We start from the raw sequence: 57671 nt of genomic DNA, 5'->3' as shown, positions 1-57671 counted from the left end.
GTTCGCGGCGTCGCCGCGGGCCTGGGTGGGGACAACGAATTCGACCAAATCACCCGCCCCGAGCTCATGGAAGCCCGCCGCACTGGCGACGTCGGCTTGGTGCACTCGTGGGAACTGGTGACCTCGGTCGACGGGCCGGGTACCCGCATGACGATGTTCATGTCCGGTTGCCCGCTCCGCTGCCAGTACTGCCACAATCCTGACACCTTCGAGATGAAGACCGGCTCCCTGGAGAAGGTCGAAGACGTGGTCAAGCGCGTCAAGCGCTACAAGCCCATCTTCGACGCCTCCGGCGGCGGGTTGACCATCTCCGGTGGGGAGGCGCTGTTCCAGACGGCGTTCACCCGCCGGGTGCTCAAGGAAGTGCACGATGCCGGCATCCACACCACCATCGATACCTCCGGTTTCCTCGGGGCGCGCGTGCGCGACGAGGACCTGGACAACATCGACCTGGTTCTGCTGGATGTCAAGGCAGGCGATGAGAAGACTTACAAAGAAGTCACGCGGCGTGAACTGCAGCCGACCATCGATTTCGGTGACCGGCTCTCCGCAGCAAACAAGCCGGTGTGGATCCGCTTTGTGGTCGTCCCCGACCTGACGGATAGCCCGGAGAACGTCCAAAACGTCGCCAACATCGTGGCACGGTGGCCCAACAACGTGGAACGCGTTGAGGTCCTTCCGTTCCATAACATGGGCGCCGACAAGTGGCGTGAGCTGGGCTATCCCTACACATTGGAAGACACCAAGCCCCCGGCTGCAGAGGATGTCGAAGCTATCCGCGACGTCTTCCGAGCCAAAGGCTTCACGGTCTACTAATTCCCTTATAACCCGTAAACACCCGTTCGCTAGCTCTCCTAGTCTCTAGGAGGCAGCGGGCGGGTGTTCGGCGTTTGCGGGCGGCTAGGTGACTATTCGCTGACGTAGCCGACGTTTTCGACCTCGACGCTGCCCAGGGACTTGGCGCCGAAGTTGGCCAGCGCCTCCTTCTCCAACTGGTTGGCCTTCTGGGGCTGCTCATCCGCGTCCGCGATCTGGCCCAGCTCTTCGATCTTGGTGACGATCTTGGAAAAGTCCGCCGACGGGCGCTCCTCGATGTCCAGCTTGATGCCGACGAGCGCCAGCATCTTCTGGGTGGCGGAAGCCTCCGTCTTGATCCCCGGGCCGTCGCAGGTAAGCACGTAGCGCAAGGCTAGCGGCTGGCCGTCCTTCTCGCGGGTGCCGTCGGCGCGCGGGGCCCAGCCGGCATCGTCGAGCAGCTTCTTGGCCTTTTCCGGCTCGAAGGAGATGAGCTCGCCGAAGGAGTCCCGGCAGGTCCTCCTCGTAATCCAGGTCGTTGAAGTGTATGGAGGCCAGCTGGTCGCGGTCGATGGCGGTCATGAAGGCCTCGCGCACCTTGATGTCGTCCAGGCCTGGCGCGTCGGAGTTCAGTCCGAAGAGCACGTTGGCCGGGCGCATGACGGCGCGGATCTCGATGTTGTCCATGTCCTAGATGGTGGCCAGGCGCCCCTTGGCGGCCACGTTGGTCGCGTCGAACTCGCCGGCCGAGTCGACCTGCGGCGGCAGCAGGAAGGAGAACGTGTCCTGCCACCACGGGTAGGTTTGCTTGAATTTGATGACGACCTGCTTGTCGTTCTCGCCCGGGGTGATGGACTCGATCAAGTCAAAGCCCTCCGTCGAGTGGATGTTGAGGTCATCCATCTCGCCGTTGTTGAACTTCCAGGTGTGCTCGAAGACCTTCCACTCAATCACTGTGGCGTTGACAATAATGGACGCGGGAAACCGGCGGGGCGGAAATGAGGAACATTTTCCTGAGAGGTGCGGAGCCACACCCCCATCCGGGTAGGGCAGCCCCGGCTGTGCGCGGCGTACGCGCTGGGCGGGGCTCCCTCGCGCATCGGCGGCGAATGTGCCAGACTGAGAGTTGATCGGTGCAATAATATTCTCCGAAAGCAGCTCCGAAAAACCGAACCAAAAGCAGAAAGGCCGCGCGTGAGCACGCTTCTAGTCATTGGCATCATCGTCCTCATCGTCATTTTGACGTTGTTCGACGGATACTTCATCGTCCGCACCAAGGAGGCCGCCATCCTGGAGCGGCTGGGCAAGTACCAGGGGGTGGCGCATGCGGGTCTGCATTTTAAGGTCCCCTTCGTCGACCGGGTACGCGAAAAGATTAACCTGCAGGTCCGCCAGCTCGACGTGATGGTGGAGACCAAGACCAAGGACAACGTCTTCGTCCAGATCCCCGTGGCGGTCCAGTACCAGGTCGTCCAGGGCCGCGAGCGCGAGGCCTACTACACCCTGTCCAGCCCGGACCAGCAGATCGTGGCCTACGTCCAGGACAACGTGCGTTCCTCCGTGGCGAACATGAACTTGGATGACTCCTTTTCCTCCAAGGACACCATCGCCCAGAACGTGGCCGAGTCCCTGCGTGACAACATGGCGGCCTACGGCTGGCACTTCGTCAATACCCTGGTCACCGATATCCGCCCGGACGAGCGTGTGCGCGAATCCATGAACTCCATTAACGCCGCCCAGCGCGAGCGGGAGGCCGCCGTGGCCCAGGCCGAGGCCGAAAAGATCCGCGTGGTCAAGGAAGCCGAGGGCGCGGCCGAGGCCCGCAAGCTGCAGGGCCGCGGCGTGGCCGACCAGCGCAAGGAGATCGTCGAGGGCATCGCGGCCCAGTACGAGATGCTGCGCAACGCCGGCGTCGAGGAATCCCCCGAGGCCCTCATGCTGGTCTCCCAGTACCTGGACGCCATGGTGGACGTTTCCTCCAACGGCAACGCCTCCGTGCTCTACATGCCGTCCAACCCGGCCGGCATGGGGGATCTTTTCGAGGGAATGCGCGACGTGCTGATGAGCAACCACGCCCTGGACAGCCTGGACAAGCCGAACAAGTCTTCTTCCAGCCAACGCCCGCGCACCCGCAGCAACCCGGAGCGGGAGACCAGCTCCGCCAGCCCGGCCCAAAAGCCCAGCCTGTCGAGTGCCAGCGACGTGCGCGGTCAGGCCGCCGACTGGGCCAACGAGAACGGTATCCACTCCGCCCGCGACGCCTTCCAGGCGCTGCGCGACAAGCACGGGGAGTGGCGCAACGACGACTAGTGAGTTTGTTTTTCCGGCGCGCCGGAATCTCCACTAGCCTTAGGTGAGCACCAACCTGTAAAAGGAGCAGCTCACCGTGAATCCTCGTGAACCTTTCGCCCTGTCCTTTTCGGGACAGGGTTTTTCTTGGGCCGACTCGTTACGCGGCGCCGGCGCCGACCTGCGCGCCACGGTGGACCAGGCCGCGCAGATCCTGGAGCCGCTGGCCGCCGAGCTGGCCGGTCGGCGCCCCCGCGGCTTCCACCCCTTCGACTGGGCGCAGCAGCCGCCGGCCTGGGATCTCAGCGCCCCCGAGGTTTCCGTACCCGGCATCTTCCTGGCGCAGCTGAACCTGCTCGACGCCCTGGCCGCCCAGGGCCTGGAGCTTAACGATGCCGTCGCCGTCGCCGGCCACTCCCAAGGCCGGCTGGCCGAATTCCTGCTGGACGGCCTGGACGGCACCGCCGGCCGCGCGGAGATGCTGGCTATATCCCAGCTCATCGGCGCGGCGATGACGCACACGGCGCGGCGCTACGGCCTAGTCCGCGACTGCACCGCGGCCCCCATGGTCGCTATCAACGCGAACCCGCACGACATCGCCGCCGCCCTCCGCGACACCGGCGCGGACACGGTCATCGGCCTGCACAACAGCGCCCGCGATGCCGTCCTGTCCGGCCCGCCCGCCGACAACCTCGCCGTCGCCCGCGCCCTGGGGGTAGAGGCGCGGCCGCTCAAGGTGGCCGCGGCCTTCCACCACCCGCGCATGAGTGAGGCCGTGGAGCAGGTCGTGGACTGGGCCCAGCAGGTGGGCCTGGACACGGGCTTGGCCGAGCGGGCCGCCCGCGCGGTGCTCACCGACGTCATCGACTGGCCGGCGCAGGTCGGCCGCCTCGTCGACGCCGGCGCGCGGTGGATCCTGGAGATCGGCCCGGAAGAAGGTGTGCGCCCCCTGACCGAGAAGATCGTGGAGGGGCGTGGCATCGGGGTGCTCGCGGTCGGCACCGCGGAAGGGCAGGCCCGCCTTATCGACCCCGGCCACCAGCTGGCCCCGCCCCGCCCGTACCGCGATTTCGCCCCGCGCACCACTACGGGCGGCGAGCTGGTGACGCGCTTTACCCGCCTGACCGGCTACCAGGCCGTGCTGCTGGCCGGCATGACGCCTACCACGGTGGACCCGGCCATCGTGGCGGCCGCGGCCAACGCCGGGTACTGGGCCGAGCTCGCCGGCGGCGGGCAGGTCACGGACCAACTGCTCGGGGACAACCTCGCCTACCTGCGCGAGCACCTCGCCCCGGGCGTGAACGTGCAGTTCAACGCGCTCTATCTCAACCCCCGACAGTGGCGCCGCCAGGTGGCGGGCAAGCGGCAGGTGCCCACCGCGCGGGCGAACGGGGCGCCGGTCAACGGCATCGTGTGCTCGGCGGGCATCCCGCCGCTGGACGAAGCGGTGGAGCTCTACCGGAGCCTGCGGGAGGGCAACATCCCCTGGGTGGCCTTCAAGCCCGGCGCGGAGCACCACGTCGATAAGGTGCTGGAGATCGCGCGCGCGGTGGCCCCCGCCCCCATCATCATGCAGCTGGAGGGCGGGCTGGCCGGCGGGCACCACTCCTGGGAGGACCTGGACGAGCTGCTGCTGGCCACCTACGCGCGCATCCGCGCCGCGGAGAACGTCTACTTGGCCGTCGGCGGCGGCATCGGCACGCCGGAGCGCGGCGCGGACTACCTGACCGGCGAGTGGGCGCGCGCCTATGGCCGCCCGGACATGCCGGTCGACGCCATCCTGGTCGGCACCGCCGCCATGGCCACGCTGGAGGCGACCACGTCCCCGGCTGTCAAGCGCGCCCTCGTCGCAGCCGCCGGCACAGAGGGCTTCATCGCGGCCGGCACCGCCCGCGCCGGCATGTCTTCGGGCCGCTCGCAGCTGGGCGCCGACATCCACGAGGTGGACAATTCCTTCGCCCAGGCCGGCCGGCTGCTGGACGCCGTGGCCGGCGACGCCGATGCCGTGAACGCCCGCCGCGCCGAAATCATTAGCGCCTTGGACGCGACCTGCAAGCCGTATTTCGGGGACCTGACCAGCCTGACCTACCGGCGCTGGCTGGAGCGCTACCTCGAGCTGTCCCACCGCGGCGAGTGGGCGGACGACTCCTGGCGCGTCCGCTTCGCACAGATGCTCCTGCGCGCCGAGGCTCGCCTGCACCCCGCCGACCACGGCGAGTTCGCCTCCCAGCTGCCCGCCGGCGAGCTGGACGTCGGAAACCTGGCCGACCTGCTGGCGACCTACCCGCAGGCCGACACCCAGCACGTGAGCGCTACCGATGCCGCCTGGTTTATCGATCTCCTCAAAGGCCCCGGCAAGCCCGCCAACTTCGTGCCGGTCATCGACGAGGACGTGCGCTGGTGGTGGCGCACGGATTCGCTGTGGCAGGCCCACGATGCCCGCTACCCGGCAGATGCCGTCTCCATCATCCCGTCGCCGCGCTCCGTGGCCGGGATTGATCGCGTGGACGAGCCGGTCGCCGAGCTGCTGGGGCGGTTCGTGGCCGCCGCGGCCGCCCGCGCGGAGTTCACCTGCCCCGCGGCGAGCGAGCGCGAGCGCATCCTGTCCGCGCCGGCCTGGGACTGGGGTGGCCACCCGGTGGCCAACCCGGCGCGCCGGCTGGGCCTGGAAGCAGGTCTCGACGGGGAATTCCGCGTGCCCGGCCTGGGAGTTACGGTGGCGCTGCCGGAGGCGGCGACCGTGCCCGTCGTGGGCGCGGATTCGGCTGGTGAGGCCATGCGGGAGCTGGCGCGCCGGGCCGCCGGTGGGCAGCTGCCCGAGGTTGTCGGCGGGGCGGCGGCGTGGTCGACGACGCTGAACACCGTGGACTACCAGACCGTGACCGCGGGCTACCTGTCGGACGAGAGCGGCCCGGCTGGCGCCTCCGGTCCGTCCGCCGACGCGCTGGTGGGGCCGGCCTGGCCGGCCATCTTCGCGGTGATCGCCGACACCGACGCCGTCGAGGGACTGCTGCGGCTGGTGCACCTGGAGCACGCGGTGCGCTTGCACTCCGAGCTTCCGCAGCACGGCGCGCAGGTCAGCGCCAAGGCCCACCTGACCCGCGACCTAGCCACCGCGCGGGGACGGGTGCTGGAGGTTCACGTCGGCATCGTGAGCGGGCACCAGCACCTGGCAACGCTGACCGAGCGCTTCCTCATCCCCGGTACGGCTGGAGCCGACGAGCTGCCGGCATTGGACGTTACGGACCCGGCCGCCCGCCCGACCCCGCTATTAAGCCGCGGCCAGGTGGCGGTTATCGCGCCGGAGAGCATGCGGCCTTTCGCCCAGGTCACCGGCGACTTCAACCCCATCCACACCGACGAGAACCTGGCGCGGGCGGCAGGCCTGCCCCAAGGCCCGATTGTCCACGGCATGTGGACCTCGGCGCTGGCGCAGCTGGCCGCCGGGGAGAACATCGTGGGCTGGCACGCGCGCCTGCTGGCCCCGGTCCTGCCGGGGCAGACCGTGGAGTTTTCCACCGCGCGGATCGGGCAGGCCGCCGGCGGGGAAGTGCGCACCGTCACCGCCACCGTGGGCGGCGTTCCCGTGTTGGAGGCGACCGCCCAGCTGGCCGCACCGGTGACGTGGTACGCTTTCCCCGGGCAGGGCATCCAGTCGCCCGGCATGGGGATGGCAGCTTATGCCGCGTCCCCGGCCGCGCGCGCGGTCTGGGACCGCGCCGACGCACATACCCGGCAGGCGCTGGGCTTTTCCATCCTGGACATCGTGCGCCGGAACCCGCACGAGGTGCAGGTGGCCGGCGAAGGCTTCTCCCACCCCGACGGGGTGCTGTACCTGACCCAGTTCACCCAGGTGGCCATGGCCACGCTGGGCTGCGCGCAGGTCGCCCAGCTGCGTGAGGCCGGGGTGCTGGCCGAGCACGCCTTCTTCGCGGGGCACTCGGTGGGCGAGTACAACGCTTTGGCTGCCTTTGCGGACGTGCTCTCGGTGGAGGCGGTCATCGAGATCGTCTACCAGCGCGGGCTGACCATGCACCGTCTTGTCCCGCGGGACGGCGACGGCAACTCCAACTACGGGCTGGCGGCGCTGCGCCCGCACAAGATGGGCATGGCGGACACGGACGTCTTCGACTACGTCGGCCAGCTGTCGGCGATTACGGGCGAGTTCCTGGAGATCGTCAACTACAACGTCAAGGGCAAGCAGTACGCCGTGGCGGGCACGCGCGCCGGGCTGCGCGCCCTGGAAGCCGATGCCGACTCCCGTGGCGAGCGCGCCTTCGTCCTCATTCCCGGCGTGGACGTGCCCTTCCACTCCTCCCGCCTGCGCGACGGGGTGGACGATTTCCGCCGGCACCTGGACCAGCTCATCCCGGCGGATATAGACCTGGACCGGCTGATCGGCCGCTACATCCCCAACCTGGTGGCCCGCCCCTTCGACCTGGGCGAGGAGTTCATCCAGGCCATGGAGGAGGTCGTGGACTCGCCGTGGCTGTCCGTGGCCCGCACGCAGCCGGCCCAGCAGCGCGGCCGCACCCTTCTGGTGGAGCTTTTGGCCTGGCAGTTCGCCTCCCCGGTGCGCTGGATCGAGACCCAGGATTTGGCGCTGGGGCCGCTGGGAGTTGAGCGCTTTGTCGAAATCGGCGTGGCCAGCGCGCCCACCCTGGCCAATATGCTGCGCCAGCACCCGGGCGCGGCGCGCGTGGAGGTTCTCAACGCCGAGCGCGACCAGGCTGTCGTCTTCGCCACCGATGCCGACCCTGAGCCCGCACCGGAACCGGAGCCGGAACTAGAACCGGAGCCCGAGACGGAGCCGGAGCCGGTAGCCGCGCCCGCGCCCGCACCAGAGCAGCCGGCTGCCACAGACACACCGGCGGACCGGCCGCTGCTGGCCAGCGACGCCCTCCGCCTGCTGGTGGCCGCCTGGACCAAGGTGCGCCTCGACCAGCTGCGGCCGGAAGACACCATCGAGTCCCTGGTGGAGGGCCAGTCGTCCAGGCGCAACCAGCTGCTGCTGGATATCTCGACCGAGCTGGGGATTGCCGCCATCGATGGCGCCGCCGACCTCGACCTGGCCAGCCTGGGCGAGCTAGTCGACCGGCAGGCCCGCGGCTACCAGGCCTTCGGGCCGGTGCTCCACCCGCAGGTGGAGGCCTGCCTGCGCGATCTCACCGGCCCGGCCGCGCAGCCGACCTCGTATGTTTCCGAACGCGTGCGCGGCCGGTGGGGCTTGGGCCCCGGCTGGTTGGACCGCGTGCTCGCCCACCTGGTCGACGGCACCCGCCCCGGGGCTTCCCTGCGTGGCGGCGAGCTAGCCAGCCTGCCCGCCGGCCTCGACGCGGCTATCGATGCCGCCGTTCACGCCGCCGGAATCACCACCCCGCTGCCGGAACCTGCCGCGGCCGCGGCAGCTACCGCTGACCCGGTCGCCCTGCGCGAGCTCACCAATGCCTTAACCGCCAACGCCCGCGACCTCGTCGAGCGGCTGGATCCGGAGGCAGCCAGCACGGAGGGCCAGGATGATGGTGCCGGCGCGGGAGGCGAAAACGCGCGCGAACTCGCCCAAGCCGTCGACCGCGAGCTGGGCGCGGGCTGGGCCGACTTCGTGCACCCGGCCTTCAACCCGGCGCGGGCGCTCCTGCTCGACGACCGCTGGGCCTCGGCGCGCGAGGACGCCGCCCAGGGCCGCGGCGATGTGACGGCGACCGGCGAGGAGGTCGCCCGCATCGCCGAGTACGCCGGCCACCCGGAGCTTGCCGCCGCGGCCCGGACGGACCCGGCCGGCCTCGACTACGCCGCCGACTGCGCGCTGATAACCGGCGCCGCGCCGGGCTCCATTGCCGCGGCCATCACCGCCGAGCTGCTGCGAGGCGGGGCGACCGTCGTGGCGACTAGCTCCCGGCTGGACCAGGCGCGCCTGGACTTTTTTACCCGCCTCTACCGCGACCACGCCCGCGGCCAGGCGGCGCTGTGGGTCGTGCCGTGTAATGTGGCATCGTTTGCCGATGTCGACGCCCTGGCCGACTGGGTGGGCAGCGAGCGCACCCGCACCGTCGGCGCCGAGGTGCGCCTGGTGAAGCCGGCGCTGACGCCGACTCTGCTCTTCCCGTTCGCCGCGCCGCGCGTGGCCGGCACCCTGGCCGAGGCGGGCGCGGGCAGCGAGCGCCAGATGCGCCTGCTGCTGTGGTCGGTGGAGCGGCTCATCGCCGCCACCGCCGAGATCTCGGAGCACGTCCACGTCGTCCTACCGGGTAGCCCCAACCGCGGGCGCTTCGGCGGCGACGGCGCCTACGGCGAGGCCAAAGCGGCCCTCGATGCCGTCGAAAACCGTTGGCGTCGCGAACCGGCCTGGGCCAACCGCGTGGGCCTGGTGCACGCTCAGATCGGCTGGGTGCGCGGCACCGGCCTGATGGGCGGCAACGATCCGCTGGTCGCCGCCGCCGAGGCCCGCGGCGTGCGCACCTGGGATACCCGCGAAATCGCCGCCGAGCTGCTGGCCGAAGGCGCCAACCCGGCCGCCCGCCGGGCCGCGCGCGAGGAGCCGGTCGCGGTGGACCTGACTGGGGGACTAGCCGCCGCGGACGTGGATTTGGCGGCGCTTCGGCGGGAGGCATCGACAGCCGTGGCAGAGGCCGCGGCGGAGCCGGACGCGCGGGTCGTGCCGGCCCTGCCCAACCTGACCGAGGCCCCGGGCCCAGCCCTGGAGCCGGACTTCGGGGAGGTCGCGGCCGGCCTAGAGGAGATGGTGGTCGTCGTCGGCGCGGGCGAGCTCGGCCCCTGGGGCAGCGCGCGCACCCGCTTCGAGGCGGAGCTCGGCGGCGACCTCAGCGCCGCCGGCGTGGTGGAGCTGGCCTGGTCGATGGGGCTGATCCGCTGGGAGGACGGCTGGGTAGACGCCGCCGGGGAGCCGGTGGCCGAGGCCGATATCTACGCCCGCTTCCACGACGAGGTCATGGCCAGCGTCGGCGTGCGCCGCCTGCGCGACGATGCCGGCATTAGCGACAACCTCGCCGGCGAGCTGACCACGGTCTACCTGGACCGCGACCTGACCTTCAACACCGCCGACGCCGACAGTGCCCGCGACTTCGCCGCCGCCGGCGCACGGGTGCGCCCCGCCGGGGATGCCTGGGAGGTCACCCGCCCGAAGGGGAGCGAAATCCGCGTGCCGCGGCGCACCGTGATGACCCGGTTCGTGGGCGGCCAGCTGCCCGACGGCTTCGACCCAGCCGCCTACGGCATCCCCGCCGACATGCTGGAGAACCTGGACCGCCTGGCTGTGTGGAACCTCATCTGCACGGTCGAGGCGTTTACCTCCGCCGGGTTTAGCCCCGCCGAGCTGCTCGCCCACGTCCACCCGGCGCGGGTCAGCAACACCCAGGGTACCGGGATGGGCGGGGTGGCCTCCCTGCGCGGCCTCTACGTCGACCGCCTGCTGGGCCAGCCGCGCAACAACGACGTGTTGCAGGAGGCGCTGCCCAATGTCATCGCCGCGCACGTCATGCAGGACTACGTGGGCGGCTACGGGCAGATGGTCCACCCGGTGGCCGCGTGCGCGACCGCGGCGGTCTCCGTCGAGGAAGCCGCCGACAAGCTGCGGCTGGGCAAGGCCGACTTCGTGGTGGCCGGCGGCGTCGACGACATGAGCGTGGAATCCGTGACCGGGTTTGGCGCGATGGCCGCCACGGCGGATTCTGCCGCGCTGGCGGCGGCGGGCATCGCCGAGCGCTATTTCAGCCGCCCCAACGACCGGCGGCGCGCCGGCTTCGTGGAATCCGCCGGCGGCGGCGCGCTGCTGCTGACCCGCGGCGACCTGGCGGCGGAGCTGGGCCTGCCGGTGTTAGGCGTGGTGGCGTTTGCGGAGTCCTTTGCCGACGGGGCGCACACCTCCATCCCCGCGCCCGGGCTGGGCGCACTTTCGGCCGCCCGGGACAACCGGCTGGCGGACGCGCTCGCCCCGTACGGGCTGGACGCCGACGACGTGCGCGTTATCAGCAAGCACGACACCTCCACGGAGGCCAATGATCCGAACGAATCCGACCTGCACCAGCGCCTGGCGCGGGCCAGCGGGCGTACCCCCGGCAACCCGCTGTACGTGATTTCGCAAAAGCACCTGACCGGGCACGCCAAGGGCGGGGCAGCGGCCTTCCAACTCATCGGGCTCATGCAGGTCATGCGGCGCGGTATCATCCCGCCGAACCGGGCCCTGGACTGCGTCGACCCGCAGCTGCGCCGCTTTTCCGACCTGGTCTGGCCACGCACCCCGCTGCCGGCGGAAATCAAGGCCGGGCTGGTGACCTCCCTGGGATTTGGGCATGTCTCGGCGCTTATCGCCGTGGTGCACCCGGGCGCGTTCGCCCAGGCGCTGCGCCAGGCCAAGGGCGAGTTCGCACTCAACGAGTGGCGCACCCAGGCCGCCCGCCGCGAGCGCGCCGGGAGGGAGCGCCGCGATGCCGCCATGCACGGCCAGGGCGCGCTCTATGCCCGGCCTACGGGGCGCAACCTGGGCGGGCGCGGCGCCGACCACGAGGCGCAGGTCTTGCTAGATCCGCAGGCGCGCCTGCGGGGAGGGGAGCTTAGCTAGATGTTCGCGGTCGGCACCGACATCGTCCACATCCCCGGCTTTGCCGAGCAGCTGGGGCGGGAAGGCACCACCTTCGAGCGGGTCTTTTCCGCCCTCGAGCAGCGCGTGGCCGAGACCAGGCCGCGCCGGGAGGAGCACCTGGCGGGGCGCTGGGCGGCCAAGGAGGCCTTCATCAAGGCCTGGTCGCAGGCGCTCTACGGGCGCCCGCCGCGCCTGGCGGAACACGAGGTTGACTGGGCCGAGGTCAGCGTCCAGCCGGACGCGTGGGGGAGGGTCGGCCTGCACGTGACCGGCCAGGTCCGCACGGCTATCGATGCCTCCCTCCCCGGCTGGCAGGCCAACCTCAGCATCTCGCACGACGGCGACTACGTGGTCGCGACAGTGATACTTTCCTGCTAGCGCGTGCGGGGAGGGGCGAGTCGCGGCGCCTAGGTTGCGGCCTCTAGGTCGTGGCCACGGAGAAGAGGTAGGCCACGAGCATGCGCTTGACCTCGCCGACGACGGAGGCGAAGCTGTCGGCGTCCTCGGTGCGGATGGCGTAGTTGAGTAGGGAGACCACCGTGTGGACCAGGAAGCCGGCCAGCTCTATGCGCTCCTCGTAGTTCATGCCGGTTGCTAGCGGGGCGAGGATATCCGCGAGCGGTTCCAGGATTTCGCGCTCGGTGGCCGCGGCGGTCGCGCGGGTGGCCGGCGTGGACTGGACGGCGTGCCAGACGGCCCGCCGGGATGGGTCCTTGCGCCACATCGAGGCCAAGTGGTCGATGAACTCGTCGAGGAAGTCCGGCCACTGCAGCGCCGGGACGTGCTCGGAAAAGCGCTGGATCTGCGCCAGGTTCTCGGCGCTGTCCTGGCGATCCAGCTCGCAGACGAGGACGTATTTGTTGGCGAAGAACTGGTACAAGGTGCCAATCGGCACCTCGGCGCGGCGCGCGACCTCGTCGAAGGTGAAAGACTCAAAGCCTAAGTCCACGAGCACGCTGCGCGCGGCCTGCAGAATCCGGTTGAACCGCTCGCGGCTACGGGCCTGCGCCGGCCGCCGGCGCGGGACCAGGATCTCGGCCGTGCCCGACTGCTCGTTCGCTTCGGTCTTGGGATTATCGGTGGAGGGGGTGCTCATGGAGGGATAATTTAGGCGTCTAGTTCTTTGCTGATGCGGGCCACGTGGCCGGTGGCCTTGACGTTGTACTTAGCCAGGGCGATCGTGCCCTCGGCGTCCACCAAGAATGTGGATCGGATAACGCCCTGGACGACCTTGCCGTAGTTCTTCTTCTCGCCGAATGCGCCGTAGGCCGTCATGACCTCCTTGTCTGGGTCGGACAGCAGCGGGAAATTCAGGTCGTGATCGGCGCGGAACGTCGCCAGCTTCTCCGGGGTATCCGGGGAAATGCCCACGACGGCGATGCGCCGGTCGTTCAGTACCTCCAAAGAGTCGCGGAAATCGCAAGCCTCCTTGGTGCAGCCCGGGGTGTTGGCCCGCGGGTAGAAATAAACTAGGACCCGCTGGCCGGCGAAATCACTCAGGCTGACGGTATTGCCTTGGTCGTCGCTCAAGGAGAACGCGGGGGCGGTGTCGCCTACTTCTAAACGCTGTTGGTCAGTCATGCTATCCACCATACCCGGCCCGGCAGGTGGCTGAGTTTGGGTCAATACGTCACGCTGGCAGCAAACGCGATAGAATGTCCGCGTACCCGATAAACTTTAAGCGAAATACCAGGAGTAGAACGTGGCACGCAGTATTGAGGACATCCAGCGCGACATCGAGCGCACCCGTCGCCAACTGGCCGGCACCTTGGACGAGCTGGCCGACCGCAGCCGCCCGCAGAACCTGGCTAACGATGCCAAGTTTGCCGCCCAGGACAAGCTCCAGGACAAGAACGTTCAGATCGCTCTGGCCGGCGTGGCCGCCGTCGTCGTCGGCGGCATCGCCTTCGCGGTCTTCCGTTCCCGTCGCCGTTCCAGCGATATCAAGGAACTGCAGCGCCTGCTCGCGCAGCGCAAGTAATTTCCTCCTTATTCCGAATCATTCCGAATCCGACCTTCGCCTCATAAAACGGCGGGGGTCTTTTTCGTACCCGGTGTTTTATCCGCGGTGGTTCATCCCCGGCGGGGCGGGGTCCAGACCACGCGCCCGTGGCGCCGGACCAGCCGGCCGCGGCAGGAGCGGGCGGGGGAGAAGTCGTTGACGTAGTTGTGGTAACGGTACAACGTGGCGAGGTTGTCGGCGTCGGTGTGCCCACTCGCGGACCAGGCGCGCAGGTGCTGGACCTGGCAGTCCTCGGCCGGCGTTCGGCAGTCGGGCCAGGCGCAGGTGGGGTTTTCCAGCATCGCCAGGTGGCGCTGCTTCCACGTGGCCAGCCTCGTGCTGCGGTACAGGTTCAGCGGATCGTGCACCGAGTGGAAGATCCCGACGTAGCCGTAGTCGCTCAAGATGCGCCCGACCAGCTCCGCCCCGGTCACCCGCCCGCCGTTGGTCAGCTGCAGCTCGACATCCTGGCCTTCGCCGTTGAGCAGATGCACGAACTCGTCCAGCTGGATGACGACGTTGGTGGTGATCTGCGGGCGCTCGGCCCCGCCCATGAAGACGGCGCGGGCATCCTCGACGGTCTTGATGTGCGCGTGCAGGTCCGCGATGTCCAGCGAGGAGGCCGTGATCGACAGCGTCGCCGTCCCGTCGCTGCAGCGGGTGACTTTTACGCCGGGGCGCGCCGGCGGCCGCGGCTGGATGTCGGTCACGCGCTTGCGCCCCAGTGAGCGCAGCTTCTTCGCGTCGCCCGGGGTGCGGGAGAGCTCCATGAGGGGGCTGACGGCATCGGACTGCTGCTTGAGGCGCTTGACCTGGCTGTAGATGGCCAGCAGCGCGGCGTAGCTGTGGCCGGTGTCGGTGGCGGCATCGCGGGCCGCGGCGCGCTGGGCGGAAAAGGACGCGGTGCTAAAGAACAGATCGCGCAGGCCCAGCAGTGTGCGGGCGGACTGGGGGTCTTCGCCCCAGCTTACAAGGGTGTCGTAGTCGGGGTCGCGGGCAAGAGAAAGATACGTGATGCCGTCGGCGCGGCTTCTGATGGAGGCTTCGAGTGCGTGCATGACCCTCACGCTAGGAAGGCGGGCGCCCCGGCTCAACGTTAAGCCGGCCGAAGCTGTGGATAACTCGCCGAATGTGTATTACACGTAATACAACGCGCGTTATCCACAGGTTTTAGGCCAGCTCGGCCCCGGCGGCGCGCAGCTCGGCGAAGGTCGCCTGCGCGGCGTCCTCGCTCACCGGCGAGCACAGGTCCCGGCGCACGGTGACAGCAAAGCCTTCGCGGAGGGCATCGAGGGCCGTGGCGCGCACGCAGTGATCGGTGGCGATGCCCACGATGTCCACGCGCTTAATCCCCCGGCCCCGCAGGTAGTCCGCCAGCGACGTGCCCGCTTGGCTGGCGCCCTCGAAGCCGGAATAGGCGGCGGTGTAGGCGCCCTTGTAGAAAAACTCGTCGATATCCTCCTGCGGCAGCGCCGGGTGCAGCCGGGCGCCCTCGGTGTCGGCCAGGCAGTGCACCGGCCACGTGTCGACGAAGTCGGGGTTGTCAGAAAAGTGCCCGGCCGGGTCGATGTGCCAGTCCAGGGTGGCCACCACCGCGGGATAATCGGCAATAACGCCAGCGATGCCCTCTGCTACCAGGTGGCCGCGCTCAGTGCCGAGCGCGCCGCCGGGGCAGAAGTCGTGCTGGACGTCGACGACGAGGAGGGCATCGGCGTGCGTAGTCATGAGGACTAGTTTAACTGCCGGTAGGCTGGTCAGGGTGAAAACTCCGATCCCTTTTTACCTCGAAGAAATCCTCGACAAAGTGCGCTACTCCGACGGCGGCGCCGTCGCGGACTATATCCCCGAGCTGGCCGACGCCAACCCGTCCTACCTGGCCGCGGCCATGTGCACGACCACGGGCAACGTCTACAGCGCCGGGGACAAAGAGGAACGCTTTACCATCCAGTCCATCTCCAAGCCTTTCGTCTACGCGCTCGCGCTGCAGGAGCTGGGCCTGGACGCGGTGCGCGAAATCGTCGGCATGGAGCCCTCCGGCGAGGCCTTCAACGAGCTGTCCCTGAACGCCGAGGATCACCGGCCGGTCAACCCGATGATCAACGCGGGCGCCATCGCCGTCACGCAGCTGATTAACGGCGTGGATTCGACCGTCGACGAGCGCGTCGAGCGCATCCGCTCCTATATGTCGCGCCTGGCCGGCCGGGAGCTGGGCATGGACGAGCGCGTGTGCGGCTCCGAGCTGGAGCACTCCGACCGCAACCTGTCCCTGGCGCACATGCTGCGCAACTACGGCATCATCAAGGACGAGGCGCCCGATGCCGTGACCACCTACATCCGCCAGTGTTCCCTCCTGGTCGACGTGCGGGACCTGGCCGTGATGTCGGCTACGCTGGCCAACGGCGGCCGCCAGCCGGTCACCGGCGAGAAGATCCTGGACGCGGACGTGTGCCGCCTGACGCTGTCGGTGATGAGTTCGGCCGGCATGTACGACGGTGCCGGCCGCTGGATGGCCGAGGTCGGCATCCCCGCCAAGTCGGGCGTGGCCGGCGGGCTTATCGGTACGCTGCCGGGCCAGTTGGGTATCGCGACGTTCTCGCCGCGGCTGAACAAGGAAGGCAACAGCGTGCGCGGCGTGGAGGCCTTCAAGCTGGTCTCCCGCGACATGGGCCTGCACCTGATGTCGACGGAGGAGCGCTACGGTATCGCGCCCATCCGTGATATTCACGAGGAAGAGGACACCTACGTCTTCCGCCTGCAGGGGCAGATCAACTTCAACGCCGCGGAGACCATCCTCTACGAGCTAGCCGACCAGGACTTCGACAACGAGGCCGTGGTGCTGGACATGTCCGGCGTGACCGGGTCGAACCGCATGGGCCGGCGCATGCTGAAGGAGGGCCTGCGCCGCCTGCGTGAGTCCGGCCACGACATCGGCGTGGTGGATCCGGACAACCGGATGACCGACCTGAAGATGTCCGACGGCACCGAGGTCCCTGTCCATGACGCCGAGGATTACGAGATCGCCGGCGAGGAGATCTAGGCACCGGGGTATAAACTGAAAAACCCGCTGGCCAGTGAAATCACGGCCCGCGGGGGAGATGGTGCGCCATCAGGGAATCGAACCCCGAACCCACTGATTAAGAGTCAGTTGCTCTGCCAATTGAGCTAATGGCGCATTGTTTCAAAAACTTGAGCCAATCTCTCGGCCGCTGTCCTTGCAACGGAAAATAACTTTAACCCCTTCAAAGAGAATAGTAAAATCGGCTGGTCATTCCAGGTTTTTGTGGGGTATTAACGCAACGTTATTGCATGCTTCATGCAGATTGCAACGATTAGGTATCAAAGTGTCTAAGCGGTCAATTTTGTGTACAATTTCGAGCCGCTTTGTCGATATGGTTAATGAGCTTGGGTGACGGGCCGGCGGCGAAGACGGCTCGGTGGCTGACTCGCAGGTTGATAGAACCAGGCTAGATAAGGGTTTTTGAATTTTGACTAGGACGATTTCGCTGCTGCGCCGCGGTGCAGTGACGGTAGTTGCATCCGTTACGGCGGTGTCACTGGCGGCGTGCACGATTGGCGATCCGGAGGGCAAGGACGCGGCGGCGCCGGAGGTGAGTGAGGCATCGGAGGCCGGTGCCACCAGTGTGGCTAAGAAGGAGAAGGAGGCTCCGGAATTTTCCGTCAAGGACGGTGCCGAAGACGTTGATCCTTTCACGCCCGTAACTGTGAAGTCCCTGGGCAAGGGGCTAGAGACGGTTACCATGACCAACGAGCAGGGCTACGTCGTGGCCGAAAAGCTCTCGGACGACGGAAAGACCTGGTCGAGCGACGAGACGCTGGGTTACAACCGGACCTACAGCATCTACGCCAAGGACGAGAATGGGAAGGAAAAGACCGTCCAGTTCACCACCCCGGAAGCTAACGGCACCGCGGAGGTGGCCATGGCCTCGCTGGACGGCGCCGAGGTTGGCGTCGGGCAGACCGTGAACTTCCGCTTCGGCGTGCCCGTGCCGGACCGCAAGAAGGCCGAGGAGGCCCTGACGGTGGAGGCCTCCCCGGCGGTCGAGGGCGCGTTCCACTGGGTCAACGACTACGAGGTCCGCTGGCGTCCGAAGGAGTACTGGGAGCCGGGCACGAAGGTGACCGCGAAGGCGGAGATCGAAGGCGTCGACTTGGGTAACAAGGTTTACGGCGGCTCTAACAATGAGGCTAGTTTCACCATCGGCGACCGGGTCATCTCCATCGTGGACGACGCGACCAAGACCATGCGGGTCTACAAGAACCAGGATCTGCTGCGCGAGATCCCGGTCTCGCTGGGCCGCGACGGCCAGTACGCGACCCCGAACGGGCGCTACATCATTGGCGACGAGCACGAGCAGCTCATGATGGACTCCACGACCTTCGGGCTGGCTCTCGATGCCGGCGGCTACCAGACCGTCGTCGACTATGCGACGCAGATGTCCTATTCGGGCATCTACGTCCACTCCGCCCCGTGGTCGGTCTGGGCTCAGGGCAACACGAACACCTCGCACGGGTGCATCAACGTCACCCCGGAGGCTGCCCAGTGGTTCCAGCAGGTGGTCGGCCGCGGCGACATCGTCCTGGTCAAGAACACCTCCGGCGGGGTGCTCTCGCCCTACGACGGGCTCGGCGACTGGAACATGTCCTGGGAGGACTGGAAGGCCGGCAACGCCTAGCCCGCCTAAGCCAACTCAACCAATGTGGAGCGCGTGCTCCTCGCGGTCAGTGACTACCGTGGGGAGCATGCGTTTTTCTGTCTTAGATAGGGCCGCGGCGACCCCGGCCGAAACGGAGGCCGAGACCCTGCGCGGGGTGGCCGAGCACGCCCGGCACGTTGAGTCCTTGGGTTTCGAGCGCTTCACCGTCGCCGAGCACCACGGCGTCGACGGCATCCCCAGCGGGCAGCCGGCTCTTTTGGCGGCGTACGCGGCGGCGGCCACGCAGCGCCTGCGCGTCGGCACGGCGGGCATCATGGTGCCCGGGCACCCGCCCTTTCTCATCGCGGAGCAGGTGGCGACGCTGGCGGCACTGTACCCGGGCAGGGTGGACATCGGCCTGGGAAATTCCGTCGGCTTTACCGCCCCGGTGCGCACCGCGCTGCGCCAGGACAGCCAGGCCCGGGAGCGCTACGGCGAGGACCTGGGCGCGCTGCTGGACTACCTGCGCGGCGATGCCGCAGTCACCGCCCGCCCGCGCCTCGAGGGAGAGGTGGGCCTGTTCCTGCTGGCCGGCTACGCCTCCGCGCGCACCGCCGGGCGCTTAGGCCTTGGCGTCATACTGGGCGGGCCGGTGGGCACCCAGTTAAAGGCGGCCCAGACCTACCGCGCGAACTTCCAGCCCAGCGAGTTTTGCCCTGCCCCGCACGTGATTTCTTCGCTGAATATCGCCGTGGCGGAAACGGAGCGCAAGGCCGCGGACCTGCTGGCCCCGGAGGCCTACGCGCAGGCGATGGCCCAGTCCACCGGCCGCTTCAGCCCGCTGGTGCCGGCCGCGGACCTGGAACTCGCCGCGATGACCAGTCAGCAGCGCGCCCGCATGCGCGACATCCAGGCCCACCACGTGGTGGGTACGCCGCGAACAGTGGGGCGGGAGCTAGCGGCAATTGCTAGCCAGCTGGGCGTGGAGGAGTTCTTGGTGACGGGCGATATGCCGGACCGCGCTGGCCGAGCCGAGAGTGAAAGGCTCCTGGTACACCAACTAGCTCACTAGGGATAGCAAAAGCAGGCCAAGGAATCCTTGACCTGCTTTAACTTTGGGGTGGCTGACGGGGCTCGAACCCGCGACACCCAGGATCACAACCTGGTGCTCTACCAGCTGAACTACAGCCACCATCGCTGCCTTAGCAGCGCTATTTAGGTTAACCCATGAACGGCGAATTACAAAAACGCCTGGTAAGCGTGGGTGCTTTCGCCCTTCGCCGCGAGGGCCTGGCTGCTGTCCGGGCCGCCGTCGGTGCGGAAGACGCTGCGGCGGTAGTAGTCCAGCTCGCGGATGGACTCCACGATGTCCTGCAGCGCGCGGTGGGCCAGCCCCTTGTCCGGTTGGTGGAAATACGCTTTCGGGTGCCAGCGTCGCGCCAACTCCTTGATGGTGGAGACATCGATCATGCGGTAATGCAGCGCCTGGTCCAGCCGGGGCATGTAGCGCCGGATGAAGGTGCGGTCCGTGGCGATGGAATTGCCGGCCAGCGGGGCGGGGTGCTCCGGGTCGCAGTGGTTCGCGACCAGCTCGAGGACGGCCTGCTCGGCTTGCTCGACGGTGGTGTGGGAGGCGCGGATTTCCGTATCCAGCCCGGAGTTGGCGTGCATCTCGGTGACCACGTCGTCCATCTGTGCCAGCTCCTCCTCGGTGGCGTGGACGACGAGGTCGATGCCCTCGCCCAGGATGTTCAGGTTGCCGTCGGTGATAACGGCCGCGACCTCCACGATGACGTGGCGGTCCGGATCCAGACCGGTCATTTCCAGATCGATCCACACCAGGCGGTCGTGTTTGGGGGCTATCTCTTGGCTATGCATAACCACAAGTCTAGCTACCCCATCTGCGAATAGAACTTGCCCACCAGCGGCGCGATAAGCGGTGTCGGCAGCACCTGGCTAATCGTGTTCATGGCCTTGGACAGCGGTCCCGGCACCACGCGGCGCTGGTTGCGGGCCATGGCCGCCAGGGTTTCCTGCGAGCAGGACTCGTAGGTTGTCCACAGGAAATCAGGCACGACCTTGTCCACGATGGACTGCTCCTCCGCGGGGACGACGGCGTCTCGGACTGGGCCGGGCGCGAGCAGCGTGCAGCTAACGCCACTGCCGGCCAGCTCGTAGTGCAGCGCCTCCGTGAAGGCGTTGACACCGGCCTTGGTGAAGACGTAGGTGGCGTTGTTCGGGATGGGGATGTTGCCGGCCGCCGAGCCCACGTTGCAGATGGCGCCGCGCCGCCGCGGCAGCATCTGCTCCAGCGCCGCGCGGGTAATCCGGTGCACGGCCGTGGCGTTGAGCTGGAACTGATCGGTCTCGTAACCGAAGTCCTGCTCCATGAACGGGCCAAAGCTAGCGATGCCGGCCGAATTGACCAGGATGCTCACCTCCCGGCCGCCGATGAACTCGATGAGCCGGTCGACGTCCTCGGCGCGGGAGAGGTCGGCATCGAAAGCCACGGCCTCGACGTCGTGCGCGGTGCTAAGCTCGCCCGCGATCTTTTCCAGCACCTCCTTGCGCCGGGCGACCAGGACCACGTTGTGGCCCAGCGCGGCCAGGTCGCGGGCCATGGCCTCGCCGATGCCTTGGCTGGCGCCGGTGATCAGGGCAAAAGAATGGCGGGTGGGAGCAGGCAGTCCGGATTTTTTCGACATAGCGGATTCAAGTCCTTTCGCGGATGGTGCATTCGACCTTAGGCAGTGCCACTCAGCCTAGCGAAAAGATCCGGGTTAGTTCAGGGAAAAACCCTGATGCGCTGCGGGACAATCCACGGTTGAATAAAAGGTGAAAGGAAAACCCCGACCCTAAGAAGGAGAAACACCCCCATGAACGACAAACTCCACCGCTCCACCACCGACCGTTACGTCGCCGGCGTGTGCGGCGGCATCGCCGATACCTACAACGTAGATGCCACCCTGGTGCGCGCCCTGTTCGCCATCGCCACGCTGGCCGGCGCCTGGGGCCTGGCCATCTACATCGTGCTGTGGATCTGCATGCCGGAAGGTCCGCAGGCCTAGGCCCGGCCCCGCGCTACTGCAGCGGGCCGAAGTCCATGAATTCCCGCCAGATGTCCCACTCTTCCTGCAGGGCCGCCCGGCGGGATTCTTTGCTCGCGTGGCCGTCGATGAGGCTGGCGTCCTGCATCCGGATGCCGTTGTCGAAAAAGAGCGCGGCGTGCCCGGAGGCCCCGTAGCGGATGACCGGGATGAGGTTGAGCCCGTCGAAGGACAGGCGCGCGTTCGGGCGCACGTCCAGGCCCGCGATGGCCGCCAGGGTGGGCGCGAGATCCATGGGGGAGACCAGCTCCTGGGAGGTGCCACCTTCGGCCACACCGGGCCAGAAAATGCTCATGGGCCCCGGGGAATCGCTGAGCGTGGCCACGGCCACGACGCCGGTATCCGGCAGCGAGCCCGGCTCCTCCCACAGGCGGAAGACGTTCTCGCCCGGCTGGGCGGGCTCTGCCCCCTCGGTGACGCGCCAGCCGGCGTCGGCGAAGACGTCGGAGATGCGGTAGCGCGCGCGGCGCTGCGGGTACTGGCCGGTCAGCACCGCGTTGCGGGCCGAGGGGTAGTCCGCGGCGGGCGGGTAGCAGTTATCGAAGCGCAGGCCCGGCGGGGCCAGCTCGGTGGGCCAGTGGGAGAAAGTAGCCAGGGTGATGTCCATGGCTACTATTTTAGTCCCGCTCAGGCGGGAGAAAGCGGTGCCCCCACCAGGATTCGAACCCGGGACACGCGGGGTAGAAACCCGCTGCTCTATCCACTGAGCTATAGGGGCTAACAAGGGTCAGGCGCCGCGCTGCCGCGCAGTGCAGGACAGATTTTACTCGACCGGCTCGGCGCCAAAGACATACGGCCCGCTAGTTGGTCGCGGCACCGTTGTCCGCGCGCTGCTTGCCGACCTTCTTGATCAGCTTGATAAGCCGCTGGGTGGCCGGCGAAAGGTCGGCGTCGCGCCGGGTGAGCAGGATGCCGCTCATCATCGGCAGCTTCTCCTTGAGCTGGCGGTAGTGGATGCCCTCGGACTTGAACGTGCGGGCGGTCTCCGGGAAAAGTGCGACGCCCAGCCCGCCGGCGACCAGCGGGATGGCGGTCTGGAGCGTAGATATTTCCTGCCGGCGGGCGGGCACGGCATCGGGGTGGTCGGCCCAGAGCTCGTCCAGCAGCTCCGTGAGCCCGATAAACTCCGGGTTGCGGGGCACGACCACCCAGGTCTCGTCCCGGATGTCGTAGAGCGAGACCGGATCCGGCAGGTCGGCCAAGCGCTCGGGCAGGCCGACCACCCAGGGGAAGCGGGCGAACTCGACGACGTCGAGCTGGTGCACGAAGCGCTGCGCGACCGCGGCCGGGTCGGTGACCGGCAGCAGGCCGACGTCGACGGTGCCGTCCAGGACCCGCTCCAGCGTGATGCTGGGGGAGGGGTCTTCGACGTAGACCTCCACGTCGGGGGCCTCCTGCAGCATCTGGTGCAGGACGGCGGGCATGACGGTCCAGTTGAATTCGGGCGCCGAGCACACCGAGACCGAGCCGGCCAGCCCGCCGGCCATCTCCCTAATGCGCTGGGTGGTCTGGTTGAGAAGGGCGTCGAGCTTAACCGCGGTTTTGTAGACGTAATTTCCGGCGTCCGTCGGGGTGGCCCCGGCGCGGCTGCGGTTGAGCAGCTGGATGCCGAGCTCGTCTTCGAGTTTGCGGATGGATAGGCTCAGTGAGGGCTGGGTCATCTCCATCGCCGCCGCGGCGTGCGTGAATCCGCCGTGGTCAACCACGCTGCGGAAGTAATGGAGTTGACGAGAATCCATAAAAGCCATCGTGCCAGAAAATAGACCATTAATCATTTTCGTTATGGAAACGTCGCCGAAGTAGAATAGCGGCATGTTTTTCAGTCACGCCACCGATGCGGATGCGACGAAGAAGCCTAGCCCCAGTGCCGGCACCCAGCAGGTGCGATCCAGCTGGGGTATTTACGCGGCAGCCACGGTCTTCGCCGGCGTGGTCGGAGGGTTCATCTCGATGTTCTTCCTGGCCGACTCGCTGCAGGCCCTAGGCATTCCCGATCCGGGCCGCCTGACCACCATCGGCCTGCCGTCGTTCCGGGGCGCGGCATGGATGCTCATGGCCCTGGCCGTGGGCTCCTACCTGACGTCGGCGTTCCTCATTTCCCCGGCCGTGCCGGAGGGGGACAACGAACGGCTTATCGATGCCCCCTTGACCGTCGACGGCCACCTCGCCGCCCGCACCGGCATGGTTGCCTCCTTCGGCGTGGTTATCGTCTCGCTGCTGGAGATCCCGCTGGTCATGTCGGATGTCTCCGGTACGCCCTTCGTCCAGGTCTTAAGCCCCGACATGCTGGGCCTGGCGCTGTCCCAGGTGGCCACTGCCCAGGCGTGGCTGGCTACCGCGGTGATCGCGGCGTTGGTCGGCGTGCTGACCCTGTTCAGCCAGCAGTGGTCCCTGCAGCCGGTGCTGCTGTTTTTGTCGATCACCATGGTGGTTCCCCTGGGGTTTGACGGGCACTCGGCCTCCGGCGGCGACCACGACTACGGCACCAACTCCTACCTGTGGCACCTGTTGTTCGTGGTGCTCTGGGTCGGCGGCCTTTTGGCGCTCATCGCCCACGGCCGGCGCCTGGGCCCGGAGATGGGGCAGGCGGTGCGCCGCTATTCGACGCTCGCGCTCGTCGCCGCGCTGGCGATGGCCGCCTCCGGCGTGGTCAATGCCGCCATCCGCGTGGAGTGGTCGGACTGGCTGACCACCCGCTACGGGCTGATTATCACCGCCAAGACCGTGTTGCTGGTCGTACTGGCCTTTCTAGGCTTCGTCCACCGCCAGCTGACCATTCCGCAGCTGGACAAGCGCCCGCGCCTGTTCCTGCGCGTGGCGGTGGTGGAGGTGGCCGTCATGGCCGCTACGGTCGGCGTGGCCATCACCATGGGGCGCACGCCGCCCCCGCCGCCGCGGGATCCCAACCTGAACTCCATGCAGATCCAGATGGGCTACGAGCTCTTCGAGCGCCCCACCTTCTGGAACGTGTGGACCTTTTTCCGCTTTGACATCATGTTCGGGGTCATCGGCCTGGTGCTGGCGGGGCTGTATATCTACGCTCTCTACCGGCTCCGCAAGATCGGGCTGAGCTGGTCGCCCATGCGCACCACCTGGTGGATGCTCGGCTCGCTGGGCATGACCGTCGTGATGTCGACGGGTATTGGCCTGTATTTTCCGGCCATGTACTCCATGCACATGCTGGGGCACATGGTCCTGTCCATGGTCATCCCGCTGTTTCTGGTGCTCGGCGCGCCGCTCACCCTCCTCATGGAGGCCTTTCCCGCGGGGCGGCCGGGCCGGCCCAGCCTCCACGACTACGCCGTCGCGGTGACGAAGTCGCGAATCCTGCGCGCCATCACGCACCCGGCCGTAAACCTCCTGCAGTTCGTGGTGGTCTTCTACGCCATCTACCTGTCCTTCGACTTCTACGAGTTCGCCATCTCGGAGCACGCCGGCCACGTCCTGATGAACTGGATGTTCCTGCTGTCCGGCTACCTCTACTTCTGGGAGGTCATCGGCCCGGACCCGCTGCCGGACCGTGCGCCGGTGCACATCCGCCTGTTCGTGCTGTTTTTGTCCATGCCGGTCCACCTCTACATGGGCGTCTACCTCATGCAGCTCAACGCCATCCTGGGCGAGGAGTTCTACAACTCCCTGAACCTGCCGTGGGATATCGACCTGCTGGCGGATCAGCGCGAGGGCGGCGGCATCGCCTGGGGCTTCGGGCAGTTCCCGCTGGTTATCGTCTTCGGCAAGCTCTTCGTCGACTGGCTGCGCGAGGATCGCAACACCGCCGCGCGCCACGACGCGAAGGCGGATGTGGACCACGACGCCGACTTGGAGGAGTACAACCGCATGTTGGCCGGGCTGAGCGAGGATGGTGACATTAGTCGTTTCCGGCAGATGTAGGCGCCTCACCAGCGTCCATAGTGCTTAACGATGCCGCCCCGTCCCCACCATAGGCATATTTCTCGCCGTGGGAGCGGGGTTTATCCACAGGTACGGCCGGCGCCGGTTTACAGCCACGGCCGCCTCGGCGAGCATGGACGCCAGCGGCCCGCGACCGCGGGGCGCGAAGCACACTATTTGCTCGAGGGGAATTAATCCGAGATGTCTCAACTGTCCATCACCGTTTTTGGCCACCTGACCCATAACCCACAGCTCGTTAAGTTCAACGACGACACCATGAAAACCAACCTGCGCGTCGCCTCCTCGCGGCGCGTGCGCGATAACTCCACCCAGTCCACCGACACTTGGAAAGACTCCGACCTGTTGTTCATGGACGTCGAGGTCTGGGGCCAGCTGGCCCAGTCCTGCCGCATCACCCTGCAAAAGGGGATGCCGATTATCGCCGTTGGCTCGCTGGTGACCAGCCAGTGGACTTCTGAGTCCGGCGAGGCCCGCAGCCGCATTTACCTGAAGGCCTCCTGGCTGGGCCTGGACATGAACCGCTGGGTTATCGGCGCCCGCAAGATCGAAACCGTCACCAACGCCGCCGGGGTGGAGATCCCGGGCGAGAGCGTCCTGGACTACCCGGTGGACAAGGACCTGTCGAAGTCCGCACCCAAGCAGCCGGAGCCGGCACAAGCCGCGGAGTCTGCGGAATCCGGGGACGATAGCAACGGAGAGGGGGATACCGCCACCGATACCGCGGGTGATCGCGCCGCCGCCAGCGCGCGCAGCGTCCTGAGCTAATCCGCCAGCTACTTCACGACCCGTCGGCGCCCTGCGGTGCCGGCGGGTTACTTGCCTTAAGGGGTAGCCAGCGGGCAACTTGCGGTAGTCTTTGTGGTGATAAAAACCTAACCCAATGGACGAAAAGGGGAATGATGGGCGAGTTCATCTACACGATGAAAAACGTGCGCAAGGCTATCGGCGACAAGGTCATCCTGGACAATGTCACCATGGCCTTCTACCCGGGCGCCAAGATCGGCGTCGTGGGGCCAAACGGCGCCGGCAAGTCCTCGATCTTGAAGATCATGGCCGGGCTGGACCAGCCCTCCAATGGTGAGGCTTTTCTGGATCCGGGCGCCACCGTCGGCATCCTGCAGCAGGAGCCGCCGCTGAACGAGGAGAAGACGGTCCGCGAGAACGTCGAGGAGGGCCTCGGCGACATCTTCGAAAAGAAGCAGCGCTTCGAGCAGATCGCGGAAGAGATGGCCACCAACTACACCGACGAGCTCATGGAAGAGATGGGCAAGCTGCAGGAAGAGCTCGACGCCGCCGATGCATGGGAGGTCGATTCCAAGATCGAGCAGGCCATGGAGGCCCTGCGTTGCCCGCCGTCCGATGCCCCGGTCACCAACCTCTCCGGTGGTGAGCGCCGCCGCGTCGCATTGGCCAAGCTGCTGCTGAGCGAGCCGGACCTGCTGCTGCTCGACGAGCCCACCAACCACCTGGACGCCGAGTCTGTCCAGTGGCTGGAAAAGCACCTTCAGGACTACCCGGGCGCCGTGCTGGCCGTGACCCACGACCGCTACTTCCTGGACCACGTTGCCGGCTGGATCTGCGAGGTCGATCGCGGCAAGCTCTACCCGTACGAAGGCAACTACTCGACCTACCTGGAAAAGAAGCAGGAGCGCCTCGAGGTCGCCGGCAAGAAGGACGCCAAGCTGCGCAAGCGCCTGAAGGACGAGCTGGCCTGGGTGCGCTCCGGCGCGAAGGCCCGCCAGGCCAAGAACAAGGCCCGTCTGGAGCGCTACGAGGAGATGGCTGCCGAGGCGGAGAAGTACAAGAAGCTCGACTTCGAAGAAATCCAGATCCCGACCCCGCCGCGCCTGGGCAACAAGGTCGTCGAGGTCAAGGACCTGGTCAAGGGCTTTGGCGACCGCGTGCTCATCAAGGACCTGTCGTTCACGCTGCCGCGCAACGGGATCGTGGGCGTTATCGGCCCGAACGGCGTGGGCAAGACGACCCTGTTCAAGACCATCGTCGGGATGGAAGAGCCGGATGCGGGCTCCGTGGAAGTCGGCGACACCGTCAAGCTGTCCTACGTGGACCAGAACCGTGAGAACATCGACCCCGAGGCCACCGTCTGGGAGGTCGTCTCCGGCGGCTTGGACTACATCCACGTCGGCCAGAACGAGATGCCCTCGCGCGCCTACCTGTCCGCCTTCGGTTTCAAGGGGCCGGACCAGCAGAAGCCGTCCAAGGTGCTCTCCGGCGGTGAGCGCAACCGCTTGAACCTCGCGCTGACCCTGAAGGAAGGTGGCAACCTGATCCTCCTGGACGAGCCGACAAACGACCTCGACGTCGAGACCCTCGGTTCGCTGGAAAACGCCCTCGAGAAGTTCCCGGGCTGCGCCGTGGTCATCTCCCACGACCGCTGGTTCCTGGACCGCACCTGTACCCACATCCTGGCTTGGGAAGGAAACGTGGAAGAAGGCAAGTGGTTCTGGTTCGAAGGCAACTTCGGCGACTACGAGAAGAACAAGGTCGAGCGCTTGGGCGAGGAGGCCGCCCGCCCGTCGCGCGTGACCCACCGCAAGCTGACCCGCTAAACAACGCAGTTAACCGCAGTTAAAAGGAGCAGGATGTCTATCCATACCCACGAGGTTCCGGTCCGGTGGTCGGATTTCGACCGCTACGGCCACTTGATGAACGCGAATTACGTCGAGCTGGCGCAGGAAGCGCGGCTGGCGTTCGCGGAAGACAAGTTCTACTCGCAGGGGCACGAATTCGCGGCTTTCGTGCGGCACCTGGACCTGGACTTCCGCCTGCCCATCGAGCCCCGCGGGACCACCTCCGTGGTGGTCGAGACGCAGGTCGTCGAACTGGGTAACAGCTCCTTGACCACCCGTCAGGAGATCAAGGACAGAAACGGCCGGGTCGCCTGCGTGGTGGAATGCGTGCAGGTCGCCGTGGACCTTGAGACCCAGCGCCCGCGCCCGCTCAGCGATGCCGAACGCGACATTCTCACCCAGGTAGGGGAAGAATAGGTGCCGAACGAGTCGCTGGACCTGCGCAACGGCGGTAAAGGCCTGCAGGTGCTGGTGAGCCGGGCGATTGGCATCGACGGCGGGTGCTCCGTGCGGCTGCGCCAGCTGACCGAGCACCAGGTTGATGTCTTCGTCACCACGCCTTTCGAGGTCGTCGTCTCGCGCCGCGTGGAGGGCGAGGCCTCCCGCGATGGGGCAGTGGTCTCCGCTTATCTGTTGCAGCAGGAGCTGCTCAAGCACAATGCCGCTGGCAAGCTGGAGCTGGGCCCGGCCCGCGATCCCATCTGGCCGGGCGCGCTACCGCCGATGGACGGCTTCCGGCTGCTGGACCACTTGCCGGTAGAAGTCGTGCGCGAGCTTGCCGATGCCGGCCAGGCCCTAGCCCGCCAGTTCTCCGGACCGTTGGGCCCGCCGTCGAGCCTGATGAACCAGACCGTGGTCACCGTCGAGGGCCATGGCAAGCAGGTCGAGGTGCCCATGCGCATGATTTTCGCCTGCACCAGCCTGGGGCTCATCCCCGGCTTCTCCGCGCCCACCGACGTTCCGCGGCACCTACGCGTCGCGGCAAAGGGCCGCTGGGTACGCCTTGATGCCCCCTTCGGCACCGTCTACCACTCCAACCGGCTGTCCTTGTTCTAGGAAGTTCTAGTTTTCCACAGGCTGCGGTTCCCGAGTGTTAACCATTGCACTCGGGCGGCGGAGTTATCCACAGGCGCGGGATGGTGCTCTTGTCGGGGTTGACGCGTGCTTTTAGCGTGTGAGGCATGACAGCAATGACAGCCTTGGACACTGTGAAAGCAGCGCACGCCATCTTCGCAGACGGGATCAGCTACCTGGACCTGTGCCGCCAGCTCAGCCTGCCCGCTTTGAAGGCTGTCATGTCCGACGTTGCCGCCACCGCGCACTGTCGTGCCTGCCACACCTTCTTCGGGACGACATCCTTTACGAAAAAGCAAGCCGCCGCCCGGAAAGCCGCCGCCGAATCCGGACACCACCTCGACACCCTCTTAGTGCTGGACAACGCCTTCCGCCGAGTACGCAACCAGGCCGACGCCTGGACCATGCTCATCGAATTGTGCAACACCCCCGGCACCACCACACAACTGCGCCGCCTAGCCAACCAAAAAGTCTTGGAGCTCAACCGCCCCGCCCCACCCACCGAAGGAATACGAGTCACCCGCCGCAAAAACGGACCCAACACCTTCTCCATTACCGGGGACCCGCAGCTGATAGAAAACCTCTGGGCATCAATTAAAACCATCCCCGACGTCGAAGCCTTGTTCAGCGGCGGCCTCGAAAAACAACCCAAAACCACCCACGTGGTCATCTCCCTACCCGACTGGGTACGCATCCTTACCGGCGACGGCGACGAGATCACCCTGCAGCTCAGCAACGGCACCACCATGACCGGAGCCGACTACATCCGCCAATGCCTACTCGATGCCGGCCTAGCCACCCTGGTGGACCCGAGGCGCGGGCCGGTCAACCAATACCGCTACCAACGGCACGCCTCGCCCAAGCAAAAAGACATGGCCAAAGCCGAAACCACCCGGTGCGCCTGGCCGAACTGCCGCAAACCAGCCGACGAGTGCCAAGTCCACCACATCCACCCCTGGGCAGACGGCGGCGAAACCAACCAAGAAAACCTCACCCTCCTGTGCAAGTTCCACAACTCCTGGAACGACGACGACCCGACCTACCCCAGACACGGCAGGATCAACCGAAGACACGGCACAGTCACCTGGGACCCACCCTGGAGCAACAGGCCCTAACGGCCAACGGCTGACACAGGGGTCAGCCGCGAGAACAAAACCGCGGGGCTGACGGCTGACGGCTGACACGGCGGTCAGCCGCGAGAGGCCGCCACAAGGAACAAGGCCAGCAGAAGCACACGACTGCCTAAACACGCGAAAAGGCGCCACGGAAACTACTCCGTAGCGCTTACTCGGCGTGCCGAAAAGCTAATCCGGTCGGTTGATGAGCATCGCGGCGACGCGCTGCATGTGATCCCAGATCATTGCGCGGTACGCCGGCGGGATGGTCTCCTCATCGATGTCGTCCAGGGAGGCGCCCATCAGGTCCAGCCAACGCTGGGCGGCGGCGGAATCGATGGGGAAGTGCACATGCCGCATCCGGAGGCGCGGGGCGCCGCGGTTGGCGTTGAACTCGGCGGGCCCGCCCCAATACTGCGCGAGGAACCACTGCAGCCGTTGCGCGGCGCCGTCGAAGTCCTCGGCCGGGTACATGGGCGCCAGGATGTCGTCGTTGCGCACGCGGGCGTAGAAACCTGCGACCAGGCGGCGGAAGGTCTCCTCGCCCCCGATGGAATCGTAAACGCTGCTGGGCTGCACTTAGTCCGCCTTCCGCATGATGCCCATGCCGTAGGGGTACGGGGTGGAAATGCCGGCGTCCTGCATGGCGTCCAGGATGTGCGCCTGGGCGTGGCGCTGGACGTGCCACTGCTGGCCGGGCATCGTCTTGATGGAAATACGGTAGGAGATGTAGTCCGGCTCCCAGTCGGAGATGCCGTTGATGACGGGCTCGTCGATGACCTCGTTGACAATCTCCGGATCCTTGATCGCGTGGTTGACGGCGTCCTCGATGACGCGCCACGCTTCCTTCGCGTTGTTGGACAGGCCCACTGGGATCTGCAGGCGGCAGATGGCGTAGTGGTCGGAGAAATTACCGATGCGCAGGATCTCGCCGTTGCGGACTGTCCACAGCGTGCCGTCGATGTCGCGTAGTTTGGTCACGCGCAGGGTGATGTCCTCGACGTCGCCGATGATCTCCTCGCCCACGTCGATGGTGTCGCCGATGCCGTACTGGTCCTCCAGCAGCATGAAAATGCCGGACAGGAAGTCCTTGACCAGCGACTGGGCGCCGAAACCAAGGGCAACACCAACCACACCGGCGGAAGCGATAAGCGGGGCGATGTTCACGCCCAGCTGGTCCAGGATGAGCAGGGCGGCCAAGCTCCAGATGATGATGCCCACGGCCGACTTGCTGACCCCGGCCAACGTCTTGATGCGGGACTTGCGCCGGTTTTCCTGGCTGCGGTTCATCGCGGCCTGCTGGCGGCTTTCCTCCTCCCGCTGCGCCTTGGTGGCCTTCGACCCCAGCGGCAGGCGCGGGATGGTCGCCCCGCTGGGGGTCTTGGAGGCCTTGGCGGCCAGCTGGTTGATGATCCGCCGCAGCACCCACTGGGCGATGACGGCGATCAGCAGAATGATGACGATCTTGACGGGTCGCTCCACGACCCACGAGCGGATCTGCTCGTCCTCCCACCAGTTGCTGACCGTGTTGACGGCAGTGGTGCTGGCGGAACTAGCTAACACTGTGAGACTCATGCACTCTCTTTCCTTGTTGACTCGGCTTCGATTGTAGTAAGCGCGGCCGGGCGTGGGCGCAGCAATGGCTACGGCGGCACAGGGCAGGTGGTGAATAAAAGGGTGGCGGCGGCGCGTCAAAAGTGGACAGCTTGGTCTAGGGTTGGGTGGCATGACGCAGCAGACGAAGCAAGAACTCGCCCAGGGATTTACCTCCCGCGCCATCCACGCCGGCTACCACCCGGACGGGCACATGGGGTCCATCAACGTACCCATCTACGCCTCCACGACGTTTGCGCAGGACGGCCTCGCGCAGCTGCGCGGCGGCTTCGAGTACGGCCGCGTGGCCAACCCGACGGTCCGCTCCCTGGAGCAAACCCTGGCGGCCCTGGAAGACGCCAGCTTTGCCCGCGTGTTCTCCTCGGGCATGGCGGCCATCGACACGCTCATCCGCATCTTGGCCCGCCCCGGCGATCACGTCATCCTGGGCAATGACGCCTACGGCGGCACCTACCGCCTGCTGCACCACGACTTTGGAGAGTGGGGCATTCAGTTGAGCGTTGTGGACACGACCAACCCGGACGAGGTCGCGGCCGCCGTGCGCGACAACACCCGGATTATTTGGCTGGAAACGCCCAGCAACCCGGCGCTGTCGGTCACGGATATCGCCGCCGTCGCGGAGGTGAAAAAGCACGCCGCGCTGGTGGTGGATAACACCTTCGCCACGCCCTATTTGCAAAACCCGCTGGACCTGGGCGCGGACCACGTGGTGCACTCGACCACCAAGTACCTGAGCGGCCACTCCGACGTCCTCGGCGGTGCCGTCATCACTAACGATGCCCACGTCGACGAGCGCCTCCTGTACTTCCAGGGCTGCGTCGGCGCGGTCTCCTCGCCTTTCGATGCCTACCTCACCGCCCGCGGCATCAAGACCCTGGGCGTGCGCATGGAGCGCCACTGCTCCAACGCGCAGGCGGTGGCGGAATACCTGGCCTCCCGCCCCGAGATCAGCAAGGTCTACTACCCGGGGCTGGAAGACCACTCGGGCCACGCGACGGCCGCGGGTCAGATGCGCGGCTTCGGCGGCATGCTCTCGGTGCGTTTCCATAACCCCGAGCACGCGGAGCAGTTCTGCCTGAACACGCGCCTGATTTGTCTGGCGGAGTCGCTGGGCGGGGTCGAGTCCTTGGTCGAGCACCCGCAGAAGATGACGCATGCTTCGGCGGAAGGCTCCGATCTGGTCCCGCCGGCGGACATGGTGCGCCTGTCGATTGGTATTGAGGACGAGGCCGACCTCATGGCCGACCTCGCCCAGGCGCTGGGCGCCCTAAGCTAGCAGGTCGCCGGCCGTGCGGTCGGTCTCCTGCAGCATCAGGGGATCGGTGCCCGGCATGGGAGAAATGGTGGTGTCCGGCCACTGGGCATAGGTGGGGATGCCGATGATGTGCAGCCGCTCGTCCACCGCGCCGTCGGGGTGGATGGTGCGGCGCTGCCACGTGGTCTCCGGCGAGCCCGTCGGGTGCCCGTGGTCGTGGAACGGCCGCGTGCGCGCCTGGAGCGACACCGACATCGGGTCGACGGCGTGGCGCACGTCGGGCTGGTGCATCCAGGCGTCGACGAGCCAGTCGGAGCTGGCCGCGCCGAAGCGGGTGCGCAGGGTGAACGCGTCGCCGATTTCCAGCTGCGGGTGGTCGCCCAGGAAGGTGACCAGGCCGGCATCGATGAGCGCGAGCAGCTGCTGGGTGCGAAACAGCGGCGGGCCGGAGCCTACCATCTGGCCAAACGCCATGAACTCGCGGTAGGCCCCGGTGCGCGAGGCCCAGCTCATGCGGCCTTCCGAGCCGGCGATGGAGGCGGGTTTGCGCGCCGCCGAAATCGCCCACAGGGCGGCCTTGAGGCGGGAGTTGCGCCCGGCCTGGGACTCGGCGATGTCGCGCTCGAGCCCGGCGGAGATGAAGCCGGTCGGGTCATCGCCGTCGTAGGCGGCCAGCGGGTTCATCCAGTAGTCGAGGAGGAACTCGCAGTTCAGCGCCGCGGAGAGCTCAGCCGCTAGGGCGGGCAGGGTGTCGGCGTGCAGCTTGGCGGCATCGATCTCGGCGGCGCGCTCGGGGTAGTAGGCGGCGTAGGCGTCGCGGACCAGGGAGGGCAGGACCTCTGCGCCGAAGTCGAAATCGTCGCCCAAGTCCGCCAGCGCCGCCTTAAAGCGGGACAGGTCGGCCTTCGGCGGCAGGGAGTGGTACTGGGACTTCGGCAGGTAGGGGTAGCCGCGCCCGGAGGTAACGACCAGCTGGGGCTCGCGGCCGGATGGCTGGTAGCGCAGGCCGCCGCGGGCGGAGTCGTCGGCGACGAACTCGCCGCCGCGGTTGATGGTCACCAGTGCCATGACGTCGAAGAAGCCCATACCGAGCCCGCGCACGAGCACCTTCTGGCCGGCCGGGATTTCCTCGACGGGCTGCTCGACGGGGTTGTCGGGGCGCACCCAGTTGAGATTCGCGGCGGCCAGGCGCTGCTCTTCCTCGTTGGCGGCCGGCACCTGCCAGCCGTAGGCCAGCACGGTCTTGTCGGCGGCCACCTGGGAGCCGTCGGCCAGGGTGAGCACGTCGTGATCGCCGGCGTCGGCGATGCCGGTAGCGCGGCTAAAGTGGTGGACCACCTCGACCTTATCGGGTAGCTGCGCCAGCGCGACGGTGAGCACCCAGCGCAGGTAGGCGCCGTAGAGGGCGCGGGAAGGGTGGGACTCGGGCCGGGACTCGTCGAGCTCGGTGGCAAAGGCGCGGTCGACGGTGGGCGGGAACTGGCGGAACAGCTCGACCTTGGCGTCGCTGATGCCGGCGGCGGTCGGGTCGTCGCCGCGCAGGAGCTGGATCCACTCGTAGAGGATGGGGCCTTCCAGCGCCGGGGCGGTGAGGGTGGACTCCGGTTCGGTGAACAGGGTGACCGCGCCGGCCAGGGTGTTCATGCACAGGGTGCGGGTCTGGCCGGTTTCCCAGATGCGGCCGGCGCCGTGCTCGGCGTCGTCGATGAGGTGCAGGGTGATAGGTGGGGTGGAGGGGTGCTCGTGGAGGTGGGCGGCGAGGCGCTCAATGACGGAGATGCCCCGCGGGCCCATCCCCACGATGGCCACGGCTAACGGTGCTGACAATGTCTTCATCCTTCATAGACGAGAGAATAAATTAGACTAGTTGGTCTACAGTAATGATACTAAACGGTCTAAACTGTGTTAAATTCGCAAGCAGTTAAAAGTTGAACTAACCCCGAAGAAGTATCATCACCGTGAAACTACGCAGAACCCTCACCAGTCTAGTCGTCGTGGCAGCGCTGGCCGCTGGGTGCGCCACCGCGCCGGAAGGGGAGGAAGGCGGCTCCGACAACATCCTGACGTACTTGGAGCCGCAGTTCTTCCGCACTCTCTACCCGCCGGCCGCCGGCTTCTACCCGAACGGCGGCGTGGTCAACCAGCTCACCGACCGGCTGCTCTTCCAGGACCCGGAGACCCTGGAGCTTTCTCCCTGGATTGCCACGAAGCTGCCCGAAGTCAACGAGGACGCCACCGAATACACCTTTAATATTCGCACGGACGTGACCTACTCCGACGGATCCCCGCTGACGGCGGAGAACGTGGTGGCGAACTTCGATCTCTACGGGCTGGGCGACAGCGACCGCACGCTGACTGCCTCCGAGCAGATCTCCAACTACGAGCGCGGCGAGGTTGTCGACGAAGACACCGTGCGTTTCCACTTCTCCGCCCCGTCGCCGGGCTTTTTGCAGGCCACCGCCTCCTACAACGCGGGCCTGCTCTCGGACGAGTCGCTCAAGCTGGACAACGAGGGCTTCGGCCCCGGCAACGCGCGCAACGTCATCGGCTCGGGGCCCTTCGTAGTCGAACACGAGGAGATCGGCACCGACCTGGTGTTAAAGACCCGCGAGGACTACGACTGGGCGCCGCCTCAGGCGCGCCACCAGGGCCGGGCCGCCATCGACGGCGTGCACTACATCCTGGCCGCCGAGGAATCCGTGCGCACCGGAGCGGTGCTGTCCGGCCAGGCGGACATCGCCCGCCAGATTTCGGCGCCGCAGGAAGACCTGCTGCAATCCCGCGGGGTCAACATCGTCACCCGCGGCACCAACTCGATGAACAACCAGCTGGCCTTCCGCTTCGGCCACCCGCTGCTGCAAGACCAGCGGGTGCGCGAGGCGATTATCCACGGCATCGACAGGCAGGAAATCCTGCGCGTGCTCTTCTCCGATTCCTACCCGCTGGCCACCTCCACCGTGGCCGAAACCGGGCTGGGCTACAAGGACCAGGGTGATGCCTACGCCTACGACCCGGACGCGGCGCGCGAGCTGCTGGCAGAAGCCGGCTGGGAACCGGGCCCGGACGGGATCCTCACCAAGGACGGCAAGCGCCTGGTGCTGCGCTCGAACACGGCGCTGCCGCAGCCGCGATCCAAGGAGGTCATGACGATGGTTCAGGACCAGCTGGGCGAGCTCGGCATCGGCGTGGAGATTAACGCCGGCGACCAGGCCACGCAGAACGCGGACGCTAAGGACATCGACAAGGTGCAGCTGTACCACTCCATGGTCGCGCGCGCCGACTACGACGCGATTACGTCCTTCTACAGCATCAACAACCGCGACGCCTTCCTCAACCAGGATTCCGCCGGCGAGCCCATCGACGCCCACTTGGAGCAGCTGCTCGACCACGTCGTCTCCGTCACCGGCACCCAGGAGCGCGAGCAGGCGGTCCAGGAGGCCCAGGATTACATCACGGAGAAGGCCTACGCGCTGCCGCTGTTCGAGGAGCCGCAGGTCTACGCGGTCGCCGAGGGCGTGGAAGGCTTCCGGCCGGAGGCCGTCGCCCGCCCCTGGTTCTACGAGGTGGAGGAGATTACCTAATGACCGGAAAGCAGATTTTGGCCCGTTTTGGGCAGGCACTGCTGGTGCTGCTGATTACCTACACGGTCGCGTTTTTCCTGCTGTCGGCGCTGCCGTCGGATGCCGTGCAGTCCCGCTTCGGCGACCCGGCGCTGGGTCTGTCGCAGGCCGAGATTGACGAGATCCGGGACTCGATGGGCATCGATAAGCCCCTGTGGGTCCAGTTCTTTACCTCGCTGGGCGGGTTTCTGGTCGGCGAGTTCGGCAATTCCACCGAGTCCGGCGCCCCAGTGGCCACGCTGATTGCGGACGCGCTGCCGCACACGCTGGCGCTGGCGACCTCAGCCATCGTGGTCTCTGTCGTCGTCGCCCTGCTGGTCGCCTTCGCCGCGACGCTGCCGGGCTTGGGCTGGATCGGCTCCTTCTTCCGCGGGCTTCCCTCCCTGCTGGTCTCCCTGCCAGGCTTCTGGGTCGGCATCCTGCTCATCCAGGTCTTCTCCTTCCAGCTGGGCTGGGTGCGCGTGATTGAGCCGGGCAGCATCGAGGGGCTTATCCTGCCCACGCTGACGCTGGCGGTGCCCATCTCCGCGCCGCTGACGCAGGTGCTCATCCGCTCCATCGAGCAGACGCAAGGCCAGCCTTTTGTCAACGCGGTGCGCGCCCGCGGCGCCTCGGAGGTCTGGATCTTCTGGCGCAACGTGCTGCGCAACTCCTTGCTCCCGGCGCTGACGATGGCCGGCCTGCTCTTCGGCGAGCTGGTCGGCGGCGCCGTGGTCACCGAGACCGTCTTTGGCCGCACTGGCCTGGGGCAGATGACCGCCCAGGCTGTGGCCAACCGGGACACCCCGGTGCTGATGTCGGTGGTGGTTATCGCCGCAGCCGCCTACGTGATCATCAACCTGGTCGTGGACCTTTTGTACCCGGTCCTGGACGTCCGCCTGCGGGGCCAGAAGGCCCCGTCCCGGGTGGCAGGAAGGAAGACCCATGTCTAAGCCCCGCAATCCCTGGACGCGCCCGACCTCGCTCGTGGCGATCGTCGTGCTGGTCATCGCCGCCCTCGCGGCGCTGTGGCCCGGCCTGCTGGCAAGCGCGGACCCGTACGCGGGCACCGACGTCGCCCTGCTGCCGCCAAGTAGCGAGCACTGGTTCGGCACCGACGCCGTCGGCCGCGACCTGTACGCCCGCGTCGTCTACGCAGCCCGTCAGTCCCTGGTCGGCGCCTTCATCGCCGTGGCTGTGGGCCTGGTGGTCGGCACCATTATCGGCGTGCTGGCCGGCAGCCTGCGCGGCTGGGTGGACACGGTCCTGATGCGCGTGGTCGACGTGCTGCTGTCCATCCCCGGCATCTTGCTGTCGCTGTCCATCATCATCGTGCTGGGGTTCGGCTCCGTCCAGGCGGCGGTGGCCGTCGGTGTCACCAGCATCGCCGCGTTTGCGCGCCTGGCGCGCTCCCAGGTCATCAGCGTGGCCGGGGCGGACTACGTGGAGGCCGCCTACGGCTCGGGCGCGCGCCCACTGCAGGTGATGGTGCGCCACATCCTGCCCAACTCGCTGACCCCGGTGGTGGCCCTGGCGACCCTGCAGTTCGGCTCCGCCATCCTGCAGCTGTCCATCCTGGGCTTTTTGGGCTACGGCGCCCCGCCGCCCACGCCGGAGTGGGGGCTTATCATCGCCGAGGGGCGCGACTTTATGGCCACGGCCTGGTGGCTGATTGTCATCCCGGGCCTGGCTATTGTCGCCGTCGTCATGGCCGCCAACCATCTCTCCCGCAACATCCGGGCGCAGGGCTAAACCACAAGGAGCAGAACTCGTGTCACTGTTAACTGTTACTGACTTGAACGTCTCCTACGACGGCTCCCCGGCGGTCCAGGGCGTGAACCTTGAGGTGGAGCCGGGCCAGATGACCGCCATCGTCGGCGAGTCCGGCTCGGGCAAGTCCACCTCGGCGCTGGCCATCCTGGGGCTGTTGCCGGACAACGCCGCCGTCGATGCCGGCTCCGTGACCTTCCAGGGCCGCGACCTGACCGGGCTTAGCCGCAAGCAATGGCGCGGCATCCGCGGCGCCCACATCGGGCTGGTGCCGCAGGATCCGAACAACTCTCTGAACCCGCTAAAGACCATCGGCGCCGCGGTGGAAGAGGGCATGGAAATCCACGGGCGTGGGGATCGGCGCGCCCGGGCGCTGGAGCTGCTGGAGCGGGTCGGCATCGATGACCCGGAGCGCCGCTACCATCAGTACCCGCACGAGCTGTCCGGCGGCATGAAACAGCGCGTACTCATCGCCGCGGCGGTGGCGCTGGAGCCAGAGCTTATCATCGCCGACGAGCCCACCAGTGCCCTCGATGTGACGGTGCAGAAGACCATCCTGGACCTGCTGGACGACATGCGCGAAGAGCTCGGCCTGGGCCTGCTGTTTATCACGCACGACCTGGCCGTGGCGGGTGACCGCGCGGACCAGATCGTGGTCATGGAGGCCGGCCAGGTCCGCGAGTCCGGCCTGGCGGCCACGGTGCTCACCGACCCGCAGCACCCGTATTCCAAGCGACTGCTTGCCGATGCCCCCTCCCTGACCGCCGCCGATTTCACCCGGCAGCAGTCCACCCCGGTCGCCGCCGGCACGAAGCCGTTGCTCCGGGTGGACGGCCTGATGCAGCGCTTCGGCGACTTCACCGCCGTGGACGGTGTGAGCTTCGAGGTTGCTAAGGGCACCACGCACGCGCTGGTGGGCGAGTCCGGCTCCGGCAAGACCACCACCGGCCGGTCCGTGGCGATGTTCAACCAACCGACCGCGGGCAGCATCTGGCTGGGCGGCACGGAGCTGACCGAGCTGGATGCGGCCGGCCGGCGCGAGGCCCGCCGCCAGGTCCAGCTGGTCTACCAGAACCCGTATAGCTCGCTGGACCCGCGCCGCACCATCGCGGATACCATCGCCGAGCCCCTGGTGAATTTCCGCGGGATGAAGCGGGCCCGGGCGCGGGAGGCTGCACGCGAGTTTATGGAGTTGGTCGCCCTGGACCCGGACATGGGCCAGCGCCTGCCGGCGCGCCTATCCGGCGGGCAGCGCCAGCGCGTGGCGATCGCCCGCGCCATGATCATTGAGCCGGAGCTGGTCGTGCTGGATGAGGCGGTCTCCGCCCTGGACGTGACCGTCCAGTCGCAGATCCTGCGACTGCTCGACGACTTGCAGCAGGAGCTGGGGCTGAACTATATCTTCATCTCCCACGATCTAGCCGTGGTCAACCAGGTCAGCGACACCGTCAGCGTGCTGGGGGCGGGCCGGCAGGTCGAATACGGCCCGACCGCCGAAGTTTTTACCAACCCGCAGGCGGATCTCACCCGCCGGCTCATCGCGGCCATCCCCGGCTCCCGCTACCGCGGTGGCGACCTAAACTTGGGCCTGTAAGAGCGAAAAGCGAAGAAGCAGCAAGCAGAAACAAAGAACCGAGGAGAAATAATGACCGATATCATCGACGAGCTGGCGCAGACCAGCCCCGCCGTTCGCCAGCTGCGCAACGCCCGGCCGGCGGCCCGCGAGAACGCCCAGCTGAGCTTCGCAGCGCTGCTCGAGCCGGCGGAGGCCGGCGAGTTTAGCCAGGCGGAGCGCTACGCCGTGGCCGCCTTCGTGGCGGGTATTACGCAGGCCGGCCTCCCGGCGGAGTTCTACCTGGACCTTTTAGGCGACGAGGACGAGGAGCTTCTCGCCCCAGTCAAGGAGGCCATCGCGGCCGGACAGCACCGCGGGCCCTACGCAGGCGGGGGACACAGCACCTTCGAAGGCCTGGGCGAGCGCCTGGGCGCGGCCTTCGACTTCGCGCACCTTCTGGTCTTCCACCCGAAGGACGCGGATCCGGCGACCATCGGCCACCTGGGCGCCAGCGGGTGGGGCCCGACGGGCATGGTTAGCCTGGCGCAGCTGATTAGCTTTTTGGCCTTCCAGTTGCGCGTGGTGCGCGGTATCGCGGTGTTGGGCGGCGAGGCCCCGGCCGCGCCGGGGGCCGTGGCGGAGACCCCGCAGGAGCGACCCGGCTGGGAGGTCACGGGCGGGGTGGAGACCCCCGAGGCGGTCCACCCGGGCCGCTTTGTCAACCACGCGCTGGGCTGGAAGCCCTGGGTGCCGGGGCTGAGCAAGGAAGACTTCACCGAGGAGCAGCGCGAGGCGCTGATTAAGCCGGAGCGCATCGAGCAGCCCTACTTCCGCCTGCTGGCCCGCGACCCCGCCGCACTGAAGGCCCGCACCCTGACGGACCTGGACATTTTCTACAACACCGACGGCGGGCTGGGCCGCGCGGAGCGCGAGCTGGCCGCCACGGTGGTCTCGCGCCTCAACGGCTGCGAGTACTGCGCCTCCGTGCACCAGCAGCGCTACGTTGACGAGGGCGGCGACTGGGAGACCATCGACCGCCTCCTCGACGACGGCGTCGACATCGATTTGGGGCGGGCGGACTGGGCCGCCATCCGGGATGCCGCGGTGGCCATTAGCCGGACCCCGCTGCAATTCGGCGCCGAGCACGTCGACGCACTGCGGGCGGCGGGCCTCGACGACCAAGCGGTCCTGGACGTTATCTATTCTTCGTCCTTTTTCAACTGGGCAAACCGCCTGATGCTCACCCTGGGCACCCCGGACGTGCCCCGGCGCTTCCGCTAAAGCGCCTAGACTGGCCGGCATGACTAACCAAGAACAGACCAAGACCGCCGTCGTCACCGGTGCCACAGGCGGGATGGGCCGCGAGATCGTCGCGGATTTGTCCCGCGACCACCGCGTCGTGGCCATCGGCCGCAACGCCGAGCGCCTCGCCGAGCTGGAGGGGCCCGGCGTGACCTGCGTGCGCGCGGACCTGACCGAGGACTTCGACCTGCCGGAGCTAGACCACGTCGACGTGCTGGTCCACGCGGCGGCGATTGCGCAGCGGCGCTCGGTGGCATCGGCCAGCCGGGACGACTGGGAAGGCCACCTATCCATCAACGTGGTGGCCCCGGCCATGTTGACCCAGCGCCTCCTGCCAGCGCTCAACCGCGCCGGCGGAACCGTGGTATTCATCAACTCCGGCGCCGGCCGCGGCGGCTTCGGCGACAACGTGGTCTACGCGGCCACCAAGCACGCGCTCTACGCCCTGGCCGACGGGCTGCGCAAGTCCGAGCACGGCATCCGGGTGAGCACCGTGGCGCCCGGGCCCACGGATACCGCGATGTTGCAGGGGCTGACCGACTACAACCGCGACGAGGTTATCGCCCCGGCCGAAATCGCGCGGGCGGTGCGCGCGGTCGTGGACGCCGGCCCGACCACGCAGCTGACCGAGATCCAGGTGCGCCCGCGCGTGGAATAGGTCGCGTGGGTCGAACACCTCGCGCAGATTCATGCGCTAAACTTAATCTGTGACTAAGCAGCCCAGTTCTAAGCCGGCCTACCTGGCCATCGCGGACGCTCTGCGGGGGCGCATCTAACGCGCCGAGTTGCGACCGGGCGACCGGTTTCCCACCGAGCGCGCGCTCGTCCACGAATTCAACGTCGCCCGCATGACGGTGCGGCACGCGCTGGATATCCTCCAGCTGGAGGGGCTTATTGATCGACGCCGCGGCCGCACCGGGGGCACGTTCGTGCGCACAACGGCGCCGGTGGTGGACTTGGGCCGCGTCGAGGACCGGGAGCGCAGCTGCGCAACGACGAAAACGAGCTCGTCATTGACGAGCTCGAGGAGTCTCACGTGCAGGTGCCGCCGAAGGTGGCGGAGTAGCTAGCGATTGCGGAGACCGACCGGGTCTGGTCCGTCAAGAGGCTGCACACCGTCGACGGGACCCCGGCGCTGTATTCGCACGACCTCGTGCCGGCGGCGGATCTGCAGGGCCACTGGGAGCGGCGGCGTCCGGCCAGCTACCGGCAGTCCTTGGAGCCGGCGCTGCCGAACGCGGTGGAGCAGAAGGCGCTGAGGATTTCGCGCACCACGCCTATCCTGCGGGTGCAGCGCTGCGCGCTCGACTTCGCCGGACGCCCTCTGGATTTCACCGAGATGGCATTGCGCGGCGACGTCGCGAAGCTGCACCTAGATATCTAAGGGGCGGGCGCGGGCCCCGCAGGGCTAGAGGAGAACCTGCGCGAGCAGGGAACCGACCACACAGGAGGTCAGCACCGAGATGGTGCCCGGGATGATGAAGGAGTGGTTGATGACGAACTTGCCGATGCGGGTCGTGCCCGTGCGGTCGAAACCGATGCAGGCCAGGTCCGACGGGTAGGTCGGCAGGATGAAGTAGCCGTAGGCCGCGCCGTAGAAGCCGACGATGACGGCCGGGTCGATACCCAGCTGCAGGCCGATGGGGGCGATGGCCACCAGGGCCGCGCCCTGGGAGTTGACCAGCTTCGAGACGATGATCAGCACGACGGCGTAGGCCCACGGGGCTTGGGCGACGACGTCGCCGAGGCCGGCCTCCAGGGCATCGATGTGCGCCTGGAAGAAGGTGTCCGCCATCCAGGCCACGCCGAAGACGGAGAAAACCGCGGTCATGCCGGCCTTGAAGACCGGGGTGCTGGCGATCTTTCTGTGGTCGACCTTGCAGCTCATCAGGATGACGGCGCCGGCGACCAGCATGACCATCTGGATGACCAGGTTCATCGACACCGGCGAGAGCTCGCCGTCTTCGCCCGGGACGAGCGGGCGCAGGAAGTCGAAGGCGCCGAGGAAGACCACGCAGACGATGGCGACCAGGAAGATGACTACGGAGCGCTTGGCTTCCTTGGGGAATTCCACGCCGATGAGCGAGTGGCTGGAGTTTTTAATGGAGTCCGCGAACTCGGGGTCCTGCATGCGCTCCTGGAAGACTGGGTCTTTGTCCAGGTCCTTGCCGCGGCGCAGGGACCACAGGGCGGCCAGGATGACACCGGACAGGGAGGCCGGGATGGCGACCATGAGGATCTGCGGGATGGAGTAGGCCTGGTCGATGGCGCCGGCGTGCTCGGCCAGGATGGAGGCCAGCGAGACGGTGGCAACCGAGACCGGCGAGGCGGTGATACCCATCTGGGCCGAGGTGGAGGCCACTGCCATGGGGCGCTCGGGGCGGATGCCCTTCTTCAGGGCGATGTCCTCGATGATGGGGAACATCGTGTAGACGACGTGGCCGGTGCCGCAGAGCACGGTCAAAAACCACGTGGTCAGGGGAGCGAGAATGGTGATGCGCTCCGGGTGGGCGCGCAGGATCTTCTCGGCGAATTGCATCATGACTTCGAGGCCGCGCGCCTGTTGGAGGGTCGCGGCGCAGCCGATAACTGCGATGATGGTCAGCATCACCGATACCGGTGGCTCGCCCGGGGCCAATCCGAAGACGAAGACCATGAGTAGCAGGCCGATACCGGAAATCAGGCCCAGGCCGAGCCCGCCGTAGCGGGTACCCAGCACCAGGGCAACAAGAATAATGACCACTTGCAGTACGATCGCCAGGACGGAGTCCGGGGCGAGGACAGTGGCTAACATCTAAGTGCCTTTCCACTAGTAACAAACAAGGGGGACAGGAAAAATATTATCGAACCGGGCATAACCGGGCATAACGAAAGCGGCGAGCTAATAATCACAGCTCGCCGCTTAGTGGTTTTGGGTGCAAATCTGCTAAAATCCCAGCGTAACGCCCATCCTGTTAGCTGGCGTCCACCGCCCGGTTGCGCACCGCGCGGGCGGTGCGGTCACGCTGCTCGGTCACCACGCGGCGCAGTCCGGTGGGCAGATCGCGGCGCAGGAATTCCTCGGCGCGATCCACGGTTGCCTGGCTGACGTCCCAGGACGGGAAGAGGCCGGTGACCGTCGCCAGGGCGATCTCGTGGGACTGGCCGTCCCAGATCTTTTCTGCCACCTCGAAGTAGCCCTCGCTGGGCAGGTTGTCTTCCGCGCCGGGGAAGACCAGGCCAGCCAGCTTTGAGCCGGTGTCCCGGTTGCCCAGCTGGCCGTCGACGAGCTCGCGCCAGACCGCCTTCTTGTTTTCAGCGGTGTTGATAGCCGCGCGCGCCTTGAGAGAAGCCTGGTAGCCGGTGGCGGAGTTGTCGCGCTCGAGCTCGGCATCGATGAGCTTGTCCGCGTCCTCCACGGCCCCACCGGCGACCAGGGCGGCCACGGCGCGCCAGCGCATGCCGTTGTCCTCGGAGTCCTCCAGCACCTCGCGGAAGTAATCGCGGGAGGCCTCAGTCAGCGGCAGGGCTCCTAGGGCCTTGGCGAAGACCAGGCGGCGCTGCTCGTCGTCGCTGCGGGCGCCTGCCAAAATGGCATCGGCCAACAGGGTAGTGTCCTTGGCCCAGGTGGGATCGGCGTAGCGCAGCTGGGCCTGCACGGCCTGGGTGAGGATGCGCTCGAGGACCGACAGTTCGGTCTCTGCGGCCGCGCCGCGGGCGACCAGGGCGATGAAGTCCCGGGCGCGCATGCTGCCCGCGCGGGTCATCTCCCAGGCGGCGGACCAGCATAGGGTGCGCGCCATCGGATCGGCGATCTTGTCGATGTTGTCCACCACGAAGTCGCGGGAGGCGGGGTCCAGATCCTGCAGAGCGTAGGTCAGATCGTCGTCGTTGACCAGGACCAGGTCCGCGGCCGGGGCGCCGACCAGCTCGGCGACGTCGGTGCGGGCGCCGTCGATGTCCAGCTCGACGCGCTGATAGCGGGTGACCTTCCCGTCGTCCAGGCGGTAGAGCCCTACGGCCACGCGGTGGGTGCGCAGGGTATCCCCGGACTGCTCGACGGCGAAGTCCGTGTAGGCGCCGTTGTCCACGTTAAAGCTGGCCTTGAGCGAGTTCACGCCGATGGTCTTGAGCCACTGCTTAGCCCAGAAAGATAGGTCGCGGCCGGAGGCCTCGGTCAGGTGGCGCAGCAGGTCGTCGAAGGTGGCGTTGCCCCAGGCGTGGGCGGCAAAGTGGCGGCGCACCCCGGCGAAGAAGTTCTCGCGGCCGACGTAGGCCTGCAGCTGCTTAAGCACGCTGGCGCCCTTGGCGTAGGTAATCCCGTCGAAGTTCTGCTCGACGGTCTCGATGTCCGAGGCGTCCGTGGAGATGGGGTGCGTGGTGGGCAGCTGGTCCTGCTGGTAAGCCCAGGCCTTCTCCACGTTGGCGAAGGTTACCCAGGCCGTGTCGTACTGGGTCTGCTCCGCCTGGGAGATGGCAGCGGACCAGGTGGCGAAGGACTCGTTGAGCCACAGGTCATTCCACCACTGCATGGTCACCAGGTCCCCGAACCACATGTGTGCCAGCTCGTGGAGGATGGTGTCCGCGCGGCGCTCGTACATGTAGTGGGTGGCCTGGGAGGCGAAGACGTACTCGTCGCGGATGGTCACACAGCCGGCGTTTTCCATGGCGCCGGCGTTGAACTCCGGCACGAAGATCTGGTCGTACTTGCCGTAGGGGTAGGCGAAGCCGAAGTTGCGGTGGTAGAAGTCAAAGCCCTGCTTGGTCTCGGTGAACAGGCGCTTGTGGTCCAGGTGCTCGGCCAGGGACTGGCGGCAGTACAGACCCAGCGGGACCTCTAGGTCCTGGGCGGGCTGGCCCTCCGGGTGGGCGAAAAGCTGTCCGCGCCAGGTGTCGGTGAACTCGACGTAAGGGCCGGCGCACACGGCGATCAGGTAGGTCGACAGCGGGTAGTCCAGGTGGCAGCTAAAGGTATTGCCGCGCTGGGTCACTGGCCCGTTGGTGATAACCCGCCAGCCCACCGGCACGGCGAAGGACAAGTCGTAGGTCGCCTTGAGATCGGGCTGGTCGAAGCAGGCGAAGACCCGCTTGGCGTCGGCGGTCTCGAACTGGGTGTACAGGTAGGGCTGGTCATCGGCCGGGTCGACGAAGCGGTGCAGGCCCTCTCCCGTGCGGGAGTAGGGGATGCGGGCGGTGACCTCGATGGTGTAATCCGCGACCTGTAGGCCGGACAGCGGGATGCCGAACTCCGGCTCGTAGGCGGCGGTCGGCAGGGGAGCCCCGCTCAGGCGCACGTCCAGGATCTCCTCGGCGCGCAGATCCAGGAAGGTGCTGCCCGGGCGCAGGCACGAAAAGTCCACGCGGGTGGTGGAGATGAAGTGCGTGTCCGACTGCGTTAAGTCCAAGGCGACGTCGTAATGGTTGACTCGCAGCATCTGCGAGCGATGCTGGGCCTCGTCACGAGTCAAGTTTGTCGAGGTCATAGCTGTCTTACCTCCTAGGTGGTGAATTTTAGGCTACGGTCCAGCCTAGCCGTCGCCTAGGCTGGGGTGCGCAGAAATCCTTAAGCAACCAAAGAATTTAGGAGAAAACGTTCATGACTCAGCAGGTGAAGTTCTGGTTCGACGTCTCGTGCCCGTTCGCTTGGGCCACCTCGCGGTGGATCAAGGAGGCCGAGAAGGTCCGCGACATCGAGGTCACCTTCGTGCCGATGTCTCTGTCCGTGCTCAACGAGGGCCGCGATCTGGACCCGGCCTACCTAGAGGCCATGGAGGCCAACTGGAGCCCGGCCCGCGTCTTCGCCCGCGTGGCCACGCAGGAGCCGGCCAAAGTCGACGAGCTCTACACGGCGATGGGCACCCTGGTCCACGTGGACGGCAACGCAGGCAAGAAGGGCTACGGCGCTTATGACGAGGTAATCACCCAGGCCCTCGACCAGGCCGGCCTGGACGCGGCCTACGCCGAGGTAGCGAATACCACCGACGCCGACCAGGAGCTGAAGCGCTTCCACCAGGAGGGCATCGATTCGGTCGGCGAGGACGTCGGCACCCCGGTGGTCAAGCTGGGCGAGACCGCCTTCTTCGGCCCGGTCATCACCCGCGTCCCGCGCGGCGAGGAGGCCGGCGAGCTTTTCGATGCCGCCGTCAAGCTCGCGGAGTTCCCCTATTTCTTCGAGCTCAAGCGGACCCGCACCGAGATGCCGGCGGCCGAGTAGGCCCGGCGGTAGGATAAGAATTATGCGCGTATACCTAGGAGCAGATCACGCAGGTTTTGAGACCAAAAACCTGATTGCACAGCACTTGTCCGACGCCGGCCACGAGGTCATCGATTGCGGCGCCCACACCCTCGACCCGGAGGATGACTACCCGGCGTTTTGCATCGAGGCAGCCCAGCGCACGGTCAACGACCCGGGTTCTTTGGGGATCGTGCTGGGCGGCTCCGGCAACGGTGAGCAGATTGCGGCCAACAAGGTCGAGGGCGCGCGCTGCGCCCTCGCGTGGTCGGAAGAGACCGCGCGCCTAGCCCGCGAGCACAACAACGCCCAGCTCATCGGCATCGGCGGCCGCATGCACACCCCGGAGCAGGCCCTGGCCATCGTGGACGCCTTCCTGGACCAGGAATGGTCGGGCGCGGAGCGCCACCAGCGCCGGATCGACATCCTGGCCGACTACGAGCGCACCGGGATCGCCCCGGAGGTACCGGAGGCTTAAGCTAGCTAGCCAGCCTGCTAGTTAGGCCTATCTAGTCAGACGAAAGGCGCCGGGGAGAACACCACTACAAGTGCTTCTCCCCGGCGCCTTTGTGCGGACGCTTCGCTTAGAAGTCGAAGTCGAAGCCGTCGCCGCCGAGCAGGCCGCCGTCAAAGATGCCGCCGTCGAAGAGTCCGCCGCCGTCGCCCATGTCCCCGGCGTCGCCGGCGTCCCCCATGTCGCCGCCGTCGCTGAAGTCGCCGGCGGCCGCCTCCTCGCCGGAGTAGCCGACGCCGGCCATGCCGGCGAACATGGCGTTAAACATCATGGAATAGCCCATCATCCATACGCCGGTAGCCATGGCGTCCGCCCACCACGGGCGGGAGTACCAGCCGGCCGGGACCGGGCGGCCGGCCACCGTGCCGCCGGGGTAGTAGTTCGGGGTCTCGTCGGACGCGTACGGGGAGGCGGTGATCTCCTGGCCGCCGGCGTCGACCGTGCGGCGTTCGGTGACCTTTCCGGCCTTGCGCTGGCCCTCCAGCGGGGGCAGCTGCGGGCCCGGATCCATGCCCATGATTTCGCGCGCCGCGTTGACGTAATGCAGGCCCTCGAGCGCGGACTCGCGGGCCAGGTGCGCCTGCTTGGTGGTGTTCGCCCGCGAGATAGCGGAATTCGCCGCGGTGAAACGCTCCGAGGCATCCGCCATTGCCTGCTGGGAGGCCTTGTCGGTGCCGGACAGGCTCATCACCTGGCCACCCAGGCGCTCGATCCAGCGCCGCGCCTCAGCCTGCGCGTCTTCCAACTGTTGCTGCTGGCGCTGCTCGGTTTTTTTCTTGTTGTTGCTGCTGGTCCACCAGGCCATGCCGCCGCCGACCACGATAAGAAGGATGAGCAAATCCATGTCTAAAAAGTTCACTTCCCGATAATCGAGTGTTGTCTCCCGCGCCAGGCGGGCCAGGTGGGCCCCGGCGCGGGGTACTTCTCTGGGTACCTATTAGGTTAAACGCCAGACTATCCCGAAAAGTTCCCTCCCGTTGAGCTTTAGGGGGCACGTTCGGTGAGGGCCCACGGCCCGCCCGGGCGGTTTTGGGCGCGGCCCAAACCATGCGCTATCATTGTTCCCGCGCCTTTAAAAGGGGCAGTGGGAATGTCGTATAGTGGCTAATACCTCAGCCTTCCAAGCTGAAGACGCGGGTTCGATTCCCGTCATTCCCTCCAAGCAACGCCGAAGATGCAGCGCATTGGAAAAGTCCAGTAGCCTGGTCTTCGGCGTTTTTCGTACGGGCGCGAAAAATGATCCTGTGGTGCTGGGGGAAGGGGAGTGTGGTGGGAACTATCCTGACCGCGGTCGTGGTCTTTATCTCGACCTCGATTGACTACCTAGTCGTGCTGACCATCCTGTTCGCCACGCAGGGCGCGCGCCACGGCCGCGCCATCTACGGCGGCCAGTACTTGGGCACCGGGATCCTGGTGGTGGCCAGCCTGGCCGCGGCGGTTTTGTTAAACCTCATCCCGCACGACTGGGGCATCGGCCTGCTGGGGCTAATCCCCATCGCGCTCGGCATCCGGGTGCTGGTCGTGGACGAGGACGTCGACGAAGATGAGATCGCGGACAAGGTTCGCGGCCGTGGCTCCAAGCTGGCCGCGTTTACCGCGCTGACCCTGGCGCTGGGAGGGGACAACCTGGGCGTCTACGTGCCCTATTTCAGCCGGACCACCGGGCCGCAGATCCTTGTCATCCTCGCCGTATTCGCGGTGGGGATCTTCCTGCTGTGCCAGCTGTCCCGGCGGCTAGCGAAGATCCCGGCCATTGGGGAGACGGTGGAGAAATATGAGAAAGCCATCGTGCCCGTGGTCTTCATCGGGCTTGGCGTCTACCTGCTGGTGGAAAACGGTACCGTCGGCTTCCTCTGGGGCGCGTTCACGCCTTAAAAAGCGCGGTTTCAGTACAGTGGGGCGCATGAACGTACCAATGATTGAGCTCAACGACGGCAACCGCATCCCGCAGCTGGGCTACGGCGTCTTCCAGGTGGACCCAGACAAGACCGAAAAGCTGGTCGCCGAAGCCCTGCGCCAGGGCCTCCGGCACATCGATACCGCCGCCATCTACGGCAACGAAGAGGGCGTGGGCCGGGCGATTGCCGCCTCCGGCATCCCGCGCCACGAGCTGTTTATCACCACCAAGCTGTGGAACGACAACCAGCTCAACGCGGCGGAAGCGCTGGATGCCTCCCTGGGCAAGCTGGGGCTCGATTACGTCGATCTCTATCTCATCCATTGGCCCGTGCCCGCCGACGGCAACTACGTGGAGGCTTGGAAGCAGCTGATTGAGTTGCGCGAGGCCGGCAAGGCGAAGTCCATCGGCGTGTCCAACTTCCTGCCCGAGCACCTCGACCAGCTGGAGATGAACACGGACGTCACCCCGGCCGTCAACCAGATCGAGCTGCACCCGTACTTCCAGCAGTGGAAGGACATCGACGCCGCCCGGGCCCACGGCATCAAGGTCGAGGCCTGGGGGCCGTTGGGCCAGGGCAAGACCGATATCTTCGAGCAGCCGGAAATCACCGACCCGGCCGAGGCCCACGGCGTCAGCCCGGCGCAAGTGATTATCCGCTGGCACCTGCAGAACGGGACCATCGTCTTCCCGAAGACCGCCAGCCCGGAGCGCATCCGTGAAAACTTCGACGTCTTCGGCTTCGAGCTGAGCGAGGACGAGATGGCCGGCATAACCTCGCTGGACCGCGGCGAGGAAGGCCGGGGCGGTGCGCACCCGTCGGAGATGGACGCGAAATAGCGGCTAATTGGTCGCGCCGTGCGCCCCGAGCCTGCGGAAACCGGGCCAACCGGTACCCGGAGTTGGGCATAGCGCGGCGGCATCGGTAAGCTTAGGCGAGCAACGCCGGCGCGGGGTTTCCGCGCTGGCAGGGCAAGCTATACGGGGCGTGGCGCAGCTTGGTAGCGCACCTGCTTTGGGAGCAGGGGGTCGCAGGTTCAAATCCTGTCGCCCCGACGTATAGGGGCCTGTCAGCCACCCTCATGCGAGGTGCTGCCGGGCCCCTTGTTTATACTCTGTACCAGAAATCCTTCTACCAATTGAGAGCCAGGAGAGTTACTCGTGAAGACTACCGTCGACAAGCTGAGCGACACCCGCGTTAAGCTCACCGTCAACGTCCCGTTCGCAGAGCTGGATAAAGAGATTGATCAGGCCTACGCCGCAATCGCCCAGCAGGTTGCCATCCCGGGCTTCCGCAAGGGCAAGGCGCCGCGCCAGCTTATCGATGCCCGCTTCGGCCGCGGCCCGATCCTCGAGCAGGTCGTCAACGACATGCTGCCGTCCCGCTACGAGCAGGCCGTTACCGAAAACGACCTGAAGGTCATCGGCCAGCCGGACGTGGATATCTCTAAGATCGAAGACAAGGACTTCGTGGAGTTTACCGCCGAGGTCGACGTCCGCCCGGAGATCGAGGTACCGGACTTTGCGGACCTGTCCGTCACCGTCCCGGCCATCACCGTCGAGGACACCGACGTGGACAAGGAGCTGGAGAACCTGCAGGAGCGGTTCGGTGAACTCAAGGACACCAAGCGCAAGATGAAGACCGGCGACATCGCCGTCATCGATCTCACCGCTGAGGTTGACGGCAAGAAGATCGACGAGGCTTCCACCGAGGGCCTGAACTACCGCATCGGCGACGACGACCTCATCAAGGGTCTGGACACTGCCCTGCGCGGCCTGAAGACCGACGAGGACGCCGAGTTCACCGCCAAGCTGGAGTCCGGCGAGCACAAGGGCGAAGAGGCCACCATCAAGGTTCACGTCCAGCAGACCAAGGAGCGCAAGCTGCCGGACCTGGATGACGAGTTCGCCCAGCTGGCCAGCGAGTTCGACACCATCGACGAGCTGCGCGATGCCACCAAGACTCAGGTCGAGGAGCAGAAGAAGGCCCAGCAGGCCGGCAACATCCGCGACGAGGTCCTGAAGGCCGCCCTGGACAAGGTCTCCTTCGAGCTGCCGGAGTCCATCGTGGAAGAGCAGGCACACGCCCAGCTGCACCAGGTCCTGGGCCAGCTGGCTCACGACGAGAAGGCGCTGGCGCAGCTGCTCGAGGCGCAGGGCACCACCCGCGAGGAGTTCGACGCCGACGCCCGCAAGTCCGCCGAGGAGTCCGTGCGTACTCAGCTGTTCCTGGACACCGTCGCCGAGCAGGAGCAGCCGGAGGTCTCCCAGCAGGAGCTGACCGACCACATCCTGTTCACCGCGCAGTCCTACGGCATGGACCCGAACCAGTTCGTCCAGCAGCTGCAGTCCAACGGCCAGATCGGCAATCTCTTCGCCGACGTCCGCCGCGGCAAGGCCCTGGCCGCCGCTATCTGCCGCGTTGACGTCAAGGACGAGGACGGCAAAAAGATCGACGTCGACCAGTACTTCGGCGAGATCGACGAGGACGAGGACGAGGCAACCGACTCCGAGTAAGGTCGCCTCCCGCCGTGCTTTTATCGGCCGCGGCGGGGACCGCCTAGCCCAGCTTCGGCTGGGCTTTTCGTCTGTCTGCGGCGGCTGCACCGCGGCTGCAACGCTGACAGCGAACACGTCCCACGGGAGGCGGGAAAGACAGTATCGTGGGTCGTATTAAGACAAAGATCCGTCACCAAGGAGATTATGAATTCTATGTCTGACTGTATTCAGATGACCTCGCCGGCACCGGGCATGAACCTAGGCGACAGCGTCTACGAGCGCCTGCTGCGCGAGCGCATCATCTTCCTGGGTACCCAGGTTGATGACGAGATTGCCAATAAGCTCTGCGCCCAGATCCTGCTGTTGTCCGCCGAGGACCCGACGCGTGATATTTCCCTCTACATCAACTCCCCGGGTGGCTCGGTGACCGCCGGCATGGCCATTTACGACACCATGAAGTACTCGCCGTGTGACGTCGCCACCTACGGCATGGGCTTGGCCGCCTCCATGGGTCAGTTCCTGCTCTCCGGCGGCACCAAGGGCAAGCGTTTCGCCCTGCCGCATGCCCGCATCATGATGCACCAGCCCTCCGCCGGCGTGGGCGGCACCGCCGCGGATATCGCCATCCAGGCCGAACAGTTCGCCGCCACCAAGCGCGAGATGGCCGAACTCATCGCTGAGCACACCGGCCAGACCTTCGAGCAGATTACGAAGGACTCGGACCGCGACCGCTGGTTCACCGCCGCGCAGGCGAAGGACTACGGCATCGTCGACCACGTCATCGAGACCGTCAACGGCCCCATCAACAACTAGAACTAGGTAGCACCACACCACCTAAAGCTCAGAAGCAAGGAGAATTTTTAATATGACGCAATCGCAGATGCCTTCTTCCCGCTACGTGCTGCCGTCGTTCATCGAGCAGTCCGCGCAGGGGACCAAGGAGACCAACCCGTACTCGAAGCTCTTCGAAGAGCGCATCATCTTCCTGGGCACCCAGGTCGATGACACTTCCGCTAACGATGTCATGGCGCAGCTGCTAGTCCTGGAAGCCCAGGACCCGGACCGCGACATCACCATGTACATCAACTCCCCGGGCGGTTCTTTCACCGCACTGATGGCTATTTACGACACTATGCGTTACGTGCGCCCTGACGTGCAGACCGTTTGCCTGGGCCAGGCGGCCTCCGCCGCGGCGGTCCTGCTGGCTGCCGGCGCTCCGGGCAAGCGCGCCGCGCTGCCGAACGCCCGCGTGCTCATCCACCAGCCCGCCACCCAGGGTACCCAGGGCCAGGTCTCCGACCTGGAGATCCAGGCCGCCGAGATCGAGCGCATGCGCAAGCTGATGGAGAATACGCTGGCCGAGCACACCGGCCGCACGGCCGAGCAGGTGCGCATCGACACCGACCGCGACAAGATCCTAACCGCCGAAGAGGCCAAGGAATACGGCATCATCGACCAGGTCTTTGAATACCGCAAGCTAAACTCCTAAGTTCAGGGGTAATCCTTGTGAGACTTAAGGCCCGCCGCCGGCACAGCCCCCGGCCGCGGGCCTTTCATATGGGGTGGCACGCGGCCGCCGCGCGCGGGGCGGGGACTGCGTAAGCGAAAACTATCAGTGGCCGGGAATTGCCCTGCTCAGCCGGGGCACCGCCGGCCGGCCTGACTCGTCCGACCGGGCGGGAAGGGCGAGGTAGCCCACCAGAAAACGGGGGTGGCAGATCCCACATTAATTGCGTTGTGGCGTGGAAGGTGGCTATATATTTCTATGCCACGAATCACAAACGCTCACTCAGTGTCAGACGCGTCGGGCGACGCGCACGGTGCCGGTGGCGCATCAGCCGTCGGTAAACCACAAGAAACACAACGCCAGTTCTTCGGCCACCCGTGGGGGCTGGCCAACCTCTTCGGTGTGGAGATGTGGGAGCGTTTCAGCTTCTACGGCATGCAGGCGCTGGTCCTGTTGTACATGTACTACTCCGTGTCCGAGGGCGGCCTGGAGATCCCCAAGGCGGCGGCAACCTCCATCGTCGGCGCCTACGGCGGCCTGGTCTACATGGCCTGCCTGTTAGCCTCCCTGGTAGCCGACCGCGTGCTCGGCGCGGAACGCACCCTGTACTACTCGGCCATCATGGTCATGCTGGGTCACCTGGCGCTGGCCTTCATCCCCGCGGTCACCGGCCTGGCCATCGGCCTGGTGCTCATCGCCGTGGGGTCCGGCGGCGTGAAGACCACGGCGCAGGTGGTTCTGGGCGCGCTGTACTCGCGCGATGATCCTCGTCGCGATGGCGGGTTCTCCATCTTCTATATGGGCGTTAATATCGGCGCGCTCTTTGGCCCCCTGATTACCACGCTCCTGTGGGGCTGGCAGGGCTTCCACTGGGGCTTCGGTATCGCCGCCGTGGGCATGTTCTTCGGCCTGGTCCAGTACACCCTCATGCGCGGCAGCACCATCAAGGAAGCCGGCCACGAGGTCCCGAACCCGGTCTCGCGGCAGCAGCTAATGATGGCCCTGGCCGTCCTGGCTGTCATCGTCGTCGTGTGCGTGTGGCTTATCGCCTCCGGCGTGGTCAAGCTGGAGTGGCTGTCCAACATCGTCACCGTCGTGGCCTTCCTCGCCGCGGTGACGCTGTGGCTGCAGATGTACCGCTCCCGCCTGACCACCCCGCAGGAGCGCGGCCGCCTGCTCGGTTTTATCCCGATGTTCGTCTCCGGCGTGCTCTTCTTCGGCATCTTCCAGCAGCAGTTCACCGTGCTGACCATCTACTCCGATATGCGCCTGGACCGCCACATCTTTGGCATCGAGATCCCGCCGTCGATGGTCCAGCTCATTAACCCGATCTTCATCGTCATCTTTTCCAGTGTTTTCGCCTTCATCTGGACCAAGCTGGGTGACCGCCAGTGGTCGACGCCGACCAAGTTCGGCATTGCCAACGTCATCATCGGCGTCTCGCTGTTCTTCTTCCTGCCGTTCAGCGGCGGCGGCCCAAACTCCACCCCGATGTTCGCCATCATCTGGATCCTCTTCCTGTTCACCATGGGCGAGCTGCTGCTGTCGCCGGTGGGCAACTCTCTGGCGACCAAGGTCGCCCCGGAGGCCTTCCCGTCGCGCATGATGGCGGTGTGGATGATGGCCGTGGCCATGGGCACCTCCCTGGCGGGCACGCTGGCCGGCTTCTACAACCCGGATGACGCCGGCGCGGAAAACACGTTCTTCATCACTCTGGCCATCGTTTCCATCGCTCTGGGCGTGATCTTGTTGGCGCTCGCCAAGTGGGTAGTTAGCAAGTTCGCTACCTTCCGCTAAGGCGCGCCGGCTGCGTCGGGTGGGCGTGGTACGGTTGCTGGGATAAAGGAAATTGTGCCCTATGTGTTGAGAGGGTTTAATGGCACGTATGCAAGAAAGCGCGGATCTGCTCAAGTGTTCCTTCTGCGGCAAGAGCCAGAAGCAGGTTAAGAAACTCATCGCCGGCGGCGGTGTGTACATCTGCGATGAGTGCATTGAGCTGTGTAACGAAATTATCGAGGAAGAACTGGGCGCGGCCCAGGCCGAGCAGGCCGAGAAGGAAGAAGTTCGGCTGCCCCGGCCCTCGGAAATCTCGGCCTTCTTGGATAACTACGTCATCGGCCAGGACCAGGCCAAGCGGGTGCTGTCCGTGGCGGTCTACAACCACTACAAGCGCATCAAGGTGGAGGAGGCTGCCGCTGCCCGCGGCGGCAAGCGCTCTAAGAAGGAACCGGAAGACACGGTCGAAATCGCCAAGTCCAACATCCTGATGTTGGGCCCGACCGGCTCCGGCAAGACCTACCTGGCCCAGACCCTGGCGCGCATGCTGGACGTGCCGTTTGCCATCGCGGACGCGACCTCCCTGACCGAGGCCGGCTACGTAGGTGAAGACGTGGAAAACATCCTGCTGAAGCTGCTCCAGGCCGCGGATTTCGACGTGGAAAAGGCCCAGCGTGGCATCATCTACGTTGACGAGATCGACAAGATTTCCCGCAAGTCGGACAACCCGTCCATCACCCGTGACGTCTCGGGCGAGGGCGTGCAGCAGGCCCTGTTGAAAATCCTGGAGGGCACCGTCGCGGCCATCCCGCCGCAGGGCGGGCGCAAGCACCCCAACCAGGAATTCATCCAGGTGGACACCTCCAACATCCTGTTCATCGTGGCCGGCGCCTTCGCCGGTCTGGAGAAGGTCATCTCCGATCGCGTGGGCAAGAAGGGTCTGGGCTTCGGCGCCAAGCTGGAGACCCAGTCGGAGCAGGAGCGCGTCGACCTCTTCGAGGAGGTCCGCCCGGAGGATTTGGTCAAGTTCGGTCTCATCCCGGAATTCATCGGCCGCCTGCCCGTCGTAGCGACGGTGGACAACCTGGACCAGGAGTCCCTCATCCGGGTGCTCACCGAGCCGCGCAACTCCCTGGTCAAGCAGTACCAGGCCCTGTTCGTCATGGATGGCGCGGAGCTGGAGTTTGACACCGGCGCGCTGGAGGAGATTGCCAACCTCGCGCTGGAGCGCAAGACCGGCGCCCGCGGCCTGCGCGCCATCATGGAGGAGCTGCTGGTGCCCATCATGTACGACATCCCGGACCGCGAGGACATCACTGGGGTGCGCATTACCGCAGAAGTGGTCCGCGGCGAGGGCGGCCCGGAGTTCATCTACGCCGACGCCGAGGAGCAGTCGGCCTAGGTGGATGTCGTAACAGCTAAAGGCATATTTAAAGCCGGCCCGCGTTTTCGAGGAGGAAGCGCGGGCCGGCTTTTCGCTTCTGGGCGCCGGGGAAGGGGAGGGTCTCCGGCGGGCGGGGCTAGCCGTAGATGTCGCTATTGTTGTCCGCGGTGTCGACGGCCTCGCGGGCGGTGAGGTAGGACGCCTCGCCGCTGTCCGGGATGTTGGCGGTTAGGAACGCGAGCACCGCGTCCACCACCATGCGGTGCAGCCCCGCGGTGTTGGTCTCGGACTGCATGTCTATCCCCAACAGGTTGTCGATCATGTTGTGGTTGGTCACCCGGTACATGGTCAGCGAGGTGATCAGGGTGAAGATGTCGTCGGCCGAGATCCCCGGCCGGAAGGCCCCGGAGTCCTGTCCGTGGAGGAGCAGCTTGTCCAGGTGCAGGGCCACCCCGCTGACGTCGTTGACCGGCTGCCGGCCGACCACGCCGAAGACCTGCTGGGTGGTCTCCATCGCCAGCATGCGCACGGCCTCCGGGTGGGCGATGTGGCAGGCAAAGAGGGCATCGACAAGTTTGCGCACGCCCTCGACCGGGACCTCGGAGTCGACCTCGAGGTCCTCGAGCGGGGGATTGAGGCGTTCTACCGC

The 57671-nt window shown here is 66.5% G+C and carries 50 protein-coding genes and 5 tRNA genes (2 of these 55 cut by a window edge); 35 read left to right on the top strand and 20 right to left on the bottom strand.

Annotation, left to right across the window (positions count from 1 at the left end; translation table 11 throughout):
• On the top strand, positions 1–816 hold the 3' portion of the coding sequence (pflA, locus tag QQS52_RS04665) for a pyruvate formate-lyase-activating protein (protein WP_472772788.1). The gene continues 54 nt to the left of window position 1, outside the view; only the last 816 of its 870 coding nucleotides appear in the window; its start codon lies beyond the left edge, outside the window; it ends in the stop codon at positions 814–816.
• A gap of 92 nt (positions 817–908) precedes the next feature.
• Here the strand turns inward: pflA and QQS52_RS04660 are convergent, their stop codons facing one another.
• Together QQS52_RS04660 and QQS52_RS04655 are read right to left on the bottom strand one after the other, a co-directional pair.
• Entirely contained in the window at positions 909–1325 is a 417-nt protein-coding gene (locus tag QQS52_RS04660; RefSeq protein WP_472772871.1) for an ABC transporter substrate-binding protein, read from the bottom strand.
• A gap of 160 nt (positions 1326–1485) precedes the next feature.
• Positions 1486–1749, bottom strand: coding sequence for a hypothetical protein (locus tag QQS52_RS04655; protein ID WP_472772787.1), 264 nt, complete (start codon positions 1747–1749; stop codon positions 1486–1488).
• A 240-nt stretch (positions 1750–1989) separates the two neighbouring features.
• Between QQS52_RS04655 and QQS52_RS04650 the strand changes: the two genes are divergently transcribed.
• From QQS52_RS04650 to acpS, 3 genes are all read left to right on the top strand, one after another.
• Positions 1990–3105 (top strand): SPFH domain-containing protein, encoded by a 1116-nt coding sequence (locus QQS52_RS04650; RefSeq protein WP_472772786.1) that lies wholly within the window; start codon positions 1990–1992, stop codon positions 3103–3105.
• A gap of 76 nt (positions 3106–3181) precedes the next feature.
• Positions 3182–11662, top strand: coding sequence for a fatty acid synthase subunit beta domain-containing protein (locus tag QQS52_RS04645; protein WP_472772785.1), 8481 nt, complete (start codon positions 3182–3184; stop codon positions 11660–11662).
• Positions 11663–12061: a holo-ACP synthase AcpS gene (gene acpS, locus QQS52_RS04640; protein WP_472772784.1), complete on the top strand. Its 399-nt coding sequence runs from the start codon at positions 11663–11665 to the stop codon at positions 12059–12061.
• A gap of 43 nt (positions 12062–12104) precedes the next feature.
• On the opposite strand, the gene QQS52_RS04635 is transcribed toward acpS, so the two are convergent.
• Positions 12105–12779 carry a TetR/AcrR family transcriptional regulator gene (locus tag QQS52_RS04635; protein WP_472772783.1) on the bottom strand — a complete coding sequence of 225 codons (675 nt, stop codon included), beginning with the start codon at positions 12777–12779 and terminating at the stop codon, positions 12105–12107.
• An 11-nt stretch (positions 12780–12790) separates the two neighbouring features.
• Positions 12791–13264 carry a thioredoxin-dependent thiol peroxidase gene (gene bcp, locus QQS52_RS04630; protein ID WP_472772782.1) on the bottom strand — a complete coding sequence of 158 codons (474 nt, stop codon included), beginning with the start codon at positions 13262–13264 and terminating at the stop codon, positions 12791–12793.
• A gap of 121 nt (positions 13265–13385) precedes the next feature.
• On the opposite strand from bcp, the gene QQS52_RS04625 reads away from it, so the two are divergent.
• Positions 13386–13664 carry a DUF3618 domain-containing protein gene (locus QQS52_RS04625; protein WP_472772781.1) on the top strand — a complete coding sequence of 93 codons (279 nt, stop codon included), beginning with the start codon at positions 13386–13388 and terminating at the stop codon, positions 13662–13664.
• 92 nt (positions 13665–13756) lie between these two features.
• Here QQS52_RS04625 and QQS52_RS04620 read toward each other — a convergent pair whose 3' ends face one another.
• The gene (locus QQS52_RS04620) at positions 13757–14743 is read right to left on the bottom strand and encodes an HNH endonuclease signature motif containing protein (protein WP_472772780.1); all 987 of its coding nucleotides are present in this window, start codon (positions 14741–14743) and stop codon (positions 13757–13759) included.
• 112 nt (positions 14744–14855) lie between these two features.
• A complete protein-coding gene (locus QQS52_RS04615) occupies positions 14856–15410 on the bottom strand; it encodes a nicotinamidase (RefSeq protein ID WP_472772779.1) in 555 nt (184 codons plus the stop codon).
• A gap of 34 nt (positions 15411–15444) precedes the next feature.
• On the opposite strand from QQS52_RS04615, the gene QQS52_RS04610 reads away from it, so the two are divergent.
• Positions 15445–16722, top strand: coding sequence for a glutaminase (locus QQS52_RS04610; protein WP_070769605.1), 1278 nt, complete (start codon positions 15445–15447; stop codon positions 16720–16722).
• A gap of 59 nt (positions 16723–16781) precedes the next feature.
• Here the strand turns inward: QQS52_RS04610 and QQS52_RS04605 are convergent.
• Positions 16782–16857: transfer RNA gene (locus QQS52_RS04605), tRNA-Lys, on the bottom strand.
• Between the two features lie 313 nt (positions 16858–17170).
• On the opposite strand from QQS52_RS04605, the gene QQS52_RS04600 reads away from it, so the two are divergent.
• Positions 17171–18379: a L,D-transpeptidase gene (locus QQS52_RS04600; protein WP_472772778.1), complete on the top strand. Its 1209-nt coding sequence runs from the start codon at positions 17171–17173 to the stop codon at positions 18377–18379.
• A gap of 67 nt (positions 18380–18446) precedes the next feature.
• The gene (locus QQS52_RS04595; RefSeq protein ID WP_472772777.1) at positions 18447–19412 is read left to right on the top strand and encodes an MsnO8 family LLM class oxidoreductase; all 966 of its coding nucleotides are present in this window, start codon (positions 18447–18449) and stop codon (positions 19410–19412) included.
• A 44-nt stretch (positions 19413–19456) separates the two neighbouring features.
• On the opposite strand, the gene QQS52_RS04590 is transcribed toward QQS52_RS04595, so the two are convergent.
• The 3 genes from QQS52_RS04590 to cmrA all read right to left on the bottom strand — a co-directional run bounded on the left by QQS52_RS04590 (position 19457) and on the right by cmrA (position 21045).
• Positions 19457–19532 (bottom strand) — tRNA-His (locus QQS52_RS04590).
• A 47-nt stretch (positions 19533–19579) separates the two neighbouring features.
• Entirely contained in the window at positions 19580–20218 is a 639-nt protein-coding gene (orn, locus tag QQS52_RS04585; protein WP_472772776.1) for an oligoribonuclease, read from the bottom strand.
• 14 nt (positions 20219–20232) lie between these two features.
• On the bottom strand, positions 20233–21045 hold the full coding sequence (gene cmrA / locus QQS52_RS04580) for a mycolate reductase (protein WP_472772775.1): 813 nt from the start codon (positions 21043–21045) through the stop codon (positions 20233–20235).
• Positions 21046–21216: 171 nt separating this feature from the next.
• On the opposite strand from cmrA, the gene QQS52_RS04575 reads away from it, so the two are divergent.
• Entirely contained in the window at positions 21217–21408 is a 192-nt protein-coding gene (locus QQS52_RS04575; protein ID WP_296206627.1) for a PspC domain-containing protein, read from the top strand.
• Between the two features lie 13 nt (positions 21409–21421).
• On the opposite strand, the gene QQS52_RS04570 is transcribed toward QQS52_RS04575, so the two are convergent.
• From QQS52_RS04570 to QQS52_RS04560, 3 genes are all read right to left on the bottom strand, one after another.
• Complete coding sequence (locus QQS52_RS04570; protein ID WP_070769100.1) at positions 21422–22054, bottom strand: hypothetical protein; 633 nt, start codon at positions 22052–22054, stop codon at positions 21422–21424.
• Positions 22055–22092: 38 nt separating this feature from the next.
• Positions 22093–22165 (bottom strand) — tRNA-Arg (locus QQS52_RS04565).
• 82 nt (positions 22166–22247) lie between these two features.
• A complete protein-coding gene (locus QQS52_RS04560; RefSeq protein ID WP_472772774.1) occupies positions 22248–23186 on the bottom strand; it encodes a LysR family transcriptional regulator in 939 nt (312 codons plus the stop codon).
• A 73-nt stretch (positions 23187–23259) separates the two neighbouring features.
• On the opposite strand from QQS52_RS04560, the gene QQS52_RS04555 reads away from it, so the two are divergent.
• The 6 genes from QQS52_RS04555 (at position 23260) to QQS52_RS04530 (ending at position 30139) form a co-directional block, all read left to right on the top strand.
• Positions 23260–25338: a bifunctional copper resistance protein CopD/cytochrome c oxidase assembly protein gene (locus QQS52_RS04555; RefSeq protein ID WP_472772773.1), complete on the top strand. Its 2079-nt coding sequence runs from the start codon at positions 23260–23262 to the stop codon at positions 25336–25338.
• A gap of 201 nt (positions 25339–25539) precedes the next feature.
• The gene (locus QQS52_RS04550; protein ID WP_472772772.1) at positions 25540–26124 is read left to right on the top strand and encodes a single-stranded DNA-binding protein; all 585 of its coding nucleotides are present in this window, start codon (positions 25540–25542) and stop codon (positions 26122–26124) included.
• Between the two features lie 134 nt (positions 26125–26258).
• Positions 26259–27929 (top strand): energy-dependent translational throttle protein EttA, encoded by a 1671-nt coding sequence (gene ettA, locus QQS52_RS04545; RefSeq protein WP_472772870.1) that lies wholly within the window; start codon positions 26259–26261, stop codon positions 27927–27929.
• A 33-nt stretch (positions 27930–27962) separates the two neighbouring features.
• A complete protein-coding gene (locus tag QQS52_RS04540; protein WP_448233391.1) occupies positions 27963–28367 on the top strand; it encodes an acyl-CoA thioesterase in 405 nt (134 codons plus the stop codon).
• A complete protein-coding gene (locus tag QQS52_RS04535) occupies positions 28368–29006 on the top strand; it encodes a DUF8185 domain-containing protein (RefSeq protein WP_472772771.1) in 639 nt (212 codons plus the stop codon).
• A gap of 125 nt (positions 29007–29131) precedes the next feature.
• Positions 29132–30139: an HNH endonuclease signature motif containing protein gene (locus QQS52_RS04530; RefSeq protein WP_472772770.1), complete on the top strand. Its 1008-nt coding sequence runs from the start codon at positions 29132–29134 to the stop codon at positions 30137–30139.
• 189 nt (positions 30140–30328) lie between these two features.
• Here the strand turns inward: QQS52_RS04530 and QQS52_RS04525 are convergent, their stop codons facing one another.
• Together QQS52_RS04525 and QQS52_RS04520 are read right to left on the bottom strand one after the other, a co-directional pair.
• On the bottom strand, positions 30329–30718 hold the full coding sequence (locus QQS52_RS04525) for a globin domain-containing protein (protein ID WP_472772769.1): 390 nt from the start codon (positions 30716–30718) through the stop codon (positions 30329–30331).
• The gene (locus QQS52_RS04520; RefSeq protein WP_472772768.1) at positions 30719–31714 is read right to left on the bottom strand and encodes a mechanosensitive ion channel family protein; all 996 of its coding nucleotides are present in this window, start codon (positions 31712–31714) and stop codon (positions 30719–30721) included.
• A 151-nt stretch (positions 31715–31865) separates the two neighbouring features.
• On the opposite strand from QQS52_RS04520, the gene QQS52_RS04515 reads away from it, so the two are divergent.
• A complete protein-coding gene (locus tag QQS52_RS04515; RefSeq protein WP_472772767.1) occupies positions 31866–33029 on the top strand; it encodes a cystathionine gamma-synthase in 1164 nt (387 codons plus the stop codon).
• Here the strand turns inward: QQS52_RS04515 and QQS52_RS04510 are convergent.
• Entirely contained in the window at positions 33021–34844 is a 1824-nt protein-coding gene (locus tag QQS52_RS04510; protein WP_472772766.1) for an FAD/NAD(P)-binding protein, read from the bottom strand. The two genes, QQS52_RS04515 and QQS52_RS04510, sit on opposite strands and share 9 nt — an antisense overlap.
• A gap of 122 nt (positions 34845–34966) precedes the next feature.
• Here QQS52_RS04510 and QQS52_RS04505 point away from each other — a divergent pair, with 122 nt between their 5' ends.
• The 8 genes from QQS52_RS04505 to QQS52_RS04470 all read left to right on the top strand — a co-directional run bounded on the left by QQS52_RS04505 (position 34967) and on the right by QQS52_RS04470 (position 42618).
• Positions 34967–36589: a TIGR04028 family ABC transporter substrate-binding protein gene (locus QQS52_RS04505; protein WP_472772765.1), complete on the top strand. Its 1623-nt coding sequence runs from the start codon at positions 34967–34969 to the stop codon at positions 36587–36589.
• Complete coding sequence (locus QQS52_RS04500; protein WP_472772764.1) at positions 36589–37560, top strand: ABC transporter permease; 972 nt, start codon at positions 36589–36591, stop codon at positions 37558–37560. The genes QQS52_RS04505 and QQS52_RS04500 overlap by 1 nt, the downstream gene beginning before the upstream one ends.
• On the top strand, positions 37553–38359 hold the full coding sequence (locus tag QQS52_RS04495) for an ABC transporter permease (protein ID WP_472772763.1): 807 nt from the start codon (positions 37553–37555) through the stop codon (positions 38357–38359). Before QQS52_RS04500 ends, QQS52_RS04495 begins: the two co-directional genes overlap by 8 nt.
• Positions 38360–38378: 19 nt before the next feature.
• Positions 38379–39971: a dipeptide ABC transporter ATP-binding protein gene (locus QQS52_RS04490; protein WP_472772762.1), complete on the top strand. Its 1593-nt coding sequence runs from the start codon at positions 38379–38381 to the stop codon at positions 39969–39971.
• 51 nt (positions 39972–40022) lie between these two features.
• On the top strand, positions 40023–41213 hold the full coding sequence (locus QQS52_RS04485) for an alkylhydroperoxidase domain protein (RefSeq protein WP_472772761.1): 1191 nt from the start codon (positions 40023–40025) through the stop codon (positions 41211–41213).
• Positions 41214–41232: 19 nt separating this feature from the next.
• The gene (locus QQS52_RS04480; RefSeq protein WP_472772760.1) at positions 41233–41892 is read left to right on the top strand and encodes an SDR family oxidoreductase; all 660 of its coding nucleotides are present in this window, start codon (positions 41233–41235) and stop codon (positions 41890–41892) included.
• 127 nt (positions 41893–42019) lie between these two features.
• Positions 42020–42304, top strand: a complete 285-nt coding sequence (locus QQS52_RS04475; protein WP_472772759.1) for a GntR family transcriptional regulator — start codon at positions 42020–42022, stop codon at positions 42302–42304.
• A gap of 83 nt (positions 42305–42387) precedes the next feature.
• Positions 42388–42618, top strand: coding sequence for a UTRA domain-containing protein (locus tag QQS52_RS04470; protein ID WP_472772758.1), 231 nt, complete (start codon positions 42388–42390; stop codon positions 42616–42618).
• Positions 42619–42642: 24 nt separating this feature from the next.
• Here QQS52_RS04470 and QQS52_RS04465 read toward each other — a convergent pair whose 3' ends face one another.
• Positions 42643–44028 (bottom strand): anaerobic C4-dicarboxylate transporter, encoded by a 1386-nt coding sequence (locus QQS52_RS04465; protein ID WP_472772757.1) that lies wholly within the window; start codon positions 44026–44028, stop codon positions 42643–42645.
• A gap of 160 nt (positions 44029–44188) precedes the next feature.
• The gene (gene pepN, locus QQS52_RS04460) at positions 44189–46696 is read right to left on the bottom strand and encodes an aminopeptidase N (protein WP_472772756.1); all 2508 of its coding nucleotides are present in this window, start codon (positions 46694–46696) and stop codon (positions 44189–44191) included.
• 113 nt (positions 46697–46809) lie between these two features.
• Here pepN and QQS52_RS04455 point away from each other — a divergent pair, with 113 nt between their 5' ends.
• Positions 46810–47427 (top strand): mycothiol-dependent nitroreductase Rv2466c family protein, encoded by a 618-nt coding sequence (locus QQS52_RS04455; protein ID WP_472772755.1) that lies wholly within the window; start codon positions 46810–46812, stop codon positions 47425–47427.
• A gap of 22 nt (positions 47428–47449) precedes the next feature.
• Positions 47450–47923 carry a ribose-5-phosphate isomerase gene (locus QQS52_RS04450; RefSeq protein WP_296206562.1) on the top strand — a complete coding sequence of 158 codons (474 nt, stop codon included), beginning with the start codon at positions 47450–47452 and terminating at the stop codon, positions 47921–47923.
• A gap of 106 nt (positions 47924–48029) precedes the next feature.
• On the opposite strand, the gene QQS52_RS04445 is transcribed toward QQS52_RS04450, so the two are convergent.
• Positions 48030–48803 (bottom strand): DUF1542 domain-containing protein, encoded by a 774-nt coding sequence (locus QQS52_RS04445; RefSeq protein ID WP_472772754.1) that lies wholly within the window; start codon positions 48801–48803, stop codon positions 48030–48032.
• Positions 48804–49045: 242 nt separating this feature from the next.
• Here QQS52_RS04445 and QQS52_RS04440 point away from each other — a divergent pair.
• The 9 genes from QQS52_RS04440 (at position 49046) to clpX (ending at position 57040) form a co-directional block, all read left to right on the top strand.
• Positions 49046–49120, top strand: a tRNA-Gly gene (locus tag QQS52_RS04440).
• Between the two features lie 105 nt (positions 49121–49225).
• Positions 49226–49834: a CadD family cadmium resistance transporter gene (locus QQS52_RS04435; RefSeq protein WP_472772753.1), complete on the top strand. Its 609-nt coding sequence runs from the start codon at positions 49226–49228 to the stop codon at positions 49832–49834.
• 28 nt (positions 49835–49862) lie between these two features.
• A complete protein-coding gene (locus tag QQS52_RS04430; RefSeq protein ID WP_472772752.1) occupies positions 49863–50696 on the top strand; it encodes an aldo/keto reductase in 834 nt (277 codons plus the stop codon).
• Positions 50697–50838: 142 nt separating this feature from the next.
• Positions 50839–50912, top strand: a tRNA-Pro gene (locus tag QQS52_RS04425).
• Positions 50913–51017: 105 nt separating this feature from the next.
• On the top strand, positions 51018–52373 hold the full coding sequence (tig, locus tag QQS52_RS04420) for a trigger factor (RefSeq protein ID WP_472772751.1): 1356 nt from the start codon (positions 51018–51020) through the stop codon (positions 52371–52373).
• A 195-nt stretch (positions 52374–52568) separates the two neighbouring features.
• Entirely contained in the window at positions 52569–53168 is a 600-nt protein-coding gene (locus QQS52_RS04415) for an ATP-dependent Clp protease proteolytic subunit (protein ID WP_472772750.1), read from the top strand.
• 52 nt (positions 53169–53220) lie between these two features.
• Positions 53221–53844, top strand: coding sequence for an ATP-dependent Clp protease proteolytic subunit (locus tag QQS52_RS04410; RefSeq protein WP_070769069.1), 624 nt, complete (start codon positions 53221–53223; stop codon positions 53842–53844).
• Between the two features lie 276 nt (positions 53845–54120).
• The gene (locus tag QQS52_RS04405) at positions 54121–55659 is read left to right on the top strand and encodes a peptide MFS transporter (RefSeq protein ID WP_472772749.1); all 1539 of its coding nucleotides are present in this window, start codon (positions 54121–54123) and stop codon (positions 55657–55659) included.
• A gap of 79 nt (positions 55660–55738) precedes the next feature.
• Entirely contained in the window at positions 55739–57040 is a 1302-nt protein-coding gene (clpX, locus tag QQS52_RS04400; RefSeq protein ID WP_472772748.1) for an ATP-dependent Clp protease ATP-binding subunit ClpX, read from the top strand.
• Positions 57041–57158: 118 nt separating this feature from the next.
• On the opposite strand, the gene QQS52_RS04395 is transcribed toward clpX, so the two are convergent.
• Positions 57159–57671, bottom strand: partial view of a TetR/AcrR family transcriptional regulator gene (locus QQS52_RS04395; RefSeq protein WP_472772747.1) — the 3' portion only. It continues 204 nt past the right edge of the window; 513 of the gene's 717 nt are visible here — the last part of the coding sequence; its start codon lies beyond the right edge, outside the window — the gene reads right to left on this strand; the stop codon is at positions 57159–57161.

Source organism: Corynebacterium sp. 1103A (genome assembly GCF_055700955.1).
This window is presented reverse-complemented; position numbering and strand designations above follow the sequence as displayed.

Bases quoted from the DNA above. Each gene is read 5' to 3' on its own strand.
- acpS (WP_472772784.1), top strand. From the start codon at position 11,663: ATGTTCGCGGTCGGCACCGACATCGTCCACATCCCCGGCTTTGCCGAG.
- QQS52_RS04635 (WP_472772783.1), bottom strand. From the start codon at position 12,779: ATGAGCACCCCCTCCACCGATAATCCCAAGACCGAAGCGAACGAGCAG.
- bcp (WP_472772782.1), bottom strand. From the start codon at position 13,264: ATGACTGACCAACAGCGTTTAGAAGTAGGCGACACCGCCCCCGCGTTC.
- QQS52_RS04620 (WP_472772780.1), bottom strand. From the start codon at position 14,743: ATGCACGCACTCGAAGCCTCCATCAGAAGCCGCGCCGACGGCATCACG.
- QQS52_RS04615 (WP_472772779.1), bottom strand. From the start codon at position 15,410: ATGACTACGCACGCCGATGCCCTCCTCGTCGTCGACGTCCAGCACGAC.
- QQS52_RS04595 (WP_472772777.1), top strand. From the start codon at position 18,447: ATGCGTTTTTCTGTCTTAGATAGGGCCGCGGCGACCCCGGCCGAAACG.
- orn (WP_472772776.1), bottom strand. From the start codon at position 20,218: ATGCATAGCCAAGAGATAGCCCCCAAACACGACCGCCTGGTGTGGATC.
- cmrA (WP_472772775.1), bottom strand. From the start codon at position 21,045: ATGTCGAAAAAATCCGGACTGCCTGCTCCCACCCGCCATTCTTTTGCC.
- QQS52_RS04575 (WP_296206627.1), top strand. From the start codon at position 21,217: ATGAACGACAAACTCCACCGCTCCACCACCGACCGTTACGTCGCCGGC.
- QQS52_RS04570 (WP_070769100.1), bottom strand. From the start codon at position 22,054: ATGGACATCACCCTGGCTACTTTCTCCCACTGGCCCACCGAGCTGGCC.
- QQS52_RS04560 (WP_472772774.1), bottom strand. From the start codon at position 23,186: ATGGATTCTCGTCAACTCCATTACTTCCGCAGCGTGGTTGACCACGGC.
- QQS52_RS04555 (WP_472772773.1), top strand. From the start codon at position 23,260: ATGTTTTTCAGTCACGCCACCGATGCGGATGCGACGAAGAAGCCTAGC.
- QQS52_RS04550 (WP_472772772.1), top strand. From the start codon at position 25,540: ATGTCTCAACTGTCCATCACCGTTTTTGGCCACCTGACCCATAACCCA.
- ettA (WP_472772870.1), top strand. From the start codon at position 26,259: ATGGGCGAGTTCATCTACACGATGAAAAACGTGCGCAAGGCTATCGGC.
- QQS52_RS04540 (WP_448233391.1), top strand. From the start codon at position 27,963: ATGTCTATCCATACCCACGAGGTTCCGGTCCGGTGGTCGGATTTCGAC.
- QQS52_RS04530 (WP_472772770.1), top strand. From the start codon at position 29,132: ATGACAGCAATGACAGCCTTGGACACTGTGAAAGCAGCGCACGCCATC.
- QQS52_RS04520 (WP_472772768.1), bottom strand. From the start codon at position 31,714: ATGAGTCTCACAGTGTTAGCTAGTTCCGCCAGCACCACTGCCGTCAAC.
- QQS52_RS04515 (WP_472772767.1), top strand. From the start codon at position 31,866: ATGACGCAGCAGACGAAGCAAGAACTCGCCCAGGGATTTACCTCCCGC.
- QQS52_RS04510 (WP_472772766.1), bottom strand. From the start codon at position 34,844: ATGAAGACATTGTCAGCACCGTTAGCCGTGGCCATCGTGGGGATGGGC.
- QQS52_RS04500 (WP_472772764.1), top strand. From the start codon at position 36,589: ATGACCGGAAAGCAGATTTTGGCCCGTTTTGGGCAGGCACTGCTGGTG.
- QQS52_RS04495 (WP_472772763.1), top strand. From the start codon at position 37,553: ATGTCTAAGCCCCGCAATCCCTGGACGCGCCCGACCTCGCTCGTGGCG.
- QQS52_RS04485 (WP_472772761.1), top strand. From the start codon at position 40,023: ATGACCGATATCATCGACGAGCTGGCGCAGACCAGCCCCGCCGTTCGC.
- QQS52_RS04480 (WP_472772760.1), top strand. From the start codon at position 41,233: ATGACTAACCAAGAACAGACCAAGACCGCCGTCGTCACCGGTGCCACA.
- QQS52_RS04465 (WP_472772757.1), bottom strand. From the start codon at position 44,028: ATGTTAGCCACTGTCCTCGCCCCGGACTCCGTCCTGGCGATCGTACTG.
- pepN (WP_472772756.1), bottom strand. From the start codon at position 46,696: ATGACCTCGACAAACTTGACTCGTGACGAGGCCCAGCATCGCTCGCAG.
- QQS52_RS04455 (WP_472772755.1), top strand. From the start codon at position 46,810: ATGACTCAGCAGGTGAAGTTCTGGTTCGACGTCTCGTGCCCGTTCGCT.
- QQS52_RS04450 (WP_296206562.1), top strand. From the start codon at position 47,450: ATGCGCGTATACCTAGGAGCAGATCACGCAGGTTTTGAGACCAAAAAC.
- QQS52_RS04445 (WP_472772754.1), bottom strand. From the start codon at position 48,803: ATGGATTTGCTCATCCTTCTTATCGTGGTCGGCGGCGGCATGGCCTGG.
- QQS52_RS04430 (WP_472772752.1), top strand. From the start codon at position 49,863: ATGAACGTACCAATGATTGAGCTCAACGACGGCAACCGCATCCCGCAG.
- QQS52_RS04415 (WP_472772750.1), top strand. From the start codon at position 52,569: ATGTCTGACTGTATTCAGATGACCTCGCCGGCACCGGGCATGAACCTA.
- QQS52_RS04410 (WP_070769069.1), top strand. From the start codon at position 53,221: ATGACGCAATCGCAGATGCCTTCTTCCCGCTACGTGCTGCCGTCGTTC.
- QQS52_RS04405 (WP_472772749.1), top strand. From the start codon at position 54,121: ATGCCACGAATCACAAACGCTCACTCAGTGTCAGACGCGTCGGGCGAC.
- clpX (WP_472772748.1), top strand. From the start codon at position 55,739: ATGGCACGTATGCAAGAAAGCGCGGATCTGCTCAAGTGTTCCTTCTGC.